General features: G+C 60.2%; 54 protein-coding genes and 2 tRNA genes (2 of these 56 cut by a window edge). 33 read left to right on the top strand and 23 right to left on the bottom strand.

Translation table 11 applies throughout. The features are described 5' to 3' along the window. Nucleotides 1-385, bottom strand: the 5' portion of a protein-coding gene (hisA, locus tag ACR3E6_RS00540; protein ID WP_171630959.1) for a 1-(5-phosphoribosyl)-5-[(5-phosphoribosylamino)methylideneamino]imidazole-4-carboxamide isomerase. The gene continues 338 nt to the left of window position 1, outside the view; only the first 385 of its 723 coding nucleotides appear in the window; it begins with the start codon at nt 383-385; the stop codon falls past the left edge of the window. A gap of 134 nt (nt 386-519) precedes the next feature. On the opposite strand from hisA, the gene ACR3E6_RS00535 reads away from it, so the two are divergent. Continuing rightward, nucleotides 520-921: a DUF2147 domain-containing protein gene (locus tag ACR3E6_RS00535; protein WP_171722904.1), complete on the top strand. Its 402-nt coding sequence runs from the start codon at nt 520-522 to the stop codon at nt 919-921. 3 nt (nt 922-924) lie between these two features. On the opposite strand, the gene hisH is transcribed toward ACR3E6_RS00535, so the two are convergent. After that, complete coding sequence (gene hisH / locus ACR3E6_RS00530; RefSeq protein WP_170343693.1) at nt 925-1,563, bottom strand: imidazole glycerol phosphate synthase subunit HisH; 639 nt, start codon at nt 1,561-1,563, stop codon at nt 925-927. Then, on the bottom strand, nt 1,564-2,151 hold the full coding sequence (gene hisB / locus ACR3E6_RS00525) for an imidazoleglycerol-phosphate dehydratase HisB (RefSeq protein WP_480485290.1): 588 nt from the start codon (nt 2,149-2,151) through the stop codon (nt 1,564-1,566). A 154-nt stretch (nt 2,152-2,305) separates the two neighbouring features. Here hisB and ACR3E6_RS00520 point away from each other — a divergent pair, with 154 nt between their 5' ends. Beyond that, entirely contained in the window at nt 2,306-2,545 is a 240-nt protein-coding gene (locus ACR3E6_RS00520) for an Lrp/AsnC family transcriptional regulator (RefSeq protein WP_050602861.1), read from the top strand. Here the strand turns inward: ACR3E6_RS00520 and ACR3E6_RS00515 are convergent. The 3 genes from ACR3E6_RS00515 to ACR3E6_RS00505 all read right to left on the bottom strand — a co-directional run bounded on the left by ACR3E6_RS00515 (nt 2,542) and on the right by ACR3E6_RS00505 (nt 3,672). Then, on the bottom strand, nt 2,542-3,408 hold the full coding sequence (locus ACR3E6_RS00515; RefSeq protein WP_480485287.1) for a GNAT family N-acetyltransferase: 867 nt from the start codon (nt 3,406-3,408) through the stop codon (nt 2,542-2,544). The two genes, ACR3E6_RS00520 and ACR3E6_RS00515, sit on opposite strands and share 4 nt — an antisense overlap. A gap of 81 nt (nt 3,409-3,489) precedes the next feature. After that, a tRNA-Gly gene (locus tag ACR3E6_RS00510) sits at nt 3,490-3,564 on the bottom strand. Nucleotides 3,565-3,597: 33 nt separating this feature from the next. Beyond that, nucleotides 3,598-3,672 (bottom strand) — tRNA-Gly (locus ACR3E6_RS00505). A gap of 151 nt (nt 3,673-3,823) precedes the next feature. Here ACR3E6_RS00505 and ACR3E6_RS00500 point away from each other — a divergent pair. After that, nucleotides 3,824-3,976, top strand: a complete 153-nt coding sequence (locus ACR3E6_RS00500) for a hypothetical protein (protein ID WP_480485285.1) — start codon at nt 3,824-3,826, stop codon at nt 3,974-3,976. A 15-nt stretch (nt 3,977-3,991) separates the two neighbouring features. Here ACR3E6_RS00500 and ACR3E6_RS00495 read toward each other — a convergent pair whose 3' ends face one another. The 4 genes from ACR3E6_RS00495 to ACR3E6_RS00480 all read right to left on the bottom strand — a co-directional run bounded on the left by ACR3E6_RS00495 (nt 3,992) and on the right by ACR3E6_RS00480 (nt 10,989). Continuing rightward, entirely contained in the window at nt 3,992-4,375 is a 384-nt protein-coding gene (locus ACR3E6_RS00495; RefSeq protein WP_171630974.1) for an MAPEG family protein, read from the bottom strand. Between the two features lie 79 nt (nt 4,376-4,454). Then, on the bottom strand, nt 4,455-7,892 hold the full coding sequence (locus ACR3E6_RS00490) for a pyruvate carboxylase (RefSeq protein WP_480485283.1): 3,438 nt from the start codon (nt 7,890-7,892) through the stop codon (nt 4,455-4,457). 160 nt (nt 7,893-8,052) lie between these two features. Beyond that, on the bottom strand, nt 8,053-9,174 hold the full coding sequence (locus tag ACR3E6_RS00485) for an alpha-hydroxy acid oxidase (protein WP_480485281.1): 1,122 nt from the start codon (nt 9,172-9,174) through the stop codon (nt 8,053-8,055). 39 nt (nt 9,175-9,213) lie between these two features. Then, on the bottom strand, nt 9,214-10,989 hold the full coding sequence (locus ACR3E6_RS00480) for a sensor domain-containing diguanylate cyclase (protein WP_171722910.1): 1,776 nt from the start codon (nt 10,987-10,989) through the stop codon (nt 9,214-9,216). A 178-nt stretch (nt 10,990-11,167) separates the two neighbouring features. On the opposite strand from ACR3E6_RS00480, the gene ACR3E6_RS00475 reads away from it, so the two are divergent. After that, entirely contained in the window at nt 11,168-13,600 is a 2,433-nt protein-coding gene (locus ACR3E6_RS00475; RefSeq protein ID WP_480485278.1) for an ATP-dependent helicase, read from the top strand. 4 nt (nt 13,601-13,604) lie between these two features. On the opposite strand, the gene ACR3E6_RS00470 is transcribed toward ACR3E6_RS00475, so the two are convergent. After that, nucleotides 13,605-13,895, bottom strand: coding sequence for a DUF1330 domain-containing protein (locus ACR3E6_RS00470; RefSeq protein WP_480485276.1), 291 nt, complete (start codon nt 13,893-13,895; stop codon nt 13,605-13,607). A gap of 373 nt (nt 13,896-14,268) precedes the next feature. Beyond that, complete coding sequence (locus tag ACR3E6_RS00465) at nt 14,269-14,493, bottom strand: DUF1127 domain-containing protein (protein WP_171630987.1); 225 nt, start codon at nt 14,491-14,493, stop codon at nt 14,269-14,271. Nucleotides 14,494-15,459: 966 nt separating this feature from the next. Between ACR3E6_RS00465 and mraZ the strand changes: the two genes are divergently transcribed. The 10 genes from mraZ to ACR3E6_RS00415 all read left to right on the top strand — a co-directional run bounded on the left by mraZ (nt 15,460) and on the right by ACR3E6_RS00415 (nt 25,420). Continuing rightward, nucleotides 15,460-15,963, top strand: a complete 504-nt coding sequence (gene mraZ, locus ACR3E6_RS00460) for a division/cell wall cluster transcriptional repressor MraZ (protein WP_171630988.1) — start codon at nt 15,460-15,462, stop codon at nt 15,961-15,963. 4 nt (nt 15,964-15,967) lie between these two features. After that, a complete protein-coding gene (gene rsmH, locus ACR3E6_RS00455; protein WP_480488070.1) occupies nt 15,968-16,963 on the top strand; it encodes a 16S rRNA (cytosine(1402)-N(4))-methyltransferase RsmH in 996 nt (331 codons plus the stop codon). Further along, entirely contained in the window at nt 16,960-17,328 is a 369-nt protein-coding gene (gene ftsL, locus ACR3E6_RS00450) for a cell division protein FtsL (protein ID WP_152458671.1), read from the top strand. The genes rsmH and ftsL overlap by 4 nt, the downstream gene beginning before the upstream one ends. Beyond that, complete coding sequence (locus ACR3E6_RS00445; protein WP_171630989.1) at nt 17,325-19,112, top strand: peptidoglycan D,D-transpeptidase FtsI family protein; 1,788 nt, start codon at nt 17,325-17,327, stop codon at nt 19,110-19,112. The genes ftsL and ACR3E6_RS00445 overlap by 4 nt, the downstream gene beginning before the upstream one ends. A gap of 22 nt (nt 19,113-19,134) precedes the next feature. Then, a complete protein-coding gene (locus ACR3E6_RS00440; protein WP_480485273.1) occupies nt 19,135-20,634 on the top strand; it encodes a UDP-N-acetylmuramoyl-L-alanyl-D-glutamate--2,6-diaminopimelate ligase in 1,500 nt (499 codons plus the stop codon). Next, the gene (locus ACR3E6_RS00435; RefSeq protein WP_209832514.1) at nt 20,631-22,025 is read left to right on the top strand and encodes a UDP-N-acetylmuramoyl-tripeptide--D-alanyl-D-alanine ligase; all 1,395 of its coding nucleotides are present in this window, start codon (nt 20,631-20,633) and stop codon (nt 22,023-22,025) included. Before ACR3E6_RS00440 ends, ACR3E6_RS00435 begins: the two co-directional genes overlap by 4 nt. A gap of 36 nt (nt 22,026-22,061) precedes the next feature. Further along, a complete protein-coding gene (gene mraY, locus ACR3E6_RS00430) occupies nt 22,062-23,144 on the top strand; it encodes a phospho-N-acetylmuramoyl-pentapeptide-transferase (RefSeq protein WP_171630992.1) in 1,083 nt (360 codons plus the stop codon). 22 nt (nt 23,145-23,166) lie between these two features. Continuing rightward, entirely contained in the window at nt 23,167-23,514 is a 348-nt protein-coding gene (locus tag ACR3E6_RS00425; RefSeq protein ID WP_480485270.1) for a hypothetical protein, read from the top strand. A 25-nt stretch (nt 23,515-23,539) separates the two neighbouring features. Next, the gene (gene murD, locus ACR3E6_RS00420) at nt 23,540-24,940 is read left to right on the top strand and encodes a UDP-N-acetylmuramoyl-L-alanine--D-glutamate ligase (protein WP_480485268.1); all 1,401 of its coding nucleotides are present in this window, start codon (nt 23,540-23,542) and stop codon (nt 24,938-24,940) included. 105 nt (nt 24,941-25,045) lie between these two features. Next, nucleotides 25,046-25,420: a glycine zipper family protein gene (locus ACR3E6_RS00415; RefSeq protein WP_245217959.1), complete on the top strand. Its 375-nt coding sequence runs from the start codon at nt 25,046-25,048 to the stop codon at nt 25,418-25,420. Here the strand turns inward: ACR3E6_RS00415 and ACR3E6_RS00410 are convergent. Then, nucleotides 25,417-26,598 (bottom strand): BaiN/RdsA family NAD(P)/FAD-dependent oxidoreductase, encoded by a 1,182-nt coding sequence (locus ACR3E6_RS00410; RefSeq protein ID WP_171630994.1) that lies wholly within the window; start codon nt 26,596-26,598, stop codon nt 25,417-25,419. The genes ACR3E6_RS00415 and ACR3E6_RS00410 overlap by 4 nt on opposite strands. A gap of 189 nt (nt 26,599-26,787) precedes the next feature. On the opposite strand from ACR3E6_RS00410, the gene ACR3E6_RS00405 reads away from it, so the two are divergent. The 17 genes from ACR3E6_RS00405 (at nt 26,788) to ACR3E6_RS00325 (ending at nt 44,163) form a co-directional block, all read left to right on the top strand. After that, entirely contained in the window at nt 26,788-27,123 is a 336-nt protein-coding gene (locus tag ACR3E6_RS00405) for a cupin domain-containing protein (protein WP_480485265.1), read from the top strand. A 226-nt stretch (nt 27,124-27,349) separates the two neighbouring features. Next, nucleotides 27,350-28,513: a putative lipid II flippase FtsW gene (gene ftsW / locus ACR3E6_RS00400; RefSeq protein ID WP_171362489.1), complete on the top strand. Its 1,164-nt coding sequence runs from the start codon at nt 27,350-27,352 to the stop codon at nt 28,511-28,513. Beyond that, entirely contained in the window at nt 28,513-29,610 is a 1,098-nt protein-coding gene (locus tag ACR3E6_RS00395; protein ID WP_171722918.1) for a UDP-N-acetylglucosamine--N-acetylmuramyl-(pentapeptide) pyrophosphoryl-undecaprenol N-acetylglucosamine transferase, read from the top strand. Before ftsW ends, ACR3E6_RS00395 begins: the two co-directional genes overlap by 1 nt. After that, nucleotides 29,607-31,016, top strand: coding sequence for a UDP-N-acetylmuramate--L-alanine ligase (gene murC, locus ACR3E6_RS00390; RefSeq protein WP_171630998.1), 1,410 nt, complete (start codon nt 29,607-29,609; stop codon nt 31,014-31,016). Before ACR3E6_RS00395 ends, murC begins: the two co-directional genes overlap by 4 nt. A gap of 75 nt (nt 31,017-31,091) precedes the next feature. Further along, a complete protein-coding gene (locus tag ACR3E6_RS00385) occupies nt 31,092-31,340 on the top strand; it encodes a DUF2484 family protein (protein ID WP_171631000.1) in 249 nt (82 codons plus the stop codon). After that, complete coding sequence (locus ACR3E6_RS00380) at nt 31,337-31,603, top strand: DUF2484 family protein (protein ID WP_171114920.1); 267 nt, start codon at nt 31,337-31,339, stop codon at nt 31,601-31,603. The genes ACR3E6_RS00385 and ACR3E6_RS00380 overlap by 4 nt, the downstream gene beginning before the upstream one ends. A 24-nt stretch (nt 31,604-31,627) precedes the next feature. Beyond that, nucleotides 31,628-31,921 (top strand): hypothetical protein, encoded by a 294-nt coding sequence (locus ACR3E6_RS00375; RefSeq protein ID WP_152458656.1) that lies wholly within the window; start codon nt 31,628-31,630, stop codon nt 31,919-31,921. After that, nucleotides 31,918-32,844, top strand: a complete 927-nt coding sequence (murB, locus tag ACR3E6_RS00370) for a UDP-N-acetylmuramate dehydrogenase (RefSeq protein ID WP_210092623.1) — start codon at nt 31,918-31,920, stop codon at nt 32,842-32,844. Before ACR3E6_RS00375 ends, murB begins: the two co-directional genes overlap by 4 nt. Nucleotides 32,845-32,946: 102 nt before the next feature. After that, on the top strand, nt 32,947-33,870 hold the full coding sequence (locus ACR3E6_RS00365) for a D-alanine--D-alanine ligase (RefSeq protein ID WP_480485261.1): 924 nt from the start codon (nt 32,947-32,949) through the stop codon (nt 33,868-33,870). Continuing rightward, nucleotides 33,858-34,865 carry a cell division protein FtsQ/DivIB gene (locus tag ACR3E6_RS00360; protein WP_480485259.1) on the top strand — a complete coding sequence of 336 codons (1,008 nt, stop codon included), beginning with the start codon at nt 33,858-33,860 and terminating at the stop codon, nt 34,863-34,865. The genes ACR3E6_RS00365 and ACR3E6_RS00360 overlap by 13 nt, the downstream gene beginning before the upstream one ends. An 8-nt stretch (nt 34,866-34,873) precedes the next feature. After that, nucleotides 34,874-36,208 (top strand): cell division protein FtsA, encoded by a 1,335-nt coding sequence (gene ftsA / locus ACR3E6_RS00355; RefSeq protein WP_480488068.1) that lies wholly within the window; start codon nt 34,874-34,876, stop codon nt 36,206-36,208. Beyond that, a complete protein-coding gene (locus tag ACR3E6_RS00350) occupies nt 36,195-36,614 on the top strand; it encodes a hypothetical protein (RefSeq protein WP_480485257.1) in 420 nt (139 codons plus the stop codon). The genes ftsA and ACR3E6_RS00350 overlap by 14 nt, the downstream gene beginning before the upstream one ends. Nucleotides 36,615-36,962: 348 nt before the next feature. Beyond that, on the top strand, nt 36,963-38,567 hold the full coding sequence (ftsZ, locus tag ACR3E6_RS00345; RefSeq protein ID WP_209832528.1) for a cell division protein FtsZ: 1,605 nt from the start codon (nt 36,963-36,965) through the stop codon (nt 38,565-38,567). 213 nt (nt 38,568-38,780) lie between these two features. Beyond that, nucleotides 38,781-39,701, top strand: coding sequence for a UDP-3-O-acyl-N-acetylglucosamine deacetylase (gene lpxC, locus ACR3E6_RS00340; protein WP_480485255.1), 921 nt, complete (start codon nt 38,781-38,783; stop codon nt 39,699-39,701). Nucleotides 39,702-39,827: 126 nt separating this feature from the next. Then, the gene (locus ACR3E6_RS00335) at nt 39,828-40,691 is read left to right on the top strand and encodes an outer membrane protein assembly factor BamD (protein WP_209832531.1); all 864 of its coding nucleotides are present in this window, start codon (nt 39,828-39,830) and stop codon (nt 40,689-40,691) included. Nucleotides 40,692-40,727: 36 nt separating this feature from the next. After that, nucleotides 40,728-42,377 carry a DNA repair protein RecN gene (gene recN, locus ACR3E6_RS00330; protein ID WP_480485252.1) on the top strand — a complete coding sequence of 550 codons (1,650 nt, stop codon included), beginning with the start codon at nt 40,728-40,730 and terminating at the stop codon, nt 42,375-42,377. Between the two features lie 100 nt (nt 42,378-42,477). Then, nucleotides 42,478-44,163 (top strand): chloride channel protein, encoded by a 1,686-nt coding sequence (locus ACR3E6_RS00325; protein WP_171631023.1) that lies wholly within the window; start codon nt 42,478-42,480, stop codon nt 44,161-44,163. Nucleotides 44,164-44,166: 3 nt separating this feature from the next. Here ACR3E6_RS00325 and ACR3E6_RS00320 read toward each other — a convergent pair whose 3' ends face one another. The 5 genes from ACR3E6_RS00320 to cobS all read right to left on the bottom strand — a co-directional run bounded on the left by ACR3E6_RS00320 (nt 44,167) and on the right by cobS (nt 50,957). Further along, nucleotides 44,167-45,534 (bottom strand): DUF3179 domain-containing protein, encoded by a 1,368-nt coding sequence (locus ACR3E6_RS00320; protein ID WP_480485250.1) that lies wholly within the window; start codon nt 45,532-45,534, stop codon nt 44,167-44,169. Nucleotides 45,535-45,625: 91 nt separating this feature from the next. Continuing rightward, entirely contained in the window at nt 45,626-45,967 is a 342-nt protein-coding gene (locus ACR3E6_RS00315) for a DUF427 domain-containing protein (protein WP_480485248.1), read from the bottom strand. Between the two features lie 63 nt (nt 45,968-46,030). After that, nucleotides 46,031-47,821: an aminopeptidase P family protein gene (locus ACR3E6_RS00310; protein ID WP_480485246.1), complete on the bottom strand. Its 1,791-nt coding sequence runs from the start codon at nt 47,819-47,821 to the stop codon at nt 46,031-46,033. Nucleotides 47,822-47,971: 150 nt separating this feature from the next. After that, nucleotides 47,972-49,849, bottom strand: coding sequence for a cobaltochelatase subunit CobT (gene cobT, locus ACR3E6_RS00305; protein WP_210092615.1), 1,878 nt, complete (start codon nt 49,847-49,849; stop codon nt 47,972-47,974). 121 nt (nt 49,850-49,970) lie between these two features. Continuing rightward, on the bottom strand, nt 49,971-50,957 hold the full coding sequence (gene cobS, locus ACR3E6_RS00300) for a cobaltochelatase subunit CobS (RefSeq protein WP_152458642.1): 987 nt from the start codon (nt 50,955-50,957) through the stop codon (nt 49,971-49,973). Nucleotides 50,958-51,413: 456 nt separating this feature from the next. Between cobS and ACR3E6_RS00295 the strand changes: the two genes are divergently transcribed. Then, on the top strand, nt 51,414-52,301 hold the full coding sequence (locus ACR3E6_RS00295) for a Hint domain-containing protein (RefSeq protein ID WP_480485243.1): 888 nt from the start codon (nt 51,414-51,416) through the stop codon (nt 52,299-52,301). A gap of 160 nt (nt 52,302-52,461) precedes the next feature. Here ACR3E6_RS00295 and ACR3E6_RS00290 read toward each other — a convergent pair whose 3' ends face one another. Together ACR3E6_RS00290 and ACR3E6_RS00285 are read right to left on the bottom strand one after the other, a co-directional pair. After that, a complete protein-coding gene (locus ACR3E6_RS00290) occupies nt 52,462-53,016 on the bottom strand; it encodes an NYN domain-containing protein (protein WP_480485241.1) in 555 nt (184 codons plus the stop codon). 167 nt (nt 53,017-53,183) lie between these two features. Beyond that, entirely contained in the window at nt 53,184-53,810 is a 627-nt protein-coding gene (locus ACR3E6_RS00285) for a J domain-containing protein (protein ID WP_171631037.1), read from the bottom strand. A 107-nt stretch (nt 53,811-53,917) separates the two neighbouring features. On the opposite strand from ACR3E6_RS00285, the gene ACR3E6_RS00280 reads away from it, so the two are divergent. Next, nucleotides 53,918-54,172, top strand: a complete 255-nt coding sequence (locus tag ACR3E6_RS00280; protein WP_171631039.1) for a BolA family protein — start codon at nt 53,918-53,920, stop codon at nt 54,170-54,172. A gap of 13 nt (nt 54,173-54,185) precedes the next feature. Here ACR3E6_RS00280 and ACR3E6_RS00275 read toward each other — a convergent pair whose 3' ends face one another. From ACR3E6_RS00275 to pepT, 3 genes are all read right to left on the bottom strand, one after another. Then, on the bottom strand, nt 54,186-55,262 hold the full coding sequence (locus tag ACR3E6_RS00275) for a PLP-dependent cysteine synthase family protein (RefSeq protein WP_480485239.1): 1,077 nt from the start codon (nt 55,260-55,262) through the stop codon (nt 54,186-54,188). 185 nt (nt 55,263-55,447) lie between these two features. Next, nucleotides 55,448-55,867, bottom strand: coding sequence for a DUF4177 domain-containing protein (locus tag ACR3E6_RS00270; RefSeq protein WP_171631043.1), 420 nt, complete (start codon nt 55,865-55,867; stop codon nt 55,448-55,450). Between the two features lie 80 nt (nt 55,868-55,947). Then, nucleotides 55,948-56,696 carry the 3' portion of a peptidase T gene (gene pepT / locus ACR3E6_RS00265; RefSeq protein ID WP_480485236.1) on the bottom strand. Its footprint extends 508 nt past the window's final position, so the window shows 749 of its 1,257 coding nt (coding positions 509-1,257); its start codon lies off the right edge, out of view; the stop codon is at nt 55,948-55,950.

Below are 56,696 nucleotides of genomic sequence, written 5' to 3'. Positions count from 1 at the left end.
CGATGCCCACGGCGACCTTGCCGGGAAAGGCTTTGGCCGCTTCGCGCACCAGATCGGGGTTCTCGACCGCGACCGTGCCCAGAATCACGCGGGCCAGGCCTTTGTCGATCCAGGTCTCGATGGTGGCCATGTCGCGGATGCCGCCTCCCAATTGCGCGGGCACGTCGCAGGCTTTCAGAATCGCTTCGACCGGGGCGGCGTTGACCGGCTCACCTGCAAAAGCGCCGTTCAGATCGACCAGGTGCAGCCACTCGCACCCGGCCTCGACAAAGGCGCGGGCCTGCGCGGCGGGGTCTTCGTTGAACACGGTGGCCTTGTCCATTTCACCACGCAGCAGGCGCACGGCATTGCCGTCTTTGAGGTCGATGGCGGGGTAGAGGATCATGTCGGGCGGCCCTATATCTGTGTTGCACGCGCGGGATATCGCACAGGCGGGGCAGGGGATGCAACGCGACGCTGGGTCATTCTTGCCCGCAGCTGGTTGCCGGGTCAGACTGCCATCAAAACAGGGAGACAATCATGAAGAAATTTACGTTTGCAGCGGGTTTGATGTTTCTTGCGACCAGCGCGATGGCTGCGGATCCCGTCGACGGTCTGTGGAAGACTGCACCCGGTGATACCGGCGGCTATCTGCACGTGACGATTTCCGGATGCGGCAGTGCGATCTGCGGAACCATCGACAGCGCCTTTGATGCGGATGGCAACGAGCAGCTGGAATATGAAAACCTGGGCAAGCAGATCATTTGGGACATGGTGCCCGATGGCGGCGGAAGCTATGATAGCGGCAAGATCTGGGCACCGGACCGGAACAAGACATACAATTCAAAAATGTCACTGGACGGCCAGAACAAACTGACCGTCAAGGGATGTGTGGCGGGCGGTCTGATCTGCCGCGGTCAAACCTGGACGCGTGTTCAGTAAGCCTCAGGGTTTCCAGGTCAGGAAGTTGCCCAGCATGCGCAGGCCAACGTCCTGGCTTTTCTCGGGGTGAAACTGCATTCCAACCATCGTGTCGCGGCCAATGACGGCCGTGACCTCCTGCCCGTAGTCCACATAAGCCAATCTCTGTGCCGGGTCGGACACCCGGAAGTGGTACGAGTGGACGAAATAGGTGTGATCGCCGGATTTCACCCCGTTGAACACCGGGTGATCGCTGTCCAGAACAAGATCGTTCCAGCCCATATGCGGAACTTTCAGCGATGTGTCTGACGGCTCGATCCTGACGACATCGCCGGCAATCCAGTCCAGACCATCCGTTTCGCTGTATTCATGGCCTTTGGTTGCCATCAACTGCATCCCCACACAGATGCCCAGAAACGGGCGGCCTTTCTGTTCGACCGCCTCGACCATCGCGTCATAGATGCCCTTGTGCCCACGCAATTCGGCAGCGCATGCCGGAAACGCCCCGTCGCCCGGCAGAACCAAGCGATCCGCGCGTGCCACAACATCCGCGTCCGAGGTGACGACAACCTCACCGGCGCCGACCTCTTGCGCCATGCGCTGAAACGCTTTTTCCGCCGAGTGCAGGTTGCCGCTTTCGTAGTCGATAATGGCGGTCAGCATTTACAACGCGCCTTTGGTCGACGGAATCGCATCTGCCTTGCGCGGATCGGTTTCAACGGCGTCTCGCAGCGCGCGCGCTACGGCCTTGAATGCGGCCTCGGCGATGTGGTGGCTGTTGAAGCCGTGCAACTGGTCGATATGCAGCGTGATGCCGCCATGGGTGCTGAGCGCCTGAAAGAACTCGCGCACAAGTTCTGTGTCGAATGTACCGATTTTCTGCGTCGGCAGGTCCACATTCCAGATCAAATAGGGGCGGCCGGACAGGTCCAGCGCACAGCGAACCTGAGCGTCATCCATCGGTAGGTGGCATTCTCCGTACCGCCGGATCCCCTTTTTGTCGCCCAGGGCCTGCGTCAAAGCCTGCCCCAGCGCGATACCGGTATCTTCGACCGTGTGGTGATCATCAATGTGGTAATCGCCCTTGGCGCGGATCGTCATGTCGATCAGCGAATGGCGCGCCAGTTGATCCAGCATGTGATCAAGAAATCCAACTCCGGTCTGGTTGTCATAAATGCCGGTGCCATCCAGATTGATCTCGACCGAAATTTCGGTTTCGGCAGTCTGGCGGCTGATCTTTGCGCTGCGCATGGGCGAATTCCTTTTGCTACAGGCGCGCTTATAGACGGGGAAGGTCGGGGTTTTCCAGACCGCGCGTTGCGAACGCTGCAAACTGTTGCAGGGGATTGCGCCCGGCTTGGCCCCGTGTCAGCTTGCGAACAACACGAACCGATAGGGTCAAACCATGTCCACCTGCGTTTTCATCCAGATCCGTTGCAAGCCCGGAACCACCTACAAGGTCGCCGAGGAAATCGCCCTGCGCGAAATCCATTCTGAACTGTATTCCACCAGCGGTGAATATGATCTGCTGCTCAAGCTCTATATCCCCGAGACCGAGGATGTGGGTCATTTTATCAATGAACACCTGCTGGTGATTCCCAATATCGAACGCTCGCTGACCACAATGACGTTCAAGGCGTTTTAACCCAGTTCGAATGAGGTGACGCCAAAGACACGGCTCAGATCGATATCCGGCGCGTGGCCGGAATACATCCGGGCCGTTTCAAACACCTTTTCAAGACCCAGCGCATCCGCCAGCGCAAAGGCGGCGGCGTTGGGCCGCGGCATGTCGATGAACACGTCATGCGTGGCGTGATCGTCGGGGATGGCTTCCAATACCGAGGCCAACAGGGCTTGGGCAATCTCGGCGTCGTCCGCGAACAACGGCCCGATCTTGTATCCGCTTTGACAGGGCCGCAGGGTCGCATAGCCCCGGATTATGCCATTCTCGGCAATCACGCGCGAGGCGTGGCTGGGCGCGCTCAGCCAATCGCGCAGGAAGATGTCGCGCGGGGCAGGGAACATCTGCCGGTCATAGGCGGCTAGATCGTCCGAGAGGCTGTGCAACTCCTCAACCCGCGCAGCCGGTTGCGCCCCGAGCGCGGCCAGAATCCCGCGTTTTGTCCCGCCAAAGCGGTAGTTGTTATAGGCAAAGGTAAAACCGGACTTGCGGTAGTTATCCTGCTGCTCGACGACACCATCCAGACCGATGTTGTCCGCATTGCAGTTTTCCAAGGCGTGCCGCCAGATTTTCAGCCCGTGGCCCGATCCGCGAAACTCGGGCCGAACGATGTAGAACCCAAGGAACGCAAAGGCGTCATCATACTGAACGACCGAAATGGAAGCGATCATCTCGCCATCCAGGAACCCGCCGAGAAACCCGCGGGTATCCGTGCCGTGGAAGCAACGAGCATCGTGATACCCCGGGTTCCACCCTTCGCGCCCGGCCCAATCGACGGCCTTTTGCACCTCGTCAACGGTGAGTGGGCGGATGACGTAATCAGACATGGGTGAATCCTGCGTTGGGCGATGCAACCAGAATGACGCAATGTCTTGTGAAGAACCAGCATGTATGGAGAGTTCTGTATCTGGAGCGGGCGAGGCGATTCGAACGCCCGACCCTAACCTTGGCAAGGTTATGCTCTACCCCTGAGCTACGCCCGCATCAGATACATATGTGGTCCGAAGACCTCTCAATGGAGCGGGCGAGGCGATTCGAACGCCCGACCCTAACCTTGGCAAGGTTATGCTCTACCCCTGAGCTACGCCCGCGCCGTTGAGTGAGGAGGGATTTATAAATTCCCACGCGGGGCTGCAAGCGGAAAAACACAAAAATGAGAAAAAAGTATTTCGACGGAACCCGGCATCCGGCCCGTTCAATCTCAAACACGGATCAAAAAAGGACACAGGCAGAGGGGCTTTCATGATATCCGTTGCAGACATGAAGATAATGGCGCTGGCCGCGATGATCTTGCTGGTCGCCGTGATGCCGGAATCGGACGATCACGAACACAATCGGATCACGCCCGTTTTGTTGAAAGCGCCCCATGTGATGACGACGGAACTGACGGGATAGCACCCGCCAGCTGTCCTACAGCGCCAGAATCAGGTTGGCGATGGCCGCAACCAGAATGGCCAGGAACGTCAGGCTCATTCCAGCCTGCCGCAGGATGACGATCTGGGGCGTGCGCCCGAATCCGTAAGCGTGCAGCAGACGCCCGGCCAGCAACATCAAACCCAGTATATGCAAAAGCAACCCTCCGGCGCCCTGTAACTCCACCATGGCGATCAGCAATAGGGCGATTGGGGCGTATTCGGCGCAATTGGAATGTGTCCGTATCGCCTTGATCATCAATTTGCTGCCCCCATCCCCGACCGAGATTTTGTCGCTGCGGCGCTGAAGGATCACTTTGACGCTGAGTGCAACGTAAAGAATAGCGATCAGGGCCGCATAGATCGGGGTGATAGCAAGCATGGTGGGTCTCCGCTCCGGCATAGAAAAAGGGCCGCGTGGTTTCCCGCGCGGCCCTTTGAACTGTAATCGGTTCGGCAGCTTATTCCAGCTCGATCAGAAGGTCCTTTGCGTCAATCTGGCCGCCGGGCTGCACATGAACGGCCTTGACGGTCGCATCGCGCTCGGCGTGGATGCCGGTTTCCATCTTCATCGCCTCGATGGTCAGCAGCATGTCGCCTTCCTTGACCGGCTGGCCCGCTGTTACGGCGACAGTGGCAACAACACCGGGCATCGGCGCACCGACATGATCCGGGTTGCCGACCTCGGCCTTGGGCCGCGCCTGCGTGGTCGAGGTGACCAACCGGTTCGGAACCCGGATCACGCGCGGTTGACCGTTGAGTTCAAAGAACACTTTGACCTCTCCGTTTTCATCCGTTTCGCCAATGGCCTGACACCGGATTTCCAGCGTCTTACCGGGGTCGATTTCCGCGGTGATCTCCTCGCCCGGCTCCATGCCGTAGAAGAAGGTGCGCGTTGGCAGGGTACGAACCGGGCCGTAGATCCGGTGGCGACCCATGTAGTCCAGGAACACCTTGGGATACATCAGGTATCCGTTCAGATCCTCGTCATCGACCTCTTTGCCTTCCAGCTGCTTGGACAGCTCGGCGCGGGTGGCTTCAAGATCGACCGGGGGCACGTCCTTGCCGGGTCGCTGCGTGTTGGGAACCTCGTCTTTCAGCACCTTCTTGATGATGGTCTCGGGGAACCCGCCCGGAGGCTGACCCAGATTGCCGCGCATCATGTCCACGACCGAGTCGGGGAAGGCCACGTCGGTATTCGGGTCCTCGACCTGTTCACGTGTCATGTTCTGGCTGACCATCATCAGCGCCATGTCACCAACGACCTTGGAAGACGGCGTGACCTTCACGATGTCACCGAACATCTGGTTCACGTCAGCATACATCTGCGCCACTTCGTGCCAGCGTTCTTCCAGACCCAGGCTGCGTGCCTGCGCCTTGAGGTTGGTGAACTGACCGCCCGGCATCTCGTGCAGATAGACCTCGGACGCGGGGGCCTGAAGACTGGATTCGAAGGCCGCATACTGGCCACGCACAGCCTCGAAGTAATCGCTGATTTCACGGATGGCCTTGATGTCCAGCCCGGTGTCGCGGTCGGTATGGCGCAGCGCTTCGACCACGGTGCCCAGCGTCGCCTGGCTGGTGTTGCCCGAGAAGCTGTCCATCGCGCAGTCAACTGCATCGACGCCCGCCTCGGACGCGGCCAGAATGGTCGCGCTGGCAATACCGGCGGTGTCATGTGTGTGGAAATGAATCGGCAGCCCGACCTCTTCCTTCAGCGCCCGGATCAGGATTTTGGCCGAGGCCGGTTTCAGCAGGCCCGCCATGTCCTTGAGGCCCAGAATATGCGCGCCGGCGTCGCGCAGTTCTTTCGCCATGCCGACATAATATTTCAGATCGTACTTGGCGCGATCCGGGTCAAGAATATCGCCAGTGTAACAGACGGTACCTTCGCAAATCTTGCCGCTATCGACGACCGCATCCATCGCCACGCGCATGTTTTCGACCCAGTTCAGCGAGTCGAAGACACGGAACACGTCAATTCCTGTCGCCGCCTGACGCACGAACTCCTGCACCACGTTGTCAGGATAGTTCGTATAGCCCACGCCGTTTGCGCCGCGCAGCAGCATCTGGGTCATCAGGTTCGGCATCGCCTCACGCAGGTCCCGCAGGCGCTGCCACGGGCATTCCTGCAAGAACCGATACGCCACATCGAAAGTCGCGCCGCCCCAGCATTCGACCGAGAACAGCTGCGGCAGGTTCGCCGCATAGGAGGGAGCCACCTTGATCATGTCGATCGAGCGCATCCGGGTCGCCAGCAGAGACTGGTGCCCGTCGCGCATGGTGGTGTCGGTGATCAGCAGTTGGCGCTGCGCCTTCATCCAGTCGGCCACCGCCTGCGGGCCCTTCTGCTCCAGCAGGTTGCGCGTACCCATCTGCGGTTCGGCCTTCAGCGCCGGAGGCCTGGCCTCCTTCAGGTCGGCGCGCGGGCGCGGGCGGTCCTTGGTTTCGGGATGCCCGTTCACGGTGATGTCCGCGATATAGGTCAGAACCTTGGTGCCGCGGTCGCGCCGCTTCTTGAAGGTGAACAGTTCGGGCGTCGTGTCGATGAACTTGGTGGTGTATTCGTTCGACAAGAAGGTCGGATGCTTGAGCAGGTTGATGACGAAGTCGATATTCGTCGAAACCCCGCGGATGCGGAACTCGCGCAGGGCGCGGTCCATCCGAGAGATCGCCTTTTCGGGCGTGGGGGCCCAGGCCGTAACCTTGGTCAGCAGCGAGTCGTAATAGCGCGTAATCACCCCGCCCGCATAGGCCGTGCCGCCATCCAGACGGATGCCCATACCGGTGGCCGAGCGATAGGCGGTGATCCGGCCATAGTCGGGGATGAAGTTGTTCTGTGGGTCCTCGGTGGTGATCCGTGTCTGCAACGCGTGCCCGTTGAGCTGGATATCCTTTTGGCTGGCCATGCCGGTCGCCTCGGCCAGCGTCTTGCCCTCGGCGATCAGGATCTGCGCCTGCACGATGTCGATACCGGTGACTTCTTCGGTCACGGTGTGTTCGACCTGAACGCGCGGATTGACTTCGATGAAATAGAACTTGCCGGTGTCCATATCCATCAGGAACTCGACCGTGCCGGCACATTCGTAATTCACATGCGCACAGATCCTGCGGCCAAGCTCGCAGATCTCTGCGCGCTGTTCGTCGCTCAGATACGGGGCTGGGGCGCGTTCCACGACCTTCTGGTTCCGGCGCTGGACCGAGCAGTCGCGTTCATACAGGTGATAGATTTCACCGTGCTTGTCGCCCAGGATCTGCACCTCGACGTGGCGCGCACGAATGATCATCTTTTCCAGATAACCCTCGCCATTGCCAAATGCGGCTTCGGCCTCGCGACGGCCTTCCAGCACTTTCTCTTCCAACTCTTCTTCCGACTGGATCGGGCGCATGCCGCGCCCGCCGCCGCCCCAGGACGCCTTGAGCATCAGCGGATAGCCGATTTCGGCGGCCTCCTTGCGGATCGCGTCCATGTCATCGCCCAGAACTTCGGTGGCAGGAATGACCGGAACGCCTGCTTCGATTGCTACGCGTCGCGCGCTTGCCTTGTCGCCAAGCGCGCGCATGGTTTCCGCCTTGGGGCCGATGAAGGTGATGCCGTTCTTGACGCAGGCATCGACGAAATCCGGGTTCTCGGACAGCAGACCATAGCCCGGATGAATCGCGTCGGCGCCACATTGCTTGGCAACACGGATGATCTCGTCGATCGAAAGATAGGCGGCAACCGGCCCCATGCCTTCACCGATCTGATACGCCTCGTCAGCCTTGAACCGGTGCAGGCCCAGTTTGTCTTCTTCAGCGTAGACGGCGACGGTTCGTTTTCCCATCTCGTTTGCTGCGCGCATGACGCGGATGGCAATCTCGCCGCGGTTGGCGATCAGGATCTTGTTGAAGTCTGTCATGATAGGTCCCGGTCTTTTGTGTATGGGCGTCTTATTGGGCGGAGAATACGCGCAGGTATATCCGTTCTTCTGGGTAGAACCGGCATGTTATCGCTCGCAAACGCCCTATGATCGCAGCGCCCTTATACTTTTGCTGCGCCGCAGCATCAAATGTTTAACGTTAACTCTCAATCTGACACAGGCTTGCCAGGCCCATCTGGCCCATATTTGCATGCAGGTCTTGCCTGAGAATCTCGATGACATGTGCAGGCCCCCGCGCGCCAAGCGCCGCAAGACCATATAAAAAAGCCCGCCCGAGCATCACGAAGTCTGCGCCCAGCGACATGGCACGCAAAATATCCAGACCGCCTTCGACACCACTGTCGAAGATCAGGGGCAGGCGGGTTGCATCGCGGACAGAGGGCAGAACCTCGATGCTGGCCGGGGCCGCGTCAAATTGCCGACCGCCATGATTCGACACCCACAAAGCATCGACACCGACCTGTTCCAGCCTGCTCGTATCCTCTGGTCGCAGGACACCCTTCAGGACAAGCGGACCGTCCCAATGGTCGCGCAGCCATTTGACATAGTCCAGATCCGGCGAGGTTCGAAGCAGGTAACCGATATGAGCCGTGGGCGGAAGATTCCCGGGGTTTTCGATATATTTGTCCAGCGTTCGCATATGCGGCACACCGTTGCGCAGCATGCCCATCGCCCAGGCGGGTCTTTGGGCGATCTGCGCCAGAATGCGCGGGGTCAGCTTTGGCGGTTGCCGCAGGCCCGATCGTGTCTGCCTTTCCCTGCGCGATGCGACGGGAACATCCGCGGTGAGGACCAGGGTTTTGAACCCGGCCTTGCGGACCCGGTTCAGCAGGTCTTTTCGAATATCCGGATCCCGGGGCGGGTAAAGCTGGAACCAGGCATTGTCCCCAAGATGCGGTGCCATGTCTTCAGGGCTTTGGCTGGCTACGGTCGACAGGGTATAGGGAATACCCGCCTCTGCGGCCGCGTTGGCAAGCAGTTGCTCGGCGCGGGGCCAGACCAGCCCGGACATTCCGATCGGCGCGATTCCGAACGGCAGCGGATACGAAGCGTCGAGAAACGACTTTGATGTATCAAAGTCCAGCTCGCCATGCAGGATCGAGGGGCAGAGGCGCACGTCATCCAGCGCCTTGCGGTTCCGGTGCAGCGTCGTTTCAATCCCGGTTCCACTGTCGATATACTCCCACACGAAATGCGGCAGACGACGGCGCGCACGGTGTTTCAGATCCGGTATACCGGGATAGGTGCTGTGCAAGTCCATGCAGATTGATCCGACCTGCCATGCGATTCGGCAAGTTTTTTAAGCTGCATCCTTGGGTGGTTGCCGGTTTTCAGGCGACGCATTTTCGGTCTTGTTCCTGGTGCCGCTTGCAACATGCACCTGGTTGCGCCCCTTGTCCTTGGCGACATAAAGCGCATCGTCAGCCGCGCGCATCAGGTCCTGCGGCATGGTGCCGTGGGCCGGGTAATGTGCAACCCCGACCGATATCGTAATGCGCGGCAATACCTTCTCGCCATATCGGACGGTTACGGCTTCAACCGCCTGGCGCAGTTGTTCGGCGCGGGTCATGGCATCTTCGGGGCTGTTGTCAGGCAGGATCAGCATGAACTCTTCCCCCCCGATTCGGCAGGCGACTTCGTCCCGGTCGCACCCCTGTTCCAGGGCGGCGCCGACGGCGCGCAATACCATGTCGCCCGCATCATGCCCATGAGTATCGTTGAACTTCTTGAAGTGATCCACGTCCACGGCGATCAGGCTTAGCGCGGCGCCCGTCTGCTGGCTGCGGCTGATGGACTTGCGCAGCGTCTCGGTCATATGGCGGCGATTGAACAGCCCGGTCAGGGGGTCTCGTACCGATTGGTCGTGAAGCTGATCCCGCATGCGGACGTTGGCGATCGCCATACTGATCTGTTCGGCGCATAATTGGGCCAGCTTGCGGCTCTTGTTGAAGCAGTCTTCGCGCCCCTCAAGTGCCCGCAAATGCAAAAGACCAACGGTTTCGCCATGGGCCAGAATGGGAAAGCAGAAATAGGGCCGCCCGTCATGCGGTTCGGCGTGCTCGCAGACAAAGTCAATCTCGGATGCGCCGAACTCGTAAGTCCGGCCGCGCCGCAAACCCCAGCAACCTTCGGGGTGAATGTGGGATTTATGAGTTCCACCGTTCCAGCTGGCGCAGCCATCCAGCACATCGCGTGAGTTTGAGTAGACATACACGCTGCCTTCGGCCTCTGGCAGGATGTGGGTCATGAAGCGAGACACCATGTCGAACAGTTCATCCAGCGACCGGCTTGATTGCAGCCATTCGTTCAACTCACCCAATAGACGGACCTCTCGGGCCAGGCGCAGCTGCTCGTCCATCAGCTCCCTCTCTTTCTGGGCTCGTTTGCGCAGGTCGCGAACCTGACGACGGTTGGTGCGATGGACAATCAGGATGACAGTCGTCAGCGCCAGCAGGGCGACGCCGCTCAGCAGCGCCAGAGACAGGCGAACGCGCGTGATGAACAGGTTCCGCAGGTCGGTTATGTCGGAATAGAACTCGATCGCGCCCATGAACGTCGCATCCTTGATGATCGGCGTATAGACCTCGGCCACATGGCGGCTGCTCAGTTCCGTATCCCGGGAATTGTCGAAAACAAAGGAATCAACTTCGGTAACCGGCTTCTCTTCGTGTTTGTAAAAAAGGCCCCCAGCGGCGACGATCGACTGGAAATAGGGTTTCGTATTCACGAACCCGACGTCGCTGGCTCGGGTCGACCAGAACACCTGCCCCGAAGCATCAAACAGCTTGAAGCGGTAAATGTCCGTGGTTTCGGGCAGTAGCTCCAGAAACTCCTGGTCATGATCGGTCAATGCGTGAAAACGGAATGTCTGTTCAAGATCGTTTAGATGGCTTTCGACCTGGCGGCTCATCCGCATCGCGTTCTTTCGCAGGTCTGCTTCCAGCATGCGATCAACCACTGGCGCAGGGGCGGCATAGATCCCCCAGCCCGCCGCTGCCGTCAGCGCGAGCAGCATCAGGGCCACGCCTATCATTTTAAGCCTCGAGGACTGACCCGTCAGTTCCGCCTGTTTCATATGTCCGCTCCCACTACACTCTGCCAAACATCCCAGTCAGGATTTGACAGAGAGTTAACGGGGTGCAGGACGGTGGCGTGTTTGTTTAGAATTGAATGTAAAAAGAAGTGCGAAAAGTCTGTGAACAAGCCGTGAACAAACCCTTTCCCTTCGCGCTTATCCGGCGTAGTTTGGGGCCATGAGCAGTTTTGACGAAATGGACGCCTTCGAGGGCGCATCGCTGTCGGCGCGGGCCATGGCCGTGCGCCCTTCGCCCTATCTGGATGAGCTTAACCCGGCACAACGGGACGCGGTCGAGCGTCTGGATGGCCCGGTTCTGATGCTGGCAGGTGCCGGAACGGGCAAGACCAAGGCTCTGACCGCCCGGATCGCACATCTTCTCAACACCGCGCGCGCACGTCCGAATGAGATTCTGTCGGTAACCTTCACCAACAAGGCCGCGCGCGAGATGAAGGAACGGGTGGGCCGCCTGTTGGGGCAGCCTGCTGAGGGGATGCCATGGCTGGGTACCTTTCATTCGATCTGCGTCAAACTGCTGCGCCGCCATGCGGAACTGGTCGATTTGAAATCGAACTTCACCATTCTGGATACCGACGACCAGTTGCGCCTGCTCAAGCAGTTGGTGCAGGCCGCAAATATCGACGACAAACGCTGGCCTGCGCGGATGTTGCTGGGAATCATCGACGATTGGAAGAACCGAGCGCTGACACCCGACAAGGTGCCAGCCGCCGATGCCGGGGCTTATGACAACAAGGGCATTGAGCTATATGCCCAATATCAGACCCGCCTGCGCGAATTGAATGCGGTGGATTTCGGCGATCTGCTTCTGCACATGGTTACGATCTTCCAGACCCATCAGGATGTTCTGGAGCAATACCAGCGCTGGTTCCGCTATATCCTGGTGGACGAGTATCAGGATACCAACATCGCCCAATATCTGTGGCTGCGGCTGCTTGCGGGCGGGCACAAGAACATCTGCTGCGTCGGCGATGACGATCAGTCGATCTATGGCTGGCGCGGGGCCGAGGTGGGCAACATCCTACGGTTCGAAAAGGACTTTCCCGGCGCGTATGTGGTGCGGCTGGAACAGAACTACCGCTCGACCCCGCATATTCTGGCGGCTGCGTCGAACGTCATTCGCGGCAATGAAAACCGTCTGGGCAAAGAGCTGTGGACCGAAGCCGAGGAAGGCCACAAGGTCAATCTGATCGGCCATTGGGACGGCGAGGAAGAGGCCCGCTGGATCGGCGAGGAAATCGACGCGATGCAGGGCGGTACGCGCGGTATTCGCCCGATGAACCTTGATGAGATCGCTATCCTCGTCCGCGCCAGCCACCAGATGCGCGCCTTCGAAGACAGGTTTCTGACCATCGGTCTGCCCTACAAGGTGATCGGCGGCCCGCGATTCTACGAGCGGATGGAGATTCGCGATGCCATGGCCTATTTCCGGCTGGTGGTCAGCCCCGAGGATGATCTGGCCTTCGAGCGGATATATAACAAGCCAAAGCGTGGCCTTGGAAGCAAAGCATGGCAAGATATTCAAGATGAGGCGCGAAAAAACGGCGTCTCGCTGCTTGCAGGTGCGCAGTTGGCTATTGAAAAGGGGCTTGTTAAAGGAAAAGGTGCCAAATCCCTTCGACAGCTAATCAGTGACCTCGCGCGTTGGAATGGTCTGACACGCGGTCCCCGGATTGAAATTGATGACGACTCGGTCGTCGATGACGAAGTGGCAACAGTTCGTTATGGCGAACCAGAGCTTTCGCACATCGAGTTGGCGCAAATCATCATTGATGAGTCGGGCTATCCAGAGATGTACCTCAAGCCCGTTGATCCGGATAAGCCGGATGCGCCTAGGAAAGAAAAAGACGTTGAATCAGCAGGGCGCCTTGAAAACCTCAAGGAACTGGTCAACCAGCTGGACAATTTCGAGAACCTGCAAGGGTTTCTGGAACATGTCAGTCTGGTCATGGACAACGAACAGGACAGCGACGGGGCCAAGGTTTCGATCATGACCCTTCACGCGGCCAAGGGGTTGGAGTTTCCCGCCGTCTTCCTGCCGGGCTGGGAAGACGGGCTGTTCCCCTCGCAGCGGTCAATGGACGAATCCGGGCTCAAGGGGCTCGAGGAGGAACGGCGGCTGGCCTATGTCGGCATCACCCGCGCCGAAGAAGTGTGTACCATTTCTTTTGCCGCCAACCGGCGGGTGTTCGGTCAGTGGCAGAACTCGTTGCCCTCGCGCTTCATCGACGAATTGCCGGAAGGCCACGTTGAGGTCCTTACGCCTCCGGGGCTCTATGGTGGCGGCCAGCCCGCTGCGGGCATTGAAACCCGCGCGGCCGAAGCGAATGTCTACAACTCGCCGGGCTGGAGACGGATGCAGGCGCGGCAGGGGCAATACGGCATGTCGCAGCCGCGCGAATCCCGCAACACGGTGATCGACGCGACCGCCGTGGCCAGTTTCACGCTGGGGGAACGGGTGTTCCACCAGAAATTCGGCTATGGCGCGGTTGTCGGGATCGAGGGCGACAAGGTCGAAGTCGAATTCGACAAGGCAGGCACAAAGAAAGTGGTCTCGCGTTTTCTGACCAACAAGGATGACGTCCCGTTCTGAGGCGTCATATCACTTCGACCAGAACCAGATTGGTTGAGGCGGTGGCTTGCCGGACCTTCGCCAGCTCGATGTAATCAGGGTCGTCTTTCCAGGCTTTCGCCGCGGCAAGGTCCGGAAACTCCATCAGCACAATGCCACCTTTGGGCCAATCGCCTTCGACCCGTTCGACCGGTTTCGATGAAACCGTGAGCAGGCGTCCTTTGTGGCGGTCGAAGATCGGCATGAAACCCGCCAGATAATCCTGATACCCATCCGGGTGGTGGATGTCGATCTGCGCGATGAAATAGGCGGCCATTGTTTCCTGCGGATCAGAAATCAGAGGGCCATCTTACACCTATGTCAGAAAAACAAAAAAACGGCGGTTCCCAGGGAGGAGGAAGGGGAACCGCCGTCTTGTCAACATCAGAGCAGGGAGGAGGAGAGCCCCGATGTATTCGAACCCGGGTTTGAGCCCGGTATGGAGAAGACGCGGCGACGTCAGGGAGGAGGAAGGCGTCGCCGCGCGCTTTCAACATCAAGGCAGGGAGGAGGAGAGCCTCGATGTATCAGGATCCGGCGGGTTGAGGCCGGTATATGGTGCGGCAACGTCAGGGAGGAGGAGAGACGTTGCCGCTGATAACAGACCCTAAGGGAGGAGGAAGGGCCTGATCTCGATATTCGTGGCGCGCTTATTGCGCGATGTGATCGTTGGCGGCCTGCATGGCCACCCGACGGATCATGGAACGATGCAGGCCCAGATCGGCCAGTTCACGGTCCGACAGTCCTGCCAGCTCATTGACGGTCTGGCGATACATACGATAGCGGGCAAAACGCGCCTTTGCGTTTTCGATCAAAGTTGCGATTCCGAACGCCGGTGTGCTCTTCGATGCTGTATGTGTGCTTGCGACTGCCATGCTCATCATCCGTATTTATTTGCTTTGCCGATTACGCTCGGCCCTTGCTTGAGGTTGAAAATAGGCAAATGCTGCGATTGCACAATAGGTCGCGTCGTCAATGCTGCTATGCAGCAAGCGCATAGATTGGTTCAGTTTTTTCCTTCAACTCGAAATGCACCTTGAAACATTGGGCTTTCCCTTGGGTCACGGGTGACAGCGGAAACATGGCCTTCTTATGGCTTGCCCTTTAATTGAGCGGTGTTGGCTGGAATATGTGCGCAATAAAACCATTCAAGACGTGCGTGTGACCGAAGCGCCAGGCAAGGCGTGGCGGTTCAGCTATTCCCTGATGCACGATTTGCCAGTTTCGCACGTGGCAGAGCAAACTGCCCGAACGCCACGGGATTTCATGGGCCAATGTGGTTGTCGAGGGGAAGTCCCGCCGAAATTGCGCTCAAAGTGCAAATGATTCTGCGAGATCGCTGCCCAAAGATGCCGGGTTTTTCCACCCTGAATGGCAATTCTTTAGATATTCCGGGAAATCGTGGGAAAAAAATCCCAACTTCGAATTGTCTATATCTGGGGTACTGCGCGGAAAGACCTCCTACAATTGGTGTCATTGTGATCAAATTTCATGTTGGTATTGTTGTTGGAGCGTGATTCATGGAACACGGTTCGCAAAATTCCTGTTGATTTCCATGAATTCCCATGGCATCCCTAATACATCCGATGAGGACGAGGCAGCAGGGGCACCAAACGACCCCGACCAAAAATAATCAGGTTTCATACAGGCATCTCGCTTTCATCAATCAAGAGATCCGGCGCGCGGGCGAGCAGACATCCCCCCAGGTGGCGCGTGCAGCTGGACATCCCGCACAGCGGGTCAATGCGGCGGGTTGATCAGTGGCAGCAGATCAACCCGCCGTTTTTCATCCGGGGGGAACGCGAATTTCAAGTGGGGCGCAAGCGAAAGGGACAGTCGTCTTGGCGCGCAGGTTCAGAGGTGAAAGCCACCATAAGGTGGATGCGAAAGGCAGGGTGTCGATCCCGGCCTCGTTTCGCCGCGTGCTTGAAGCCTCCGATCCCAACTGGCAGCCCGGCGACAATCCAGAGCTTGTGATTGTCTACGGGGATCATCGCCGCAAATACCTGGAATGCTACACGATGGAGGCGATCGACGAGGTCGATGCCAAGATCGATGCGCTGCCACGTGGCGCGATGAAGCGCAAGATGTTGCAGCGCCTGTTCCATGGGCAGTCCTTCCCGACCAATGTCGATGAAACCGGGCGGCTGGTTCTGCCGGCAAAGCTGCGCAAGAAGATCGGTCTTGAGGGCGAGGCGTTTTTTATCGCCGCCGGGGATACTTTTCAGATCTGGAAGCCCGAGACCTACGAATCCGAGGAACTGGCGGCGACCGAGGAATGGCTGGACGGCCTTGGCGACGATGTTGATCCATTGGAATTCCTCGATGAAGTCGAGGGCGGGTGACGGCATGGCGGCCGCGGATCATCCACAACCGGACGCGCCTCACATCCCTGTCTTGCTGCGCCCGCTCTTGGCGGCGGTGGCGCCGGTCACGGGCGTCTGGCTGGACGGAACCTTCGGCGCAGGCGGGTACACCCGCGGATTGCTGGAGGCCGGGGCCGACAAGGTGATCGGCGTGGATCGCGATCCCTTGGCTTTTGAGATGGCGTCAGACTGGGCGGGCGCCTATGGTGGTCGGCTGGTGATGCAACCCGGCGTGTTCTCTCGTATGGATGAATATGCACAGAACCTGGACGGCGTTGTTCTGGACCTTGGCGTTTCCTCGATGCAACTGGACCAGGCCGACCGCGGGTTTTCCTTCATGAAGGATGGTCCTTTGGACATGCGCATGAGCCAGGATGGCGAAAGCGCCGCCGATCTGGTCAATACCGCGACCGAGGCGCAACTGGCCGACATCCTGTTCCACTATGGTGAAGAACGCGCCAGCCGCCGGATCGCCAAGGCGATCGTCAAAGCGCGCACGGAAGAGCCGATCACCACAACCCTGCGTCTGGCCGCGATCATCGAATCCTGCCTGCCACGTCCGAAACCGGGGCAATCCCACCCGGCCACGCGCAGCTTTCAAGGGCTGCGTATCGCCGTGAATGCAGAATATGAAGAGCTGTTTCAGGGGCTGATGGCCGCTGAACGTGCTTTGAAGCCCGGCGGGCAACTGGCCGTTGTCACTTTCCATTCCATTGAAGACCGAATGGTGAAACGGTTTTTCCAGTCCCGCGCGGGCAAGACGGGGCGCGCGAACCGCTATGCGCCCGAGATTGAACAGGAACAGCCGCAATTCACACTGAAGACCCGCAAGGCGGTGGGGCCTGACGAACAGGAATTGCAGGAAAACCCGCGCGCGCGCTCGGCCAAACTGCGCGTGGCGATCCGAACCGAAGCTCCGGCGGGGGAAATTGAAGCGCGGGCCATCGGAATGCCGCAACTGGGGGGAAGGGCAAGATGAAGAGTGTTTTGTATGTGTTGACTGCTCTGTCCGTGTTCGGGTTGGCGCTGTGGGCCTATCAGGAAAACTACCGAACCCAGCAAGTGGTAAAGGAAACCCAGTCTTTGCAGCGCGAGATCGGAATGGCACAGGTGCGACTGGCTGTTCTGAACGCGGAATGGGCCTATCTGAACCGCCCGGACAGGCTGCGCGAACTGGCCGACCTGAACTTTGAACGCCTTGGTCTGCTGCCGTTGCGGGCCGAGCAGTTCGGGCGCGCGGATCAGATCGCCTATGCCGAAGACCCGGACCTGCCCGTCGTTGATCCGATTGAATTGCAGGCCATCACTGACATTCAGGCTTTGGGCGAGGTGCAGATTCCATGACACGCACCCCTCTGCGCCCCCTGGCCCGAATCCTGGATGCCCGCGCGCGGGGCGAAAACCCCAAGGCAATCGAGCGTGAGAACATCCGCAAGCGCCACGAAGAGATGAAGGATCGCGCCCGCGCCCGTGCCGAAGGGCGTCTGCTGGTGCTGGGCCTGTTCTTCTTCTGCGCTTTTTCCGTTGTCGGCTTCCGCATGGGCATGCTGGCGACATCGGAAGCACAAGAGCCTCTGGCCAGCGCACCAGGCGCGGCGATTGCCATGCAGCGCGCCAACATCGTCGATCGCGAAGGGCGCATACTGGCCACCAATCTGGACACCTATTCCGTTTACGCGCAGCCCCCGTTGATGATCGATCCCGTCGCCGCTGCAGAGCAGTTGGTTGCGATCTTTCCTGATCTGGACAAAGAGCGGCTGATCAAGGACTTCACCGGCAACCGCAAATTCCTGTGGATCAAGAAACGCATTTCGCCCGAGCAGAAGCAGGCCGTGCACGACATCGGTGATCCCGGCATCCTGTTCGGTCCGCGTGAAATGCGGCTTTACCCCAACGGGCGGCTGGCCGCTCATATCCTGGGCGGGTCCGGTTTTGGTCGTGAAGGCGTCAGCGCCGCCGAAGTGATCGGCGTGGCCGGTGTGGAAAAGCAGTTCGACGATTATCTGCGCGATCCGGCCAACGGCAACAAGCCGCTGCAACTGTCGCTGGACCTGACGATTCAAGCCGCAGTAGAACAGGTTCTTTACGGCGGTATGAAGATCATGAATGCCAAGGGGGCCTCGGCCGTTCTGATGAACGCGCATACGGGCGAGGTTATTTCCGCTGCTTCGCTGCCTTCTTTTGATCCGAATGACCGCCCGCGCCCACCGACCTCGGGCTTTGACCCCTCGGACAGCCCGCTTTTCAACCGTTATGTACAAGGCGTGTATGAACTGGGATCTGTTTTCAAGATTTTCACCGCGGCCCAGGCCGTTGAACTTGGATTGGTGAATTCGAACACCATCATCGATACGTCCGGGCCGATGAAGATCGGCCGCTTTCCCATCGGCGAATTCAACGGCAAAAATTACGGCAAGATCAGCGTGGCGGATGTGATCGTCCACAGCTCGAACCGAGGCACGGGGCGTCTGGCCTTGCAAATCGGTGCCAAACGGCAGCAGGAGTTTCTGGACGCGCTTGGCATGTTCGATCCGACCCCATTCGAGATTGTCGAGGCCAAGGGCGGTGTGCCGCTGAAGCCGAAGAAATGGGGCGAGCTCAGTACCGTGACAATTTCTTATGGCCACGGCCTGTCGACCAGCCCGATGCATCTGGCCGCGGGATACGCGGCGATTGCCAATGGCGGGCATTACGTCAGCCCGACCATTCTGCGCCGGAACGGCCCGCAATACGGGCCTCGTGTCATGTCGCAGAACACTGCACGGCAGGCGCAAAAGATGCTGCGCAAAGTGGTAACGGACGGCACCGCCAGTTTCGCCGAGGTCAAGGGCTATGACGTGGCCGGCAAGACCGGTACGGCCGACAAGCCCAAACCGCGCGGCGGGTACTATGATGACAAGGTCATTGCCACCTTCGCGACGATCTTCCCGGCCTACGATCCGCAGTACGTTCTGATCGTGACGTTGGACGAACCTTCGATCGTGGCCTACGGTGAAAAACGCCGCACGGCCGGGTGGACCGCCGTGCCTGTTGCCGCCGAACTGATCGGACGCGTCGCACCGTTGTTGGGGTTGCGTCCCCGGCTTGAGCCTGAGGCGGGCGCTGCTATAACGCTGACCTCAAACTAGGCTGTCCGGCAAGAGGTGGGTCATGGGCACAAGGACGAAGAAACTCAGCCAGCTGGCCCTGACCGCAAGAGAGGGCGCAAACCCGGATATCACCGGTCTGGCCGTTGACAGCCGCGAGGTGAAAGAGGGCTTCCTGTTTGCCGCGCTGCCCGGGTCCCGCGTTCATGGCGCAGAGTTCATCCAGTTTGCCCTGCGCATGGGGGCCGCTGCGATCCTGACCGATGCCGAAGGGGCAGAGATCGCCGAGGCCGAACTGGCAGCCTCGGACGCAGCGCTGGCCGTGGTGGAAGACCCGCGACAGGCGCTGGCCGGTGCCGCGGCGTTGTGGTTCGGCGCGCAGCCGCAAACCATCGTGGCCGTCACGGGAACGAACGGCAAAACATCTGTTTCCACCTTCGTTCGGCAGATCTGGTCCGCGCTTGGCCACGCCGCCGTCAACCTCGGCACCACCGGGGTTGAAGGTGCGTGGACAGCGCCGCTGGCCCACACCACGCCCGAGCCGATCACCTTGCACCGCTGTCTGGCCGAGGCGGCCGAGAACGGCGTGACCCATGCCGCAATGGAGGCTTCGTCCCACGGCCTTGAACAGCGCCGCCTTGACGGCGTTCACCTGACCGCCGCCGGTTTCTCGAACTTCACGCAGGACCACCTGGATTACCACGAAACCTTCGAGGCCTATTTCAACGCAAAGGCCGGTCTGTTCGACCGGGTTTTGCCGCAGGATGGAACGGCCGTTGTCAACCTGAGCGACCCGAAAGGGGCCCAGGTCCGGCGGATCGCCGAGATGCGCGGCCAGTCGGTGCTGACGGTGGGGCTGGGCGATGCCGACCTGTGTCTGATCAACCAGCGGTTCGACGCCACGGGGCAGGACCTGCGCTTTGCGTGGCAGGGCCGAACGTTCCAGACCCGCCTGAACCTGATCGGCGGGTTTCAGGCCGAAAATATCCTGCTGGCCTGTGGCCTGGTGATCGCTGCCGGGGACAGCCCCGAACGGGTGTTCGAAACTCTGCCCCATCTGACGACGGTTCGCGGGCGGATGCAACTGGCCGCCACGCGTGACAATGGCGCGGCGGTGTTTGTGGATTATGCCCACACGCCTGATGCTGTTGCCACAGCACTCAGGGCGCTGCGCCCGCATGTGATGGGCCGTCTGATTGCCGTTATCGGTGCGGGCGGGGATCGCGACGCCAGCAAACGACCCTTGATGGGCAGGGCGGCAGCCAACCATGCAAACGTGGTCTTTGTCACCGATGACAACCCGCGCAGCGAAGATCCGGCAGTCATCCGCGCGGCCGTGATGGCAGGCGCGTCAGAGGCAGCAGGCGACGCCAGCGTGACCGAAGTCGGCGACCGCGCCGAGGCCATCCTGCGCGGCATCGATGCGCTGCAACCCGGTGATGCGCTGCTGATCGCCGGAAAGGGGCATGAAACCGGTCAGATCGTGGGAGATCAGGTTCTGCACTTCGACGATGTCGAACAGGCCAGCATTTCCGTTGCAGCGCTGGACGGGAGGGTCGCATGACGCTCTGGACTGCATCCGAGGCTGCTCAGGCAACGGGTGGACGGGTCACGACCGACTGGGCCGCTGATGGTGTCTCCATCGACACGCGCACCCTTCAACCCGGTGATCTGTTCGTGGCGCTGAAAGCGGCACGGGACGGGCATGAGTTCGTAGCCCAAGCGCTTGAGAAAGGCGCGGGCGCGGCTTTGGTCTCGCATATTCCCGACAACGTATCGCCAGACGCACCACTGCTGATCGTCGAAGATGTGCAGGCGGCGCTCGAGGCTTTGGGGCAGGCGGCTCGCGCCAGAACGGATGCGCGTGTGGTGGGGGTGACCGGCAGTGTCGGCAAGACGTCGACCAAGGAAATGCTGGCCGTGATCCTCGAAACACAGGGCAGAACCCATGCCAGCGTGGCCAGCTACAACAACCACTGGGGCGTTCCGCTGACCCTTGCCCGGATGCCGCGCGACACTGAATTCGCAGTGATCGAGATTGGCATGAACCATCCGGGCGAGATTGCCCCGCTGGCCCGGCAAGCCCGCCCGCATGTGGCGCTGGTCACGACCGTGGCGGCGGTGCATCTGGAAGCCTTCGAGAATGTGGCTGGCATCGCCCATGAAAAAGCTGCGATCTTTGAAGGGCTCGAATCCGGTGGCGCGGCAATCGTCAATGCGGATATCGAGCACGCGGACATCCTGCGCCAAACGGCACTTGGGCAGGGGGCCGGGATCGTGGATTTCGGCCAAGGCGCAACGGATTACCGGCTGACCGACGTTCAGCAGGGGACGAGCGCCGTGAATGCCGAAGCTGCCGTTGGTGATCAGGTATTCCGCTTTGCGGTGAACTCTGCCGGTACGCATTTCGCCATGAACGCACTGGGGGCTTTGGCAGCCTGCGTTGAACTGGGTGTCGATCTGGATGACGCTATCGCGGGTCTGCGCGCATGGTCTCCGGTCAAGGGGCGCGGCGTACGGGAAAGCCTGCCTTTGCCCGGCGGCGGGCAGATCGAACTGCTGGATGACAGCTATAACGCCAACCCGACCTCGATGGAGGCCGCGCTGGATGTCTTGGCCGCCTCCAAAGGCACCCGCCGCGTTGCGTTTCTGGGTGACATGAAGGAACTGGGCGCCCAGGAAGAGGCCATGCATGCCGCCATGGCGGATATCGAGGCGATGGCGCGCGTGGATCAGGTTCATTGCATCGGGCCATTGATGCAGGCAATGCACCGCGCGCTGCCCGAGAAGAAACGTGGGCTCTGGTTCGCAACCAGTGCGGAAATGGCGGAACATCTGCCTGCTTTGATCCGGGATGGAGACACGGTGCTCGCCAAGGGCTCACTCAGCATGGCGTTGGCCGCGATTGTTGACGGTCTGCGCAAAATGGGGCAAGGGGGCGCGCTTGATGGGTGAACTTGCCCGCGCGCCTCGTGTGAGAAAGGTATTGTCATGCTGTACTGGTTGACCGCTCTGTCGGACGGAGGGGATTTCTGGAACCTCTTCCGGTATATCACCTTCCGCGCAGGCGGTGCCTTCATGACCGCGCTGATATTTGGGTTCATCTTCGGAAAACCCCTGATCAACGTGCTGCGCAAGAAACAGGGCAAAGGCCAGCCGATCCGTGACGACGGCCCCGAAGGGCATTTTTCCAAGGCAGGCACGCCGACGATGGGTGGATTGCTGATTGTCGGAGCTCTGGTCACGTCAACCCTTGTCTGGGCGCGGTTGGACAACCCTTATGTCTGGATGGTTCTTTTTGTGACCTTGTCTTATGCGGCCATCGGATTCGCGGATGACTACGCGAAGGTCTCAAAACAGAATACGCAGGGGGTTTCAGGCAGGATGCGCCTGGCTTTGGGCGTGATTATCGCCGTGCTGGCTTCGCTTTGGGCGACGTTGCACCACCCCGAAGCGTTGCAGAACCAGCTGGCTGTACCCGTCTTCAAGGACACGCTGGTCAATCTGGGCATCTTCTATATTCCGTTCTCGATTGTCGTGATCGTCGGGGCCGCCAATGCGGTGAACCTGACCGACGGTCTGGACGGGCTGGCCATCATGCCGGCGATGATCGCAGCCTCGACCCTGGGCGTGATCGCCTATGCGGTCGGTCGGGTCGACTTTACCGAATATCTCGATGTGCATTACGTCCCGGGCACCGGTGAGATCTTCATCTTCACCTCCGCGTTGTTCGGGGCCGGCCTCGGGTTTCTCTGGTACAATGCCCCCCCGGCGGCGGTGTTCATGGGCGATACCGGATCGCTGGCCCTGGGCGGGGCGCTGGGCGCAATCGCCGTGGCCACCAAGCACGAGCTGGTTCTGGCCGTGGTCGGCGGCCTGTTCGTGGTCGAGGCGCTGAGCGTGATCATTCAGGTCCTCTACTTCAAGCGCACGGGCAAGAGGGTCTTCCTGATGGCCCCGATCCATCACCACTATGAGAAAAAAGGCTGGGCCGAGCCGACCATCGTGATCCGCTTCTGGATCATCTCGCTGATCCTGGCGATGATCGGTCTGGCGACGCTCAAAGTAAGGTAGTATTAAGGGGTAAAATAACAAAATGACAAAAACTGAAGTTAACTCTGCAACTGAGAGTTCTCTTGAGCAACGTTGGAACTCGTTCGGGCAAATTTGCTCGGTGCTTGGATTCGTTTTGGGATTGTTTGCAGTTTTTGGCAATCTGCCAGGTTGCTATTGGTCATTGACGCTTCTCGCTTTGTCTTTTGCCGGGCTACTTCCGATTTACGCACTGCTAGAGCGATACATCCCTGTTATGGCCGCTCGTCTTTTGGTGGTTATTATTTCGCTACTATTTCTCTGCGCCGTTCAGTTCTTTTGGGTGAAGTCGGGGAACACCGCAGTTTGCACACAATCAGAGCTGCAGTCTCTGTTCTTTTGGATCGGATGAGTTTGATAATAAAAAGGCGAACAAAATGATCCCGGTCAAAGGCTTTGCAGGACAGAAAGTGGCCGTTTTAGGGTTGGGTCGATCCGGTCTGGCCACTGCGCGCGCGCTGCGTGCAGGCGGGGCGGAACCGGTGTGCTGGGACGACAACCCGGCCGCTCGTGATACCGCCGAAGGCGAGGGCTTCTCCTGCGCCGACCTGCGCAAGCATGGGGCATTTGACGACATCGCGTCGCTGATCGTTTCACCGGGCATTCCGCATCTCTATCCTGAACCGAACCCCGTGGTGGCGGCAGCCCTGGATGCAGGCGTGCCGGTGGACAATGACATCGGCCTGTTCTTCCGCTCCTTTGCCGGACCGGAATGGAACAACTACGACACGCCTCCGCGCGTGATTGCGGTGACAGGCTCGAACGGGAAATCGACGACTGCCGCTTTGATCCATCATATCCTGACCGAGGCCGGTCGCGAGGCGCAGTTGGCGGGGAATATCGGGCGCGGTGTTCTGGATATCGATCCGGGCGGTGATGGTTCGGTCGTGGTGCTGGAGCTTTCCAGCTATCAGACCGAGCTGGCCCGCGCTCTGACCCCCGATGTGGCGGTGTTCACCAATCTGTCGCCCGATCATCTGGACCGCCACGGCGGCATGGGGGGATATTTCGCGGCCAAGCGGCGCCTCTTTTCCGAAGGCGGCCCGGATCGCGCGATCATTGGCGTCGACGAAACCGAAGGTGCGTTTTTGGCAGGGCAACTGGCTGAAGGACCATCGGATGACCGGGTGATCCGTATCTCGGTGGCGCGGAAGCTGACTGGGCCGGGCTGGCAGGTCTTTGCGCGCAAAGGGTTCCTGTCGGAATACCGCAAGGGGCGGCAGGCGGGGTTTATCGACCTGCGCGCCATCAAGGGCCTGCCCGGTGCACATAACCACCAGAATGCCTGCGCGGCCTACGCGGCCTGCCGGTCGCTGGGCCTTGCCCCGCGCGTGATCGAGGATGCGCTGCATTCCTATCCGGGTCTGCCGCATCGCAGCCAGATCATCGCCGAGGCCGATGGGGTTACCTACGTCAACGACTCCAAGGCGACCAATGTCGACAGCGCCCTGAAAGCGCTTATGGCATTCAAAAAGATCCGATGGATTTGCGGCGGTCTTGAGAAAGAGGGTGGCATATCAGCCCTGAACATGGCGGCGGGCGAAGTCATCAAGGCCTATGTGATCGGTCGCGAAGCGGCCGGTTTTGCGATGCAGCTCGAGGCTGATGCGCAGGTCTGTACGACGATGTCAGAGGCCGTGGCGCAGGCCATGGCGGATGCCCGACCCGGCGAGACGGTCCTACTGGCGCCCGCGGCGGCAAGTTTCGACCAATATGACAACTTTGAACAGCGCGGCGAGGATTTTGCAACGCAGGTCAAGCGCCGGCTGACAGAATAGCCATTTGCAATAGACCGCCGGCTGGGCCAAACTTGGATGCTATCAGCTTGACGCGGCACCATTATTGGTTTTGCCTGCCAGCAGATTCAACACGAGGTTATGACTATGCCATTTCGTAGACTTTCTCTGATCCTACCTGCCATTCTTGTTGCGGGGGCCTGTACGAACACGGGTGCCAACTATCAGCCCATCGTCGACGGTCCGGTCGGCCCGAATTACAACGTGGACCTGCAGCAATGCCAACAACTGGCGGCATCGCAGAGCAGCGTTGATGGCTCTACCGCGGGGAATGCAGCAATTGGCGCAGCGGGTGCTGCGGCCGTTACCGGGATCGTTCAGGACAGCAGCGACAATCTTGGTCGCGCGGCTGTGGCAGGTGCCCTGGTAGGCGCTGGCGCAGACGTCATCAATAAAAACCAGAACAAGGAAGTGATCGTGCGCAACTGCATGCGCGGGCGTGGCTACAACGTCGTAGGCTAGCGTCCGGCGGCAATTGCAACACCTGCAGCATGGCCTGACGACCATGCCCACTGGAAGTTGTAGCCGCCCAACCAACCGGTGACATCAACTGCTTCGCCAATTGCATAGAGGCCGGGGACATCCCTGGCCTCCATCGTTTTCGAAGACAAGTCATCCGTGTTGATCCCGCCCAAGGTGACTTCGGCGGTGCGATACCCCTCGGTCCCCGACGGCACCAGTTGCCACGCAGACAAGGCCGAGGTCAGTTCGGCCAGTTTCGCGTCCGACTGATCCGCCAGCTTCCCGGACATCGGAATGATCCGACACAGGTAATCGACCAGCCGGGCCGGCAGATGCCGCGCCAGTTCAGTGGTCAGCGCCTTGCGGCCAGCGCTTTGCCGCTGTGCGCGCAACAGATCCAACAGGGGCAGGTCGGGGATCAGGTTCACCTGGATTGCCTCACCTTCGCGCCAGTATGACGACAGTTGCAACACCGACGGCCCGCTGAGACCGCGATGGGTGAACAGCAGAGCCTCGTCGAAGCTGGCGCGATCATTCGACAGTCGCACGGGAAGTGAAACGCCGGACAGGTCCTTGAACCGCCCGTCCGAGAAGGTGAAAGGCACCAGCGCCGCCCGAGTCTCGGTCATCCGCAACCCGAACTGACGCGCGATGTCATAGGCCAGCCCGGTAGCGCCCATCTTTGGAATCGATTTCCCGCCCGTCGCCAGCACCAGATTGGCGCAGGTCAGGTGCTGCCGTTGCCCGTCACGCTCCACCTCCAGCGCAAAGCCGCCTTCGGTCTTGCGCAGATCGCGCAGCAAGGTTTGAACCCACAGCTCTGCTCCTGCACCGCTCATTTCATCCAGCAACATCCGGATGATCTGTTTCGAAGAGCCATCGCAGAACAACTGGCCCAAGGTTTTCTCATGCCAGGCGATGTTGTGACGCTCGACCAGATCGATGAAATCCCATTGCGTGTACCGTGAAAGGGCGGATTTGCAGAAATGCGGGTTTCGCGACAGGAAGTTGCCCGGCCCGGCATACATGTTGGTGAAATTGCAGCGCCCCCCGCCCGAGATGCGGATTTTCTCGCCGGGTGCCTTGGCATGGTCAATCACCAGCACGCGCCCACCGCAATGGGCCGCACACATCATGCCGGCAGCCCCGGCCCCAAGGATGATCGTGTCGTAGGTCATGCGCGGGGGATGGCGTGGATTAAACAAGATGGCAAGAGCCCATGCCGAAGTCGCGCGGCGCGCGCTCGCCGCGTTCTCTCAAATTCGAAGTCGGCTGACAGGGCGATTGCCAGAGTTCCAGCGCACTGACATGCTGCGGCCATACCGCAAAGAGGTTTTGACAAGACAAACTGGCAAAAGGAACTCTGAATGCAATTCCCCGAATTTATTTTGTCATTTCCAAAACTGGATGTGCCTTTTCCTGAAGACGTGGTGCAGACGGCCGTCATTCGATCAGATGCAGGGCTGGTCGCTTTCTTCACTTTTCTCAAGGACATGGAGCTTCCCCTGCATTCGCATGGTGCCCAATGGGGGACGGTGGTTGAGGGTGAAATTGAACTCACGATCGGTGGCCAGACCCGCATCTACGGCCCCGGCGACAGCTACTCGATCCCAAGCGGAGTCGCGCACGGAGGGACCATCAAGGCGGGGTCTCGCGTCATTGACGTGTTTGAGGAACCCGACCGATATCCGATCAAGGAATAATGCATAGCAACCCGCCTTGTGGATCAACGCGCGCCACTCCACTAAGCGGCGTGTCCAAAGCTGCAATAACCACGGGCCGCCACGTGCAGCCGGGGGTGCTTTGCGCCTGGAAGGTCGATTTATGCCTTGTGGCTTCATCCTACTAGCCCAAACACAAAAATCCCTGTAGAGTCTCAATCAGACCCCGAAAACGGGGCGTTGACGAGGCAGAGAGTGGCGGTATCTCATGACTGAGATGGTGTATGGCGCGGTCCAGGACCAGCGCGGAGAACCGATTCTACCGAAATGGTGGCGCACAATCGATCGCTGGACGATGTCCTGCGTTCTGATCCTGTTTGCCATCGGTCTGTTGCTGGGGCTGGCGTCTTCGCCACCGCTGGCCGGGCGAAACGGGTTCGATCCGTTCCATTATGTCGAACGTCAGGCCATCTTCGGCGGATTGGCGCTGATTGCGATGCTTCTGACCTCGATGATGTCGCCGACGCTGGTGCGTCGTTTGGCGGTGCTGGGTTTCTTGGGGGCCTTCGTGGCACTGGTTTTCCTGCCCGTGTTCGGGACCGACTTTGGCAAGGGCGCGGTGCGCTGGTATTCACTGGGGTTCGCCTCGCTTCAGCCGTCCGAGTTTCTGAAGCCCGGCTTCATCGTCGTTGCTGCATGGCTGCTGGCTGCCTCACAAGAGATCAACGGCCCGCCGGGGCGGATTTGGTCGTTTGCCCTGTGCATGGCGATTGTCGGTATGCTGGTGATGCAACCTGATTTCGGTCAGGCCTGCCTGATCCTGTTCGGCTGGGGGGTGATGTATTTTGTCGCCGGGGCGCCAATGCTGCTGCTGGTTGGAATGGCCGGGTTTGTTGTTCTGGGCGGTATGTTCGCCTATTCCAATTCTGAACACTTTGCCCGCCGTATCGATGGCTTTCTGAATCAAGAGGTCGATCCGACCACCCAGTTAGGCTATGCCACCAACGCCATCCGCGAAGGGGGGCTGTTCGGTGTCGGCGTGGGTGAGGGGCAGGTCAAGTGGTCGCTGCCGGACGCGCATACCGATTTCATCATCGCGGTCGCGGCCGAGGAATACGGCCTGATCCTGGTGCTGATCATCATCGCGCTTTATTCGTTGGTCGTGGTACGTTCGTTGCTGCGCCTGATGCGGGAACGTGACATGTTCATCCGCCTGGCGGGCACCGGTCTGGCATGCATGTTCGGCGTGCAGGCGATGATCAACATGGGTGTTGCGGTACGTCTGCTGCCCGCGAAGGGAATGACGCTGCCTTTTGTCAGCTATGGCGGCTCATCCCTGATTGCAGGCGGTATCGCGGTCGGAATGCTGCTGGCCTTCACCCGAACCCGCCCACAGGGCGAGCTTGGCGAAATTCTGCGCGGACGAGGATAATGGGGAACCCTTACCTGTTGATTGCGGCTGGCGGGACCGGGGGGCACATGTTCCCGGCTCAGGCGCTGGCCGAGGCGATGCTGAACAAGGGCTGGCGCGTGCGCCTGTCCACCGACCCGCGCGGCGCCCGCTATACCGGTGGTTTCCCGCATTCGACCGAGATCGTCGAGGCATCATCGGCCACTTTCGCGCGTGGCGGTCTGGCGGCCAAGGCCATGGCCGGCCCCAAGATCGCCGGTGGCGTGGCTGGCATGGTGTTCCAGATGGTGCGGGACAAGCCCGACGTCGTTGTGGGTTTCGGCGGGTATCCCTCGATCCCGGCGCTGAGCGCTGCGACCATGCTCAAAATCCCCCGCATGATCCACGAACAGAACGGGGTGCTCGGGCGTGTGAACCAGTTGTTCGCCACCCGTGTCGCGCAGGTGGCCTGTGGTGTGTGGCCCACGGACCTGCCCGAGGGCGCGCATGGCATCCACACCGGAAACCCGGTCCGGTCCGCCGTTCTGGACCGCGCCGCGGCCGGTTATATTCCGCCCGGCGATTATCCGATGTCGGTCCTTGTCATGGGCGGTTCGCAAGGCGCACGCATCCTCAGCGATGTGGTGCCTGGTGCCATCGCCGCACTGCCCGAAGAAATCCGCACTCACATCCGCGTGGCGCATCAGGCCCGGGACGAGGATGGCGAGCGCGTCACAGCCTTCTACAACGAACACGGCATCCGCGCCGACGTGCAGCCCTTCTTTGATGATGTCCCCCGTCGCATGTCGGATGCCCAACTGGTGATCTCGCGGTCTGGCGCGTCCAGCGTTGCCGATATCTCGGTCATCGGGCGCCCGTCGATCCTGATCCCCTTTGCCGCCGCCGCCGGAGATCACCAGACAGCCAACGCACGGGGCTTGGTGCAGGCGGGCGGGGCCATCATGATCCCGGAAAAGGCTCTTGACGTTCCTGCGCTGACACAGCAAATCACCACGGTTCTCACGAACCCCGAAGCCGCACAGAAAATGGCCCATGCCGCCTTGTCCGTCGGGGCACCTGACGCCACCGAGCGTCTGACAGCCCTTGTTGAACAATTGGCGCAGAAGGAGACCACATGAACCCAGCAACCAAACTGCCGCAGGACGTAGGGCCGATTCACTTTGTGGGGATCGGCGGGATCGGAATGTCGGGTATCGCCGAGGTGCTGCTCAATCTGGGGTACCGGGTTCAGGGCTCGGACCTGAAGGCATCGAAGATCACCGACCGGCTGGCAAGTCTGGGGGCCGAGATCTTTGTCGGTCAGCGCGCGGAAAACCTTGAAAACGCGGCCGTTGTGGTGGTCTCGACCGCGATCAAACCGGGCAACCCCGAGCTTGACGGCGCCCGTGCCCGCGGCCTTCCGGTGGTGCGCCGGGCTGACATGCTGGCCGAACTGATGCGGCTGAAATCCAACATCGCCATCGCCGGGACTCACGGCAAGACCACCACGACCACGATGATGGCCGAACTGATGGTGGCAGGGGATTTTGACCCGACCGTGATCAATGGCGGCATCATCCATGCCTACGGCTCGAACGCCCGGATGGGACAGGGCGAATGGATGGTGGTCGAAGCGGACGAGAGCGACGGCTCGTTCAACCGCCTGCCCGCGACCATCGCCATCGTCACCAATATCGACCCCGAGCATATGGAGCATTGGGGCGATTTCGACAAGCTGCGCGCGGGTTTCCATGAATTCGTATCGAATATCCCCTTTTACGGGCTGGCTGTGTGTTGCACCGACCATGCCGAGGTGCAGGCGCTTGTCGGCCGCATCACCGACCGCCGCGTGCGCACCTATGGCTTCAACGCGCAGTCCGATGTGCGGGCCGAGAACCTGACCTACAAGGGCGGCGTCGCGCATTTCGACATTCACCTGCAATACGAAGACAAGGTGATCGAAGGCTGCACTCTGCCGATGCCCGGCGACCACAACGTTTCCAACGCTTTGTCCGCCGTGGCTGTTGCCCGCCATCTGGGCATGAAAGCCTCGGAAATTCGCGAGGCACTGGCCAATTTCGGCGGCGTCAATCGCCGCTTTACCAAGGTCGGAGAGGTCGACGGTGTCACCATCATCGACGACTATGGCCACCACCCCGTTGAAATCACCGCAGTCCTGAAGGCCGCGCGACAGGCGACCGAAGGCCGCGTAATCGCCGTGCACCAGCCGCACCGTTATTCGCGCCTGTCCAATCTGTTCGATGATTTCTGCACCTGCTTCAATGACGCCGATGTCGTAGCTATCGCCGATATCTTCGCCGCCGGAGAGGACCCGATCGAAGGCGCATCGCGCGACGATCTGGTGCAGGGTCTGATCCGCCACGGCCACCGCCACGCCCGCGCGCTGTTTGACGAAAACGATCTTGAGCGGCTTGTGCGCGAGCAGGCCCGCCCGGGCGATATCGTCGTCTGCCTCGGGGCCGGTACGATCAGCGCCTGGGCCAATGGTCTGCCTGAGAGATTGCAACGAAAACAAGCTGTTTGACTTCCCTTCTGTTTGGTGCACAACCTGAAGGTGTAGCAAATGCCCGCAGCCGCCGCATGTCCTCGGAGGGGACAGATGGACTATTCGATGATCATTGCCGCCCTTTGGGTGATCTGCGCCACGATCGTGGCGTTCTTGCCGATGCGAATGCAGTTTCCGCCGGGCGTGACCCTGCTGATCTGCGCTCCGGTACTGATCGTCTGGCTGGGTTATGATCACGGTTGGTTCTGGTCGGTTTTCGCCTTCGGCGGATTCGTTTCGATGTTCCGCAACCCCATCCGGTATTACTGGCGAAAATGGGTGCGCGGGGAGGTCATGGAATGAACTGGTCCATCGCTCTTGCCGGTCTGTGGGGCGTTTCCGCGAATCTGCTGGCAATGATCCCAAGCAAAGACAACCACTGGACACGCGCCTATATCCTGATCGCCGTGGGCATTCCGATTCTGGGGTATGTCACCTATCAGAACGGCCCGTGGATCGGCTTGCTGGTGCTGGCCATGGGTATGTCCGTGCTGCGCTGGCCCGTGATTTATCTGACCCGTTGGACAAAGATGAAAATGCAGGGCATGAAGGCGGCTGACGAATAACCGGCCAGTTTCAGGAGGTCCGCCATGGCGTCCGTCGCCACATTTGCCTATCTGCCGATTCTTTCTTTCCTGCTAGGTGCCGCCGCCGGTTTTACGGCGGGCCGTTGGCTGGGCCTGCGCGGCTTGTTGTGGCTGATCGGTCTGGCCTCGGCCGTCGGGCTGGCGTTGATCGTGGTACTGGCCGGTATTGGCACCGGCGAAGAAGAACAGGCGTTCGGCCCGCTGGTCTGGCTGACCGCCGGCGTTCTTCCCTTTCTGTTCGCTGCAATCATGGGCGGTGTGGGCGGACGCAGCCTGGCGGTGCGTGCAGACGCATGACAACGTTTCCCGTTCCGAAAGGTCGCCTGTCTCGGGCGCGACCTCTCTCTGAGCTCACATGGCTTCGCGTCGGCGGCCCGGCCGATTACCTGTTCCAGCCTGCCGATACCGAAGACCTGCAAGCCTTCCTGCGGGAACTGCCCGCACAAACACCGATCTTTCCGATGGGTGTCGGTTCGAACCTGATCGTTCGGGATGGGGGGCTGCGGGCCGTGGTGATCCGGCTGGGGCGCGGGTTCAACGCGATCTTGGTTGACGGCAACACGGTTACGGCAGGGGCTGCGGCGCTGGACGCGCATGTTGCGCGAAAGGCGGCGGATGCCGGTGTTGACCTGACCTTTCTGCGCACCATTCCGGGCTCGATCGGCGGCGCGGTGCGGATGAACGCGGGCTGTTACGGCAGCTACACGGCGGATGTTCTGCGCAAGGCCACGATTGTCACCCGGCAAGGCGAACTTGTGGACCTGACGCCCGAAGACTTGAACTTTCGCTATCGCCAGACGGACCTGCCGGAAGGCGCCGTGCTGATTTCGGCTGTGTTCGAGGGCCCTTCAGGCAGTCCCCAAGAACTCCATGCCCGTATGGAGGCACAGTTGAAAAAACGCGACGAAACCCAGCCCACCAAAGATCGCAGCGCGGGGTCGACCTTCCGTAACCCGGCGGGGTTTTCTTCGACCGGGCAGGCGGATGACGTGCATGATTTCAAGGCGTGGAAGGTGATCGACGACGCCGGAATGCGCGGCGCGACGCTTGGCGGTGCGCAGATGAGCCCGAAGCACTCGAATTTCCTGATCAATACCGGCGCGGCCACCGCTGCAGACCTCGAAGGTCTTGGCGAAGAAGTGCGAAAAAAGGTTTACGAAACAAGCGGCATCACGCTAGAGTGGGAAATCATGCGGGTCGGTGATCCGCTGACAGAATAAAGCCCCGACCGTCAGACCATAACAGGCAAATTCAGGCGACGGATCAAAGGCATAAACACAGTACGGACCACGACATAAGGTCCGGGGACATTGAGGCGCACATTGGGTATGTCGAGCAGGACAAACCCCAAAGTGGCGGTATTGATGGGTGGACCCTCGGCGGAACGCGAGGTGTCTCTCAGCTCTGGGCGCGAATGCGCGGCCGCCCTTGTGGGAGAAGGCTTTGAAGTGGTCGAACTGGACGCGGGTCCCGACCTCTGCGCGCGCCTTGTGGACATCAAACCGGATGTGGTTTTCAACGCCCTGCATGGCCGCTGGGGCGAAGATGGGTGTGTGCAGGGCCTGCTGGAGTGGATGCGTATCCCTTACACCCATTCCGGTGTGCTGGCCTCGGCGCTGGCAATGGACAAGCAGCGCAGCAAAGAGATTTACCAGACCGAAGGGCTGCCCGTCGTACCAAGCGTGATCGTGCCCAAGGTCGAGGTGGTCGAAGCTCACGTGATGAAGCCACCCTATGTGGCCAAGCCGAACAACGAAGGCTCCAGCGTTGGGATTTACATCGTCCATGAAAACGCCAACGGCCCGCCGCAGCTGTCCGAAGACATGCCCGATCAGATCATGGTCGAGAAATATGTTGCGGGGCGTGAACTGACCGTAACGGTGATGGGCGACCGCGCCCTGACCGTGACCGAGATCATGACCGATGGTGGTTGGTATGATTACGATGCCAAGTACAAACCGGGCGGATCATGGCATGTTCTGCCTGCCGATGTGCCACCGGACATCTTTGACCGTTGCATGGATTACGCCGTGCGTGCGCATGTTGCCTTGGGATGCAGGGGCGTCAGCCGCACCGATTTCCGCTGGGATGACAGCAAGGGTGCCGATGGGTTGTTCCTGCTGGAAACCAATACCCAGCCCGGCATGACGCCAACCTCTCTGGTCCCGGAACAGGCCGCTCATCTTGGAAAGACATTCGGACAGCTCTGCGCCTGGATGGTGGAGGACGCCTCATGCGACCGCTGATCGCCAGTCGTTCATTGGAAATCCACCGCAGCAAACCACTTGCGGGGCCGGATGCCGATTTCGCCTCGGCCGACACGGACTCGCACGAGGCCGAACCGCTTTTGCGCCTGCGCGGTGCGCGTGTGTTTTCCCGCTCTGCGAGGCGCAGTGACCCTGCGCCGTCTCGTCTCAGCTATCGGCTGCAACGTTGGATGCTGACGCCGGGCATTCGCCTTGGTGTCAAGGTCGGCCTGCCGATCTGCGCCATCGCTGCCGCGGTTGGCATCTTCTTTGCCTCGCAGGACCGTCGCGACGCACTTGCCGCTTATATCGCCGATGTGCGCACTTCGATTCAGGAGCGCCCTGAATTCATGGTCAACCTGATGGCCATCGATGGGGCGGGAACCGACCTGTCCGAAGATATCCGTGAAATCGTTCCGCTGGATTTCCCGATCAGTTCCTGGGATCTGGATGTGGAACAGATCCGCGACACGATCACCGGGCTGGACCCGGTGAAATCCGCAACCGTCAGAATCCGCCCCGGAGGCATCCTGCAAGTCGATGTCGTCGAGCGTCAGCCCGTAATCGTCTGGCGAACGCGTGAGGGGCTTGAGCTGCTGGATGAGACAGGCGCGCATGTCAAGGAAGCCACCTCTCGCAAGGATAACGCCGATCTGCCGCTGATCGCAGGGATGGGCGCCGACGATCACGTCGGAGAAGCGCTGGAGCTTCTGCGGACTTCGCGCAGCCTGGGCAATCGCGTGCGCGGCTTGGTGCGCGTGGGAGAGCGGCGCTGGGATCTGGTGCTGGACCGTGGTCAGCGCATCATGCTGCCGACCGAACGCCCGGTGCGTGCGCTGGAACGCGTGCTTGCCGTGAACGAGGTACAGGACCTTCTGGAACGTGACGTGGCCGTGGTCGACATGCGCCTCGGGCAGCGTCCGACCATCCGAATGACCAAAGCCGCCAGCGAAGACTGGTGGAACACAAAAGTGACAGTGAGTAACGGGCAGTAACGACCATGATGACCGATCTTTATCAGTCCCAACGTGCCATGCGTCAGATGCGGCGGCAGGCATTGCAACGCGGTGTGATTGCGATTCTGGATGTGGGCAGTTCGAAAATCGCCTGTCTTGTGCTGCGCTTTGACGGAACCGGTCGGCTGAGCGAGGACAACACCATCGGTTCCATGGCAGGGCAGACAGGTTTTCGCGTCATCGGTGCCGCGACCACCCGGTCGCGGGGCGTGCAGTTCGGCGAAGTCACCGCCATGCAGGAAACCGAACGTGCCATCCGCACCGCGCTTCAGGCCGCACAGAAGATGGCCGACATCCGCGTCGACCATGTGATCGCCTGTTTCTCGGGCGCGAACCCGCGGTCTTACGGGCTGGATGCACAAGTCGATCTGGACGGTCAGATCGTGACCGAGGCCGAAGTAGGCCGGGTTCTGAACGCCTGCGACGTGCCGGATTATGGTGACGGGCGCGAAGTACTGCATGCTCAACCGGTGAATTTCGCGCTCGACAACCGATCGGGCCTGATCGACCCGCGCGGGCAGATGGGCCAGAGCCTTGCGGTCGACATGCATATGCTGACCGTGGATTCGTCAGCGATCCAGAACATCGTGCGCTGTATCAAGCGCTGCGATCTGGAACTGGCCGGGATTGCGAATTCGGCCTATGTCTCGGGCATCTCGGCGCTGGTCGAGGATGAGCAGGAACTGGGTGCGGCCTGTGTCGACATGGGCGGCGGCACCACGAGCGTTTCGATCTTCATGAAAAAGCACATGATCTATGCCGATTGCGTGCGCATGGGCGGCGATCACGTGACTGCCGATATCTCGATGGGCTTGGGTGTACCTGCCGCCGTGGCGGAACGGATCAAGACATTCAATGGTGGCGTTCATGCCACCGGGGCCGACGACAGGGATATGATTGATATCGGTGGTGATACCGGCGATTGGGAACACGACCGCCGCACCGTCAGCCGTGCCGAGTTGATCGGCATCATGCGCCCGCGTGTCGAGGAAATTCTTGAAGAGGTCCGCGTCCGGCTGGACGCCGCCGGATTTGAACACATGCCAAGCCAGCAGATCGTGCTGACCGGCGGCGGCAGCCAGATCATGGGGCTGGACGGGCTGGCCACGCGCATCCTCGGTCAGCGCGTTCGCCTGGGCCGCCCCTTGCGCGTGCATGGCCTGCCCCAATCAGCCACCGGGCCCGGGTTCTCGTCCGCTGTCGGCCTCAGCCTGTTTGCAGCCCATCCTCAGGATGAATGGTGGGACTTTGAAATCCCGGTCGATACCTATGCTGCGCGCCCGTTCAAGCGCGCCGTGCGGTGGTTCCGTGACAACTGGTAGAGTCCTGCGCGGGTGTGCACTGGGCACGGCGCTGCTGCCTTGCTTGGCATCGGCCCAGACCATGATCACGCCCGAGGCGTTTCTGGACGCGGCGGTCGGCAAAACTCTGGCATTCTACGAAATCCGCAGCGGTGGCCTGGTGGGAACCGAACAATTTCTGAACCGCCGCATGTCGGTCTGGCGCGAAGAGGGGCAGGGCTGTGTCTACGGGCAGATCACGACGCCAAACGGTCAGTTGTGTTTTCTGTACGACAATGACCCGGACGGCATTCCGGTCTGTTGGTGGCCGTTTTTGCATGAAGATCGTTTGATGGTGCGGCTTGCCTCATTCGTCGATGGCGAAATACAGGAAGTGCGATCCATGACGGATCGCGGCCTGGACTGTCCAAATGCACCGCTCAGCTGAAGAAACCGGTTGCAGCGTTTCGATTTATCCCGCAAGATATCCACAAGGCCCGAAAGAGGCCTCGCGGCAGGACCTGAGCAGTTTTCCGCAATGTAGTTGACAGTCGATCAGAGCGCGATGAACGAATGTGTTCTCGCGTTCATGCCGGTTGTCTAGTAATGGTCGCCGTTGTTTCCGCTATATCTGGCGTGACCTGCGAAATGCCGCCGGTTTCTGCCTTATTTCCTCCATATTTTGTGGGAAAACGCGATTTTTGACGTGACCTTTTGGCATCAGGCCGCTAGAATCGAACAAGGATAGGTAAGAAAAACACCGCTTTGGCGGGACATAAATACAGGCGGACAGAGCATGACATTGAATCTTTCGATGCCCGGGCACGACGAACTGAAGCCTCGGATTACAGTATTTGGCGTTGGCGGTGCAGGCGGGAACGCCGTCAATAACATGATTGAAAAACAGTTGGACGGCGTTGATTTCGTGGTCGCCAACACCGACGCACAGGCGTTGCAACAAAGCCAGTCTTCGGCGCGGGTGCAGCTGGGCGTGAAAGTCACCGAAGGTCTGGGGGCAGGGGCCCGCCCGACCGTAGGCGCGGCCGCCGCCGAGGAAAGCATCGAACAGATCGTGGACCACCTTGCCGGCGCGCATATGTGCTTCATCACCGCCGGTATGGGCGGCGGTACCGGCACGGGGGCTGCTCCGATCATCGCGCAGGCCGCCCGCGAATTGGGTGTTCTGACCGTCGGTGTCGTCACCAAGCCCTTCCAGTTCGAAGGTGCCAAGCGGATGCGCCAGGCTGAAGATGGTGTCGAGGCGCTGCAACAGGTTGTCGATACGCTGATCATCATCCCGAACCAGAACCTGTTCCGTCTGGCCAATGAAAAGACCACCTTTACCGAGGCGTTCTCGATGGCTGACGACGTTCTGTATCAGGGCGTCAAAGGCGTGACCGACCTGATGGTGCGCCCCGGCCTGATCAACCTCGACTTTGCCGACGTTCGCGCCGTAATGGACGAGATGGGCAAGGCAATGATGGGCACCGGCGAGGCAACAGGCGAAGACCGCGCCATTCAGGCGGCGGAAAAGGCCATCGCAAACCCGCTGCTGGACGAAATCAGCCTCAAGGGTGCCAAGGGCGTGCTGATCAACATCACCGGGTCGCACGACTTGACCCTGTTCGAACTGGACGAAGCCGCCAACCGCATCCGCGAGGAAGTGGATCCCGAGGCCAATATCATCGTCGGCTCGACGCTGGATACCGCCATGGAAGGCGGAATGCGCGTGTCGGTTGTTGCGACCGGCATCGACGCCAGCGAAAAATCGACCGAAGTCCCGGTGGCCCGCCGCTCGATGTCCGAACCGCTGACCCGCACGGTTTCGGCTGAAGAGCATATTCAGGAAGAAGCGCACGTAGCTGCCGACACAGCAGAGCCTGCCCCGCAGCCGGAAGAAAACCGCGAACCTTCGCTGTTCGAAGCCGCGGAAGAGCCGGCGCAGCCACAATTCCAGCCGCGCGTCGAGCGTGACGATGACGGCTTGCCGCCACCCGCTTATCAGCCGCGTGTGGCCGAATTCGAACCGCAGCCCGAGCATGTTGAACCCGCGCCGGAGGCATTCGTGGCACCGCGCGGGCATGCTGCCGGCACCCCGTCGCCCGAAGCGTTGCAGCGTTTGCAGGCCGCTGTGCAGAAGGTTCCGTCGGCGCCACAGCGTCCGGCGGCGCCCCGTCAACCCGAAGCAGTTTCGCAGCCGGAACACGAAGAACGCTCGCGGTTTGGCTTCAATCGCCTGATCGACCGGATGACCGGGCACGCCTCTGACACACCGGCTCAACCGCCGCGTCAGCAGCCCGTTTTGCGACAGTCCGAGGCAACCGCGCCGCTTCAGGAAGAGGCCGATCCGGATCAGGACCGTATCGAAATTCCGGCCTTCCTGCGCCGTCAAGCCAACTGATCGCAGTAACAAAATCCACTCAAAGGGCTGCCATTTGGCGGCCCTTAATTGTTTATTAATAGTCACTTGCAACTATGTGAGCAGGGTTTTGCCGATCTGTTACATACATGTTTCAATCGGTTGCAAAGAGTGAGTTGAGCCTTGACGCGGGCTTCCTTAACTCAGTGTCCAACACGGCCCAAGCAGGCTGGACACTACTCACCGAGGCCTATTTTGCAACATACGCTCAAATCTCCGGTCACGTTTGCAGGCGTCGGGCTGCACAGCGGCAAGCCGGCGACCATGGTCCTGAAACCGGCGGCAGCCGGTCATGGCATCTGGTTCAAGCGGACGGATATTCAACTGGGCGACGCGATGATCCCGGCGATCTACTATGCGGTTGAACGGACACCGCTTTGCACGCGTCTGGTGAATGATGCCGGCGTTTCGGTTTCCACCGTCGAACATATCATGGCTGCATTGGCCGGGTGTGGCGTGCACAACGCGCTTGTCGAGATCGACGGTCCCGAAGTTCCGATCATGGACGGCTCCTCGATTGATTTCGTGCGTGGCATCATGGCCCGGGGCGTGCGCCGTCAGGCCAGCCCGGTATTGGCCTATGAGGTCCTGAAAACCGTCACCGCATCCCGCGAAGGGGCCAGCGCCAGCATTGCGCCCGCTGACGGGCTGATCATCGACTTCCATATCGATTTCGAAGACGGTGCCATCGGCAGCCAGAGCAAAACGCTTGATATGCGCAACGGTTCCTTCGCGCGCGAACTCAGCGATTGTCGCACGTTCTGCCGACGCACGGATGTCGAGGCGATGCGCGAAAACGGGTTGGCTTTGGGCGGCACGCTTGAAAACGCCGTGGTCGTTCAGGGCGTCGAAGTTCTGACACCGGGCGGTTTCCGCCGGGTCGACGAGGCCGTGCGCCACAAAATGCTGGATGCTCTGGGTGATCTCTATCTGGCTGGTGGGCCGATTTTGGGTCACTTCACCGGAAACAAGTCGGGTCATTCGCTGACCAACACATTGCTGCGCAACCTGTTCGAAACGCCGGGCGCCGTGCGTCCGGTACTGTGCACATCGGAACAGGCCGCGCGCCTGCCGGGGCAGGGGCTTGTGGTCAAGGAAATTCCCGAAGTGGCCTGATCAGATCAACTCTGACGACATTTGCGCCGGAAGTCGCATAAGGCGTTTTGCACCGGAATTTTCTGTGCTAGACCATGGCTCAAATCGGGGCAAACCCCATTAAGCAAGACGACAAGGATGGGCGGTATGGTTGGCAGCAAAGCGGCAGTCAGACTCGCGGGTGCGATTCTTCTGGCAGCAGTTTTGACGGCATGCGGCAACGCCGGCGGCCTTTTTGGTCGCAAGGGCGCGGACCGTGAACAGAATCTGGAAGGGTTCACGCCGGAACAGATCTATACCCGAGGTGAATACGAACTGTCGCAGAATCGCTCGGACGACGCGGCGTGGTATTTCTCGGAAGTCGAACGTTTGTATCCGTATTCGGACTGGGCCAAGCGCGCACTGATCATGCAGGCGTTTTCGTTCCATTCGGACCAGAATTACGAAGAAAGCCGCGCGGCGGCGCAGCGGTATATCGACTTCTACCCGACGGATGAAGATGCTGCCTATGCGCAGTATCTGCTGGCGCTCAGCTATTATGACCAGATCGACGAAGTCGGGCGTGACCAGGGCCTGACCTTCCAGGCGCTGCAATCTCTGCGGACCGTGATCGAGGTCTATCCCGACAGCGAATACGCCACATCGGCGGTACTGAAGTTCGATCTGGCCTTCGACCATCTGGCGGGCAAGGAAATGGAGATCGGGCGCTACTACCTGCGTCAGGATCACTATATAGCGGCGATCAACCGATTCCGAGTTGTGGTCGAAGACTTTCAGACCACATCCCACACCGCCGAAGCACTGTATCGTCTGGTCGAGGCCTATCTGTCGCTTGGCCTGCTGGACGAGGCGCAGACCGCAGGTGCCATTCTTGGCTACAACTACCAGTCCTCGGAATGGTATGACGATGCGTACAAACTGTTGACCTCTCGCGGGCTTGATCTCAAGAGCCGCGGTAACAACTGGCTCAGCACGATTTATCGTCAGACCATCAAAGGTGAATGGTTGTAATCGCGATGGCCTTTGGTCCGGGACGCTGAAGACCACATGCTGCGCGCCCTTGATATCCGCGATATGCTGATCATTGACCGGCTGGAACTGAGCTTTCAGCCGGGCTTGAACGCCCTGACCGGCGAGACCGGTGCAGGCAAATCGATTCTGCTGGATTCACTTGGCTTCGTGTTAGGCTGGCGCGGGCGCGCGGAACTCGTGCGGCAGGGTGCCGCGCAGGGTGAGGTCGTCGCCGAATTCGAACTCTCTGCCGATCATCCCGCACATGCGATTCTGGCCGAAGCCGGTCTGCCGGGTGGCCAGGAACTGATCCTGCGCCGCGTCAACACGGCCGAGGGGCGCAAGACCGCCTGGGTCAATGACCGCCGCTGCTCGGGCGAAGTTCTGCGGGCGCTGTCCGAGACCTTGATTGAACTGCACGGACAGCACGATGACCGCGGTTTGCTGAACCCACGTGGTCATCGGGCGATGTTGGACGAATTCGCACAGGTCACGGAGCAGCTGTCAAACGTGCGAACCGCCTGGGCCGCGATGTCCCGAACCCGCAAGGCGCTGGCCGAGACCGAGGCCGCTCTGGCTGCGGTTCGCAGCGAGGAAGAATTCCTGCGTCACGCGGTCGCCGAGCTAGACCAGCTTGACCCGCAACCCGGTGAGGATGCCGAACTGGATGCCCGCCGCCGCATGATGCAAGGGGCCGAGCGGATTCGCGACGATGTTGCGCGTGCCTTTGCCCTGTTGTCCGGGGACGGGGCGGAAGGGGCCATGTCCGACGCCATGCGCTGGTTGGAAGGCGTCTCGGACAACGCGGGCGGCCAGCTGGAAGAACCGATAGCAGCGCTCGGGCGCGCGATGATCGAGTTGGGCGAGGCGCAGGATGGCGTGAATGCCTGCCTTCAGGCGCTGGACTTCAACCCGGCAGAATTGGAACAGGCCGAGGAACGCCTGTTTGCCATCCGTGCGCAGGCCCGCAAACATGACGTGGCCCCGGATGATCTGGGTTCGTTTGCCGACACTCTGCGTGACCGGTTGAACCGGTTGGAGGCAGGGGATGCCGACCTGGCAGACAGGCGAGCTGCCGTAGACGCGGCGCAACAGGCCTATGACGCCGCCGCAGCCGACCTCAGCGCCGCGCGCAAGGCCGCCGCTGGGCAGCTTGACGCGGCCGTCATGGCGGAACTGGCCCCGCTCAAGATGGAACGTGCCGTGTTCCAGACCGAGATCACCCCGGTTGAACCCGGCCCCGAAGGCACCGACGCTGTGGCCTTCACCGTGGCCACCAACCCCGGTGCGCCGGCGGGGCCGCTGAACAAGATCGCCTCGGGGGGTGAGCTCAGCCGCTTTCTGCTGGCCCTCAAGGTCTGCCTGTCTGGCGACGACAGTGCCCGGACGATGATCTTTGACGAAATCGATCGCGGTGTCGGTGGGGCAACCGCCGATGCGGTCGGACGCAGGCTGGCGTCGCTCGCGCAGGGCGGGCAGGTTCTGGTTGTCACCCATTCCCCGCAAGTTGCTGCGCGGGCAGCTCATCACTGGCGGGTGCAGAAACAGGTTACTGACGGACAAACCCTGTCCACCGTCATTCCTCTGGCCGAACCGGATCGGGTGGATGAGATCGCGCGCATGGTGGCCGGCGACACCATCACCGAAGAAGCCCGCGCCGCCGCCCGGGCTCTGTTGCAGGCCTGACGCGGCGATGGCGCGAATTGGTGCTCACACTGTCGCTATCTCACTTTTATATGGGCGCTCCGTGGCTTACTAAGGGTTAAGTGATGATCCTCGAGGGCCAATGACCCAATCGACCCGCACCGTTCTGCGCAACCAGTTCAATCAGGCTGTGGCCGCGATCAAGGATGCGTGGCGGGTCATGCTGCGCCGGGGGCCAAGCCAGATCCAGTTCTGGTTCATTGCGCTGGCCATCGGGATAGGGGCGGGTTTCATGGCGCTTGGCTTCCGCAAGGCCATCAGCGCATTGCAGGCCTATCTGTACGACACCAATGATATCCTGCTGCTGCACAGCCACGCCGAGAAACTGCCATGGTTCATGGTTCTGATCATTCCCATCTTCGGTGGCCTGGTCGTCGGCATCATCCTGAACCGGTTCACCAATGACGGGCGCGTCCGGTCGGTTGCCGACGTGATCGAAGGTTCGGCCATCACCGATGGGCGGGTCGAAGTCAAGGCGGGCATCGCGTCGTTTTTTGCCTCGCTGATCACGCTCAGTTCGGGCGGGTCAACAGGCCGCGAGGGCCCGGTGGTGCATATGGCCGGAGTGATTTCCACATGGGTCAGCAACCGCATACACGCGGATGGGATCACGGGACGTGACCTGTTGGGATGTGCCGTCGCTGCGGCCGTTTCGGCCAGCTTCAACGCCCCCATCGCCGGGGCCTTGTTCGCGCTCGAGGTCGTGCTGCGCCATTTCGCCGTTCACGCCTTTGCCCCGATCGTCATCGCCTCGGTCGCGGGAACGGTGATCAACCGGCTGGAATATGGCGACGTTACCGAGTTCACGCTGGAGACGCCGGGATCGCTGCAATTCTATGTCGAGCTTCCGGCATTCCTGATCCTGGGCCTGATCTGCGGACTTGTCGCGCTGCTGCTGATGCGGTCGATTTTCTTTGCCGAGGATATCGGCAGCCATATCCAGAACCGTCTGTCGATTCCGGCCTGGTTGCGCCCTGCGGTGTCCGGGGCAATGCTGGGGCTGATGGCGATCTGGTTCCCGCATATCATCGGCGTGGGGTACGAGACGACAATTCGCGCCCTGACCGGTGATCTGGTGCTGACCACGGCCATCCTGTTTGCGGTGACCAAAACGGTTGCGGTGGCGATTACCATGGGTGGGCGCATGGGCGGTGGGGTATTCTCACCGTCTCTGATGGTCGGGGCGTTGACCGGGCTGGCCTTCGGTCTGATCGCCACCGGGTTGCTGCCGGATGTGTCGGGCACGCATACGCTCTATGCCTTTGCCGGAATGGGCGCCGTGGCTGCGGCGGTGCTGGGCGCGCCCATCTCGACCACTTTGATCGTTTTTGAACTGACCGGCGATTGGCAGATCGGTCTTGCCGTGATGGTAAGCGTGTCCATGTCCACGGCACTGGCCTCGAGACTTGTGGACCGGTCTTTCTTCCTGACCCAGCTGGAACGGCGTGATGTCCACCTGGCCGCGGGGCCGCAGGCTTATCTGCTGGCAATGCTTCGCGCCGGTGCCGTGATGCGCCCGCTTGGGGATCCGCGGTCGATCACGAAAGAAGAGGCGCAGGGGCTGATCGACCAGGGCCTGTGCATTCAGGCCAGCGCCACGCTGGAAGCCGCCATGCCCTATTTTGATCGTGACGACATCCCCTGCATTCCGGTTGTCATTCTGGAAAACGACGGCTCTGAAACACCGGTTGGGGCGCTCTATCACGTCGATGCGCTCAAGGCATATAACAGGGCGCTTGCGGCCACGGCTGCCGAAGAGCATTCCTGAGTTTCACTCACCATACACGCTGGCTGCGTCGCCCAGATAATTGTCCCACGCAAACCAATAGGAAACATGACCGGCGACTCGTGGCAAACGCGTTCCATCCGGCCCGATCAAAGCCTCTTCCGTGACGGTCCAACCGTTCCCCGCGCTATCCTGCAACCCGCCTTGCGTCGCCCGGAACGCATGCGTTTTTCGCTCATAGGCCCGCACGCTGCGCTCTTTGGGATCGCCAATCAGAACCAGAGGTGTCCGACCGATTGCATCGTTGATCACCGGTTTGCCCTTGAACGCATCCAGAGGCCAGGCGCGGGCTGCACCAAACTGGCGCACGGCAAAGATGTAATCCTTCTGCCGAAGCCGGGACTGATCCACAACCGCCGGGAACATCAGCTCGCTCGAGGCGAAATAGTCGCGATAAACCACCCCTGATCCGTAATTGCGCCGATGCCCGGTGTTCAGCGACAGAACACGGGTTTTGGGATGCGAGGTCCTCCAGCTGTCCCATGTCGTGATCACCACAGGGCGTTGTTTCAACGTGATGCCGCTGTTCGCCAAGGGCCCCACAACAGGTTTGCCGGTATACTGGTTCCACAGCGAATGCGTCTCACGGTCAAACATCAGCTTGTTCGAGCGATAGAGGAAACCTGACGACCCGAAAATGAACGGCTTTCGCCGCCCCGCCACCTGGGTTTCAAACAGGATGCCAGACCCGCAAAGCGTGCAATAGGCCAGCGCCACGGGCACGCCACCGATCACCTCGTTGAACATCTCGTGCCAGCCCATGATCCGCAGGGGATAGGCGCGCTCATCCCCGTTGATGGCGACGCCGAACACCAGATCATCGCCCTTCAGATACCCCGCATTCGAAGCAGAGATCAGGGTGGGATCGTCCAGGGACGGAATGCCATCCTTGTACACACCGCCCCAGGCGATCTCTTCCAGGCGGATCTTCATCTTGTCGCGTTGCAGATATTCGGGCCGCAGGAACAGATCGAAATTCGGGTCGATCCCCAGAAGAACCTCGCGCTTGAACGGGATCAGCGACGGATGAGGGACAATCTGCGGGTTACGTTCCTGCCACAGCATCCAATCGAACCAGTCATTGCCATGGCGTTGCCCGGTCAGGGCCTCCATCACCTCGACAACCTCATCCCGTCGCCTGTCGGCATAACGCATCGCAGTCAGCAACCCGGCCACGACATCCGGCTGGCCACGGTCCTTCAGATACGCCATCTGCGCCTCAAACGCGGTCCGACGCCCGCTCAGCGTGCTGCGCAACGCGTCCAGAACCGGATCCTGCTGCGCCCACAGCACGCCGGGCGCCATTGCACCAGCCCCGATCATCCCAGCAAAACCGCGACGTGACATCGACATGGAAGCCTCCGGTGTTACCCCGGAGAAAGTGTGCCGCAAATGCCGTTCACGTGCATGCCACAGCTGCGTGAGGTGGGCGCGGGGGCTGGCGTTAAATCTGCTCCACTTTCACCGATTCGACCGGGTAGAATGCCAGATGGTCCTTGATCTCGGCCACCGCCTGAATCGGATCCTCATAGCTCCAGACCGCGTTGTCGGTCACGGATGACTTGTTGACGATGGAAAAATGCGTCGCGTCGCCCTTGCCGGGGCAGTGGGTCAGCTTGTCGGTCCGATCCAGAAACGCCATCGCAATATCGTTGCGCGGGAAATAGATCACCGGATCCTTTTCGCCTTCAAGCAGTTCCAGCGCGTTGTTCGTTTCGCCCAGGATAGCACCGCCCGAGCGGACAGTCCATTTGCCCGGCGCTTTCCGGATCGTGATCTCAGCCATTCCTCTTCCTTCCGTCGTCGTATCAGGGTCACCCCTCTGCCTGTTTTATGTAACAGGCCAGTGTCAGATTGGGGCAGTTGCGGCATCCAACCACAGTTGTGCGTCATGTCCCAGCCTTGGGCGGATTTTTTCCGCAACGTCGCGGTGATAGGCATTCAGCCAGTCGCGTTCGTCGGTCGTCAACATATCGACCATGATCAGTCTGCGGTCAATCGGTACAAAGGTCAGCGTGCGCCAGTACAGCATCGCGCGTTCGGCATCGCCACCGGGAAGCAGAGGAGCGTCTTCCACCACCACAAGGTTTTCGATGCGGATGCCAAAGGCGCCTTCCCGGTAATACCCGGGTTCGTTTGACAGGATCATGCCGGGTTGCAGCGGTACATGGCTGACTTTGGACAGCCGTTGCGGCCCTTCATGCACGCTCAGATAGGCGCCGACCCCATGTCCGACCCCATGGTTGAAATCCTGTCCCGCAGACCACAGCGGCACGCGGGCCACACATTCGATATCCCGCCCGGAAAGGCCCGCAGGCCAGCGCAGCATCGACATGGCAATCATGCCCTTCAGCACCCGGGTGAAGCAGGTTTTTTCCTCGGTTCCGACGTCACCGATGGCGATGGTTCGGGTGATGTCGGTGGTGCCGTCCAGATACTGCCCGCCACTATCCAGCACCATAATATGGCCATTTTCCAGGCGGCTGTCGGTCTCTTCGGTCACGCGGTAATGCATGATCGCGCCATTCGGACCCGTGCCTGCAATGGTATCGAACGAGATGTCCTGAAGCGCATTGTCCTTACGCCGGTTTTCTTCCAGCCGGGTGACAACCTGTGTTTCGGTCACGCTGCCCGGGGCCTGCTGGTCCAGCCAGCACAACGTCTCGATGACCGCCACCGCATCGCGCAAATGCGCCTCGGCGCTGCCCGCGATTTCAGCCGCATTCTTGCAGGCTTTGGGCAGGGCGCAGGGATCGCCGCCATCCGTCATCGCGTCACCCAGCGCATCGGCCACGATCTGAGGCACCGAAGCGGCATCCACCTGCACCGGACCGGCCAGAGCCGCAACCGAATCCAGAAAATCGCCCACAGCGCGCAAGGTCACCTGAGAACCCAGATGATCCCGTACCCCGGCCAGTTTTTCTGCCGCCATGAACAGATCGACCTGACCACCTGCATGAAGAATGGCAAAGCCGTGGGCCACCGGGTTATAGGCGATATCCGACCCACGGATATTCAACAGCCACATGATGGAATCCGGCAGGGTGATCACCGCTGCCTTGTGCCCGGCCCGCCGAAGGTCTTCGGCCAGACGGGCGATCTTGCTGTCCGCACCTTCCCCGGCAAATTCGATCGGATGCGCCTTGACCGGGTTCATCGGCGGTGCGGGTTGATCGGCCCAGATCCGGTCCACAAGGTTTTCGCACGTTACCAGTTCGATGCCCGATCCATCCAGATCACTCAATGTGCCGGAAATCTGCCCCGCCGCATGCAGCCACGGGTCAAAACCGATCTTGCCGCCGTTGGGCAATTGCTGTTTCAGCCAGGCGCTCAGGCTTACCTCGGGCCAGGGGACCGGGGTGAAATCTGCGGCAACTTGTGCCTTGACCTGGGTGCGATACCGCCCGTCGATGAAAACTCCGGCCACGTCGCGCAGGGCGGCGCAAAACCCGGCCGAGCCCGTGAACCCGGTCAGCCAGGCCAGACGTTCATCGCGCGCCGCGACATACTCTCCCTGATGCGCATCCGCCCGCGGGATCAGAAACCCGTCCAGCCCTTCTTGCACCATCTGTTCGCGCAAGGCGGCCAGCCGCGGTGGCCCCTGTTCCGGGCGGGCGGTCACTTCGAAGGATTGGAACATGGGCGGCCTCATTCACATCATTTGAGCGTGACCCTGAGGCGCATTTCAAAAAATGTCCAGACGGGAACACCCCGTCTGAACGGGCCGATGATCAGCAAGGAAAAACACGTCGCCCTCGGGGAAATACGCCCGCCGCGCAGAAGATCAGCCTCAGCCGGCCTTTCTCATCCCCATGACACGCGCCCGCGCCCGCGGGTCACTGTCAAACAGAGCCGCCAGTTGTTCGGTCATAGCGCCGGCCAGTTGCTCTACATCGGTAATCGTCACCGCCCGGTCGTAATACCGGGTCACGTCATGGCCGATGCCGATGGCCAAAAGTTCGACCATCTTGCGTTTTTCAACCATCGCGATCACGTCGCGCAGGTGTTTTTCCAGATAGTTGGCGGGGTTCACGCTCAGTGTCGAATCATCGACCGGCGCACCGTCCGAGATCACCATCAGGATCTTGCGTTGTTCGCGCCGTGCCAGCATCCGGCGATGGGCCCATTCCAGGGCTTCCCCATCGATGTTTTCTTTCAGCAGGCCCTCTTTCATCATCAGACCCAGATTGGGCCGCGCACGACGCCAAGGGGCGTCCGCGCCCTTGTAGATGATGTGGCGCAGGTCGTTCAAACGGCCGGGCTGTTGCGGGCGGCCATCGTTTAGCCACGCCTCGCGCGCCTGACCGCCTTTCCACGCCCGCGTTGTAAAGCCCAGAATTTCGACCTTTACATTGCACCGCTCCAGCGTCCGGGCCAGAACATCGGCACAGATGGCGGCGATCGAAATCGGACGACCCCGCATCGACCCCGAATTGTCCAGCAGCAGCGTCACCACCGTGTCGCGGAACTCGGTGTCTTTCTCGACCTTAAAACTCAGCGGAGTGGTGGGGTTCGCGACCACACGTGCCAATCGGCCCGCGTCCAGAATGCCTTCCTCGCGGTCGAACTCCCAGCTGCGGTTCTGCTGCGCCTGCAAGCGACGTTGCAGCTTGTTGGCCAAACGGCTCACCGCGCCTTTCAGCGGTTCAAGCTGCTGATCCAGATAGGCCCGCAGACGTTCCAGCTCGGCCGGTTCCGCTAAATCCTCAGCGGCGATCTCTTCGTCATGAGTGTCCAGATAGACCTTGTAATCCGGGTCCGCTTCAGATGCCGGCGGTGGGGCAGGCGGCTCCAGAGGCGCCTCGCCATCCGGCATCTCAGCCTCGTCACCCATCTCGTCTTCGGCCATTTCGTCCATCGAGACCTGGGCCTGAGACTGATCCTGCTGCTCTTCCTGCGTCTGCTCAGGGGTCGCGTCGGCGTCCTGTTCGTCCTGATCATCCTGACCGGTGCTGTCCGGATCGGGCTGCTCCTCGGCGTCTTCCTCGGCCTGGTCTTCCTGCTCGTCGTCCAGCTCATCGGGGTCATCCCCAAGCTGGTCGCCATATCCCAGATCCTTGATCACCTGACGGGCGAATTTGGCAAAGTCCGCCTGATCCGAGAGAATCTCGTCCAGATTCTCCAACGTCCCACCCGCTTGCTCTTCAATGAACCCGCGCCACAGGTTCATGATGTTTTCTGCGGCGGGGGGCAGATCGCGCCCGGTGGCCAGATGCCGGATCAAGTACCCTGCCGCAACCGACAAAGGTGCATCGGCAGGTTGCTTGCACTGATCATACCCACGCCGGATTGCTTCATGCCCGATCTTGACGTCAATATTGCTGGCGGTGCCCGGCATGTCCCGCGCGCCCATTGCCTCGCAGCGGGCGGTCTCCATCGCTTCGTACAGATCCCGCGCCATATCGCCCGGAGGCGCATAGCGCGCATGGGTCGCGTCGTCATGATACTTGCGATGCAACGCCAAGGCGTCCGCCGTGCCTCGCGCCAACAGCACTTCTTCGCGCGTCATCCGGCGCGAGACCTGAGGCAGCCGCATCGACTCGCCCGTCATGCCCGAAGGGTCCACCGTATAGGTCACCGACAGTTCGGGATCATCGGCCATGACCTTGGTGGCCTCGGCCAAGGCCTTCTTGAACGGATCGGCGGGGTTGTCGTTCTTCTGTGCCATGTCCTTAAGCCCTCATAGTACTGGCCTGCCCGGCGTCGAAAACAGCAACGGATCTGTCTTCATCTGGCCAAAAATATCCCCGCCGGAGGCATTGCGCCCGCTCCGGGCGCAATTCGGGTGCTTACCCCAAGCTTGCACTCGCGGCGCTTTCAGGCAACTCCTCATCAAAGCAGCGCTGATAGAACTCGGCCACGGTCTGGCGCTCCAGCTCATCGCATTTGTTCAGGAAGGACAGGCGGAACGCATAGCCCACATTGCGGAAAATCTCGGCGTTCTGGGCCCAGTTGATCACGGTCCGCGGGCTCATGACGGTGGACAGATCGCCATTCATGAAGGCGGTCCGGGTCAGGTCGGCCACGGTGACCATCTGGCTGACGGTCTTGCGGCCTTCGGCGGTGTTGTAATGCGGCGCCTTCGACAGAACGATCATCGTCTCGGCGTCGTGGCTCAGATAGTTCAGTGTCGATACCAGCGACCAGCGGTCCATCTGCGCCTGGTTGATCTGCTGCGTGCCGTGATACAGACCCGTGGTGTCGCCCAGACCGACCGTGTTGGCGGTGGCAAACAGGCGGAAATTTGGGTTCGGGGTGATGATCTCGTTCTGATCCAGCAGGGTCAACTTGCCGTCATGCTCCAACACACGTTGGATCACGAACATCACGTCGGCGCGGCCCGCATCGTATTCGTCGAACACGATGGCAACCGGGTTGCGCAACGCCCAGGGCAGAATGCCTTCGTGGAATTCGGTCACCTGCTTGCCGTCGCGCAGTTTGATCGCGTCTTTACCGATCAGGTCGATCCGGCTGATATGGCTGTCCAGGTTCACACGCACGGCGGGCCAGTTCAGACGGGCAGCGACCTGTTCAATGTGGGTGGATTTGCCGGTGCCGTGATAGCCTTGGATCATCACACGACGGTTATGGGAAAAGCCCGCCAGAATCGCCAGCGTGGTTTCCGGATCGAACTTGTAGGTATGATCGATCACCGGCACTCGGTCGCTGCGCTCGGCGAAACCCTTGACCGCCATGTCGCTGTCAATGCCGAACACGTCACGGACCGAGATATCCTCGGTAGGTTTTGCGTTGATATCGATCGATCCGTCAGCCATGCGCCTAGTCCTTATCCTTTGGCCCGTTCACCGGGTATGAACCCGTGTGTGGTGCAACATATTGCGGGCAAGGGCAAGGGAAAGCGAAAGGCGCCCAAAGGTGCGCATGTTTTTCTTGCAAACTGGCCCTATCGTTACGCATGGGGTGTCATTCCAGAATGATAAACCACGCTACGATTTGGCACCTCGCGTTAACAAGCTTTGAGGCCGATTGCGCATAACCCAGAAGTCCTCGGTGAAAGGCTGGCAACGGCCTTTGCGCCTCGCTCAAATGCAAACATTAACATACTATCATTGAAATGCTTCTTCGGCGCGTTAACATGACTTCTAGATGTGGTTTTTTGGGCGGTCTTTGTGAGTTTGTGAGGGCTGTGGTGTTCTGTTCAGTCAACACACGGAAGGAACTTGTTCGTTGCGAGTTCCCTTTTGGTCCAACCTGCTTAGCGGATACAACGTATGTCGTTTGATGTCTTACTTCATTCGGTCAACACAAGCGGGCAAGGCGACTTGATCGTCCGAAACTTGACCGATCCAGCCACTGTCTCGGGTCAAACGATTTCGATCAACGGTGGTCCGTTCGTACCCTACACGTATCTTGGACAAGGTAACTACAGAGGTACCGGCGAATCTGGTGAGTTTATTCAGGTTGGAACCGAAATCTATGCCTGGGACACCAACAACCCCACCGGGCCAATGACAACCGGAAACTGGCAAATCACAACCGGAGATCTTGATCCAAACAATCCGCCCTGTTTTGTTGCTGGAACCCTGATAGAGACCGAGGCCGGTCCACGCCCGGTCGAGAACCTGATGATCGGTGACAGAGTTTGCGTGTCAGGTGGGAAAACGCTGCCGATTTTGTGGATCGGGAAAAAAGTGCTGAGTGCACAAACACTGGCTTTGCAACCGAAATTTAGACCCGTTCGCATTCGGCGCGACGCGATTTGCAAGGGTCAACCCAACCAGGATGTTTTTGTGTCCCCGCAACATCGGATCATGCTGGAAGGCTGGCGCGCCGAGTTGTTGTTCGGACAAGATCGGGTCTTTGTTGCGGCAATCCACTTGGTGAATGACGGAACAATTCAGCAGGTGCATACAGGTGAAGACATCACATATTACCACATTGCCTGCTCTCGACACGCGATACTGCACTCGCAGGGGCTACGTAGCGAAAGTCTTTTTCTGGGCGACACAGCGCTGCAGTCTTTCTGTCGTGAAGACGTCGAAGAACTGCTCGCACTGTTCCCCGAATTGCGTGACGGCACTGCAGAGTCGCAACAAACTCGCTTAAGTTGTTTGAAGCGCCGGGAAGCAATTGCATTGCGAAGCTCATACCCGGACTAAAGCGCGGATAGTTGTAATCCGAACCGCTCCTGATTTGATCCCTGGCCTCAACAAACCCCTTAAAATGTGTTCTCTGGGACCATTTACCATAGGCAATTTCTCAGTGCAGCACCGTTGAGATGGCCTTACACATCTGTGCCTTGGGTCAACCGTTGCTTGACTATAGCGAAAACCAAAGCTCGTCTTTGCGAAAGCCACCTTTTACCAGACGATCCGCGTTCAACACATCCGGAAACTCGTCCACCCAATCCCGAAACCGGTCATTTGTGACGATGCGTGCCTTGCTATCCCGCGCCGCCTGCAAGATCAGCGGGTCCGCAGGTGTCCCTTCGGGGGCCACCATGACCTGCTTGGATCGCAGGCCCAGGGCGCGGCTCAGCTTCCGGTCGTCCATATAGTGGCCTTCGACTTTGTACCCGACATTCGCATCGAACATGACGCCCGGTCTGAACCCTGCGCGCTTCAAAGTCTCAAGGACCTTCTTCAACGTACCCAGATCCGGGGTGCCATCTTTCCAGTGCATGACGTTCGAACCGTCCACGATGATCCATGTATTGGCCCGGCGCCATCTGAACCAGGCCCGTACGAACAGAATTGCGCTGGCCATCACGCAAATCAGCGCCAATAGGAACAGCCAATCCGCGTCAGTCGTAATGAAACTGGCAGCGATGAGCCCGCTTAGCGAGACGAGCAACAGGCAAATGGATGTGCGCACGAAACTGATCCCTGGAAACTCCTGTCCCAAATCCTCCACCACTTTCGTGTGGAATGAAACAGGGTTCCATACGGAACTTGCGCAGTTTTTTCAGGTTGTGTCGTCCGCGGCACCCCACCATTCAGGCAGGGCGCGCCGCGAACGCAAAGCAGGCAAAGCCGTGACCCTTACTTGAAGTTCCGGCTGTCCTTGATCTGATCCCAGGCCCAGACAACTTCCTGCAACTGCTCTTCCTGCGAACGGTCGCCGCCGTTCATGTCCGGATGCAGCACTTTGATCAGCTTCTTGTACGCTTTGCGAACCTCGGCCTTGGTCCAGCTGTCATTGGCCTCGAGAATCTCGATCGCACGGCGTTCGGTCGGCGGCAGGCGTCGTCCGCCGCCACCCGTCGTGCGGCCTTTGTTCTGCGTGCTGTTGGCACCAAGAACCTGATGCGGATCCTCGATCCCCAAACGGGCCCAGGCACGTGCTTCGGGGTCGCCCATCGGCTTGGTCTCGCGCTCCCAAACCTTGTCTTTCGATCGCTGCGCGTTCAGCTCGGCCTCGGTGGTGCCGTCAAAGAAATTCCACTTCTGGTTATATTCCCGCACGTGTTGCTGGCAGAACCAGAAAAAATCATCCAGGACATCCGGTGCTTTTGGCGCGCGGAACTTTCCCGGTTCTTCACATCCCTCGTGGTCACAGATCCGGACCGAGGTTTCAGAGGCACCCGACATGCCCCGGCGTCCCCGCGGATTCTTCTTTTTGGCGCTGGAAACGGACATATCGAATCCGAAGGGGTCTGATTTCGCCATGCTCTAATCCTCAAGAACGCGTCTTTTCGACTCGGAGGCAGCAGTTTAATCTAAGCAGCCGAAAGTAGAAGAGGGGTGCGGCAATATTTTTGCCGCTGAGCAAAAAAATGAGTGTGACCGACGAGATCCGAACCCGCCTGCAAGCCGCCTTTGATCCGCGCGAGCTGGACGTGATCGACGACAGCGAAAGCCATCGCGGCCATGCGGGATATCAGGACGGTGGTGAAAGCCACTTCAACGTCCGTATCCGCGCCAGCGCATTCGAAGGCAAATCCCGCGTCGCCCGCCACCGTGCCGTGCACAAGGCGCTGGGCGACATCGTGCCCCGCATCCACGCGCTGGCCCTTGATATCGGCGTCTGAAGACCTTTACGTGTCAACCCGCCTCCATCTGTGCGGACGGCGTCGATGCCGAGATGGCGTATTCCTCTTCCGTCATGCCCTCTTCGATTCCCTCGAACAGGGGGGTCGACAAGTATCGCTCGCCGGTGTCCGGCAACATGACCAGCATGACAGAGCCTGCCGGCGCGGATTCGGCCAGCTTCATGGCCACCGCAAAGGTCGATCCGCCCGAAATCCCGGTGAATATCCCTTCTTCGGCGGCAAGCCGGCGCGACCATGCGATTCCTTCGGGTCCGGGAATGGGGATCAACTCGTCATAGTATGAATTGTCGATGGCTTCCTGAAGAACCCAGGGGATGAAATCCGGTGTCCAGCCCTGAATCGGGTGGGGCTCGAAATCAGGGTGGCTTTCGGTCGGCTGATGGTCAGCGTTGCGCGTATTGACGTAACCTGATGATACTATTGCGGCATTTGCCGGTTCGGTCAGGATGATCCTGGTGTCGGGCCGCTCTTTCCGCAGTATACGCGAAACGCCCGAAACGGTGCCGCCGGTCCCATAGCCCGTCACCCAATAATCCAGCCGTTGCCCTTCGAAATCCGCAAGAATTTCCCGGGCAGTCGTGTTCTCGTGAATATCGGCATTGGCTGCGGTCTCGAACTGGCTGGCAAGGAACCATCCGTTTTCCTCGGCCAGTTCCTTGGCCTTGGTATACATGCCGAACCCTTTTTGCGCCTTCGGGGTCAGAACAACCTTGGCGCCCAGAAACCGCATCAGCTTTCGCCGTTCGACCGAGAAGCTCTCGGCCATCGTCACGACCAGAGGGTATCCCTTGGCCGCGCACACCATGGCCAGCCCGATCCCGGTGTTGCCGGATGTCGCTTCGACAACGGTTTGTCCGGGCTTCAGCCGCCCGTCACGTTCCGCCGCCTCGATGATGTTCAGCGCCAGCCTGTCCTTGACCGAGCCTGCCGGGTTGAAGGCCTCGAATTTCACATAGACGGTCACATGCTCGGGCGCGATCCGATTGACCCGAATGCAGGGCGTGTCACCGACCGTGTCGAGAATGCTGTCATACAGGCGTGTCCGCCCTTGTGTCTGTCGAATAGCCATTTCGATGTCCCTCCAGAATATCCGGCTAACATGCCACAGATTTCCCGAGGGTGTAGCCCTTATTGCTTTCCAATGTGGTTGGGCCGTCCCGGCTCGACTTGACGTATGTCAGAGCGAACACGGATGTCCTGCACAAGGCCACAGGGCATTTGCAATCGCTCTGGCGGTCGTACCAGCCCCCAAGCCTATGTTTTTGAAGGGTCACTTTCATCAGCGGCGTCATCAGACCGCTTCAACGACAAAGGCGGCTCGTCCGCCTCTGCTGCAATTGGTTTCGGGGCCTGTACCTCGTCGGGGCCCGGAATCGGCTGGGCCAGCGGGGTGTCATCCATCTCAGGTACTGCGCCGACCCATGAGGCATCGACTTCCTCTTCCACCACGCGGCGGAACACCAGCACATTGCGCCAGTTCGTGGTCGATCCGGTCAGACCCGAGCGTTCTTCGCTGGGCAGCAACTCGGCCCGCTGGTATTCCCAGCCATCCTGCCCCAACTGATTCAGCAGTTGCTCGACCGAGACGGCAAAGCGGCCCTCGGCCGTTTTCACGCCTTTGGCTTTGACACCTTTTTGCGGGGCGGGGATGACCTTGTATTCGTAGCGCTTCATCTACTGTTCCTAAATGCGTTTCCGCGCCAACTTAACACGCTGCCCCCCGGGTGAAAGGGCCCTTGCTCATCCGGCGGAATTCACCTCTGACCATTCGCTTCGGCCTGTGCCGCCTTGGCCACAACCAACAGGCACAGTTCCGTCGCCAACGCCATGTCCTGCACTGAAATCCATTCCAACGGGCCGTGAACGCACTGCATCCCGGTGAAAATGTTGGGGCAGGGGGTGCCGAATTCGGTCAGGCGCGATCCGTCCGTGCCGCCCCTAATCGGTACCGACAGCGGTTCAACCCCCAACTCGCGACACGCATCGCGCGCCAGTTCGACCGGAGTCATGTCGTTTTCCAGCCAATACCGCATGTTGCGGTACTGGTGGCTGATGTCGCAGGTGATGGTCGCGCGCGATTCCGTGGCCTGCACGGCGGCGCAGACCTGCCGCACGATGTTTCGTTGCGCTTCCAGCCCGTCCATCTCGAAATCACGCAGGATCAGCTTGATCTCCATCTCGGATGATCCGCCGTTCATGTCAGTGACATGGATGAAGCCTTCGCGCCCGTCCGTGGTTTCCGGCGTCATGGTGGCCTGAGGCAATGTCTGTACGATCTTTGCCGCCAGATGCGTGGCGTTCACCATCTTTTCCTTGGCCAGGCCGGGATGGATCGAAACACCCTCGATCCGGATCACGGCGCGGTCGGCCGAGAAACTTTCATACTCGATCTCACCCACTTGCTGCCCATCCAGCGTATAAGCAAAATCCACGCCCAGATCCTGGGGAAGTTGTTCCGTGACACCCCGGCCGATCTCTTCATCCGGAGTGAACGCGATACGAA

The organism is Ruegeria sp. AL3 (genome assembly GCF_056536065.1).
This window is presented reverse-complemented; position numbering and strand designations above follow the sequence as displayed.

Excerpts from the sequence above, each read along its gene's own strand:
- ACR3E6_RS00535 (WP_171722904.1), top strand. The coding sequence starts at position 520 with ATGAAGAAATTTACGTTTGCAGCGGGTTTGATGTTTCTTGCGACCAGC.
- hisH (WP_170343693.1), bottom strand. The coding sequence starts at position 1,563 with ATGCTGACCGCCATTATCGACTACGAAAGCGGCAACCTGCACTCGGCG.
- hisB (WP_480485290.1), bottom strand. The coding sequence starts at position 2,151 with ATGCGCAGCGCAAAGATCAGCCGCCAGACTGCCGAAACCGAAATTTCG.
- ACR3E6_RS00520 (WP_050602861.1), top strand. The coding sequence starts at position 2,306 with ATGTCCACCTGCGTTTTCATCCAGATCCGTTGCAAGCCCGGAACCACC.
- ACR3E6_RS00515 (WP_480485287.1), bottom strand. The coding sequence starts at position 3,408 with ATGTCTGATTACGTCATCCGCCCACTCACCGTTGACGAGGTGCAAAAG.
- ACR3E6_RS00500 (WP_480485285.1), top strand. The coding sequence starts at position 3,824 with ATGATATCCGTTGCAGACATGAAGATAATGGCGCTGGCCGCGATGATC.
- ACR3E6_RS00495 (WP_171630974.1), bottom strand. The coding sequence starts at position 4,375 with ATGCTTGCTATCACCCCGATCTATGCGGCCCTGATCGCTATTCTTTAC.
- ACR3E6_RS00490 (WP_480485283.1), bottom strand. The coding sequence starts at position 7,892 with ATGACAGACTTCAACAAGATCCTGATCGCCAACCGCGGCGAGATTGCC.
- ACR3E6_RS00485 (WP_480485281.1), bottom strand. The coding sequence starts at position 9,174 with ATGGACTTGCACAGCACCTATCCCGGTATACCGGATCTGAAACACCGT.
- ACR3E6_RS00480 (WP_171722910.1), bottom strand. The coding sequence starts at position 10,989 with ATGAAACAGGCGGAACTGACGGGTCAGTCCTCGAGGCTTAAAATGATA.
- ACR3E6_RS00475 (WP_480485278.1), top strand. The coding sequence starts at position 11,168 with ATGAGCAGTTTTGACGAAATGGACGCCTTCGAGGGCGCATCGCTGTCG.
- ACR3E6_RS00470 (WP_480485276.1), bottom strand. The coding sequence starts at position 13,895 with ATGGCCGCCTATTTCATCGCGCAGATCGACATCCACCACCCGGATGGG.
- ACR3E6_RS00465 (WP_171630987.1), bottom strand. The coding sequence starts at position 14,493 with ATGGCAGTCGCAAGCACACATACAGCATCGAAGAGCACACCGGCGTTC.
- rsmH (WP_480488070.1), top strand. The coding sequence starts at position 15,968 with ATGGCGGCCGCGGATCATCCACAACCGGACGCGCCTCACATCCCTGTC.
- ftsL (WP_152458671.1), top strand. The coding sequence starts at position 16,960 with ATGAAGAGTGTTTTGTATGTGTTGACTGCTCTGTCCGTGTTCGGGTTG.
- ACR3E6_RS00445 (WP_171630989.1), top strand. The coding sequence starts at position 17,325 with ATGACACGCACCCCTCTGCGCCCCCTGGCCCGAATCCTGGATGCCCGC.
- ACR3E6_RS00440 (WP_480485273.1), top strand. The coding sequence starts at position 19,135 with ATGGGCACAAGGACGAAGAAACTCAGCCAGCTGGCCCTGACCGCAAGA.
- ACR3E6_RS00435 (WP_209832514.1), top strand. The coding sequence starts at position 20,631 with ATGACGCTCTGGACTGCATCCGAGGCTGCTCAGGCAACGGGTGGACGG.
- mraY (WP_171630992.1), top strand. The coding sequence starts at position 22,062 with ATGCTGTACTGGTTGACCGCTCTGTCGGACGGAGGGGATTTCTGGAAC.
- ACR3E6_RS00425 (WP_480485270.1), top strand. The coding sequence starts at position 23,167 with ATGACAAAAACTGAAGTTAACTCTGCAACTGAGAGTTCTCTTGAGCAA.
- murD (WP_480485268.1), top strand. The coding sequence starts at position 23,540 with ATGATCCCGGTCAAAGGCTTTGCAGGACAGAAAGTGGCCGTTTTAGGG.
- ACR3E6_RS00415 (WP_245217959.1), top strand. The coding sequence starts at position 25,046 with ATGCCATTTCGTAGACTTTCTCTGATCCTACCTGCCATTCTTGTTGCG.
- ACR3E6_RS00410 (WP_171630994.1), bottom strand. The coding sequence starts at position 26,598 with ATGACCTACGACACGATCATCCTTGGGGCCGGGGCTGCCGGCATGATG.
- ACR3E6_RS00405 (WP_480485265.1), top strand. The coding sequence starts at position 26,788 with ATGCAATTCCCCGAATTTATTTTGTCATTTCCAAAACTGGATGTGCCT.
- ftsW (WP_171362489.1), top strand. The coding sequence starts at position 27,350 with ATGACTGAGATGGTGTATGGCGCGGTCCAGGACCAGCGCGGAGAACCG.
- ACR3E6_RS00395 (WP_171722918.1), top strand. The coding sequence starts at position 28,513 with ATGGGGAACCCTTACCTGTTGATTGCGGCTGGCGGGACCGGGGGGCAC.
- murC (WP_171630998.1), top strand. The coding sequence starts at position 29,607 with ATGAACCCAGCAACCAAACTGCCGCAGGACGTAGGGCCGATTCACTTT.
- ACR3E6_RS00385 (WP_171631000.1), top strand. The coding sequence starts at position 31,092 with ATGGACTATTCGATGATCATTGCCGCCCTTTGGGTGATCTGCGCCACG.
- ACR3E6_RS00380 (WP_171114920.1), top strand. The coding sequence starts at position 31,337 with ATGAACTGGTCCATCGCTCTTGCCGGTCTGTGGGGCGTTTCCGCGAAT.
- ACR3E6_RS00375 (WP_152458656.1), top strand. The coding sequence starts at position 31,628 with ATGGCGTCCGTCGCCACATTTGCCTATCTGCCGATTCTTTCTTTCCTG.
- murB (WP_210092623.1), top strand. The coding sequence starts at position 31,918 with ATGACAACGTTTCCCGTTCCGAAAGGTCGCCTGTCTCGGGCGCGACCT.
- ACR3E6_RS00360 (WP_480485259.1), top strand. The coding sequence starts at position 33,858 with ATGCGACCGCTGATCGCCAGTCGTTCATTGGAAATCCACCGCAGCAAA.
- ftsA (WP_480488068.1), top strand. The coding sequence starts at position 34,874 with ATGACCGATCTTTATCAGTCCCAACGTGCCATGCGTCAGATGCGGCGG.
- ftsZ (WP_209832528.1), top strand. The coding sequence starts at position 36,963 with ATGACATTGAATCTTTCGATGCCCGGGCACGACGAACTGAAGCCTCGG.
- ACR3E6_RS00335 (WP_209832531.1), top strand. The coding sequence starts at position 39,828 with ATGGTTGGCAGCAAAGCGGCAGTCAGACTCGCGGGTGCGATTCTTCTG.
- recN (WP_480485252.1), top strand. The coding sequence starts at position 40,728 with ATGCTGCGCGCCCTTGATATCCGCGATATGCTGATCATTGACCGGCTG.
- ACR3E6_RS00325 (WP_171631023.1), top strand. The coding sequence starts at position 42,478 with ATGACCCAATCGACCCGCACCGTTCTGCGCAACCAGTTCAATCAGGCT.
- ACR3E6_RS00320 (WP_480485250.1), bottom strand. The coding sequence starts at position 45,534 with ATGTCGATGTCACGTCGCGGTTTTGCTGGGATGATCGGGGCTGGTGCA.
- ACR3E6_RS00315 (WP_480485248.1), bottom strand. The coding sequence starts at position 45,967 with ATGGCTGAGATCACGATCCGGAAAGCGCCGGGCAAATGGACTGTCCGC.
- ACR3E6_RS00310 (WP_480485246.1), bottom strand. The coding sequence starts at position 47,821 with ATGTTCCAATCCTTCGAAGTGACCGCCCGCCCGGAACAGGGGCCACCG.
- cobT (WP_210092615.1), bottom strand. The coding sequence starts at position 49,849 with ATGGCACAGAAGAACGACAACCCCGCCGATCCGTTCAAGAAGGCCTTG.
- cobS (WP_152458642.1), bottom strand. The coding sequence starts at position 50,957 with ATGGCTGACGGATCGATCGATATCAACGCAAAACCTACCGAGGATATC.
- ACR3E6_RS00295 (WP_480485243.1), top strand. The coding sequence starts at position 51,414 with ATGTCGTTTGATGTCTTACTTCATTCGGTCAACACAAGCGGGCAAGGC.
- ACR3E6_RS00285 (WP_171631037.1), bottom strand. The coding sequence starts at position 53,810 with ATGGCGAAATCAGACCCCTTCGGATTCGATATGTCCGTTTCCAGCGCC.
- ACR3E6_RS00280 (WP_171631039.1), top strand. The coding sequence starts at position 53,918 with ATGAGTGTGACCGACGAGATCCGAACCCGCCTGCAAGCCGCCTTTGAT.
- ACR3E6_RS00275 (WP_480485239.1), bottom strand. The coding sequence starts at position 55,262 with ATGGCTATTCGACAGACACAAGGGCGGACACGCCTGTATGACAGCATT.
- ACR3E6_RS00270 (WP_171631043.1), bottom strand. The coding sequence starts at position 55,867 with ATGAAGCGCTACGAATACAAGGTCATCCCCGCCCCGCAAAAAGGTGTC.